This is a genomic window from Candidatus Villigracilis affinis (assembly GCF_016705895.1).
Classification (GTDB): Bacteria; Chloroflexota; Anaerolineae; order Anaerolineales; family Villigracilaceae; genus Villigracilis; species Villigracilis affinis.
The window spans coordinates 1-57,311 of sequence record NZ_JADJKT010000001.1 but is presented as its reverse complement, the minus strand read 5'-3'; the positions used below and the strand labels follow the sequence as shown (position 1 = coordinate 57,311).

Below are 57,311 nucleotides of genomic sequence, written 5' to 3'. Positions count from 1 at the left end.
GGCACTGACATTGGGCTGAAATGAATCGAAGTCTTTTCTGTGTGGATCATCAATGCGATGGTAATTGAGAACAGTTAAAGACTCGGACCAAAGCCGCCGTCCTATTCTGACGATTCCTGTTGAAGCGGCGAAGTCGGTTAATTTCTTGATCACATTAGAGCGTGAGAATTTTTTAGGGTTGGCTTTATCTAAATACATTAATTTCTTCCTGCCTGAATGACTTGTTGATATAAGTGAAAGTGTTATTTTTGCTTTTTCTTATTGTGCCTGTCCAAAGCTTTTTGGTATGCGAGAAAAGTGTTTTGGATCTGAGTATTCAAATCGAATGTTGTGCGAATTCTTTGTTGAGCGTTGTTTCCAAGAGTATGAGCATATTCGCGCTCAGAGCAAAGTCTGAGGAGGCCAGTTGCTAATGCCGTTGGGTCGTTTGGCTGAACTAGAAGGGCGTGTTCCTGATCGGTCACCAGCTCGGGAATCCCGCCGCTGGCAGCAGCGAGAATAGGGAGACCGAGTGCAGCGGCTTCCAATAATGCGATGGGGGTGCCCTCATAGCGTGAGGGCATGGCAAATATGTCGCTGGATTTCAAGATCGTCATGACATTATTGCGGTCCTGGTAGCCAGTTAGGATGACTCGGTCTTTTAGACCTGCTGCTTCGATCTGGGTGGAGAGGTCATTCATGCATTCTCCTTCACCAACGATAAGACAGACCAACTGCGGAACCTGTGCGGCGATCTGCTTGATCGCATCGATCAAGAGGTCATATCCTTTGACAGGCACTAGACGGCCAACTGCCGTACATATCAGTGAATTGGATGGCAGATTGAATTTTTTGCGCAAACCGTCGGGGTCACTTGGGATGCTGTCTGCATCGAAATTGACTGCGTTGTAAATGAGTTCGATCGAGTCGCTTGGGATGTTCGAGCGTAGAAGAGCCTGGCGGTCTTTTTCAGAGACTGTTATATAAAGATCAAGATTTCTATTTGTGAATAGCTCCAGTGCGGTGTAGATTCGGCCTTTGATCTGCGCTTTCGATGAACTTTGTCCATGCTCGCTGGCATACCAACTGTTGATGGTGGAGATCAGGGAGACGTTCGTTGACCCCGCTGCGAGACTGCCCCAAAACTTGGACTGAATGTTTTGAGTATCGATTACCTGAAAATTATTAGCACGGATGATGCGTACAAGGCGGGATAAAATGCGTGGGTCCGTTTTTTTTGACCCTAGCGTGTAAACTGGCAGACCTTCTTTTTGCGCGGCCAGGACAACTGCGCCGTGGTCGAGACCTGCGAGTGCCACGCCTTTGTCAGCCAAACCTCGCAAGAGACCCAACACACGTGAACTACTTCCACCATAGCCGACAGCCATGTCAATGATTAAAGTGCGTGGATTTTCCATGGATTACGATCTCTTTGCTTGCTGCCAGAGAACAGTGTGTTGTCCCGAGAAGTACCACAATAACCCCGCGATACTGGCGAAGTTCGTGGCGCATAAGAAATAAGGGAGCATAAATAGTTTGGCAAGCTTTGACTTTTTTAAGGAAGTATTTGAAAGAATACCGCCAACGAGAGCCATAAAATAGAATATCCCCTGAAGGATCATCAGGACGACGACGGTCATGTTTGCGATTGATGACAGTGACAGCGCAGGGAGAATGGCGGCAAGGATAATGTTGGTGACCAGGGCGAGGATCATCAAGTGTGGAATGGCCAGTCTCAAGAATTTATGGGATATCACTTGAAAACGGAGCAGGCTTGATAGCTTGGGGAGATATTCCTTGCTCATCCATAGCATTTGATAGCGCCCGGCAGTCAATCGTCGTCTGCGGCTCACGTCATCGCCCATGGTATTGGTAGGACGTTCCCAGACAACGGATTTTGGCTCTGAAATAACGCGATAACCCTGGCTGATCGTCATCATGGCCAGATAGAAATCGTCCAAAATCACGTTGGTTGGAATGGGCTGCATAATGTCACGGCGCAGAGCCATCAAATGGCCTGTAGCAGCCACGGTTGAGTGAAGATCGCTTTCTCTTTGACGAATCAATGCTTCGTAGCGCCAGTACAATCCGCCTGATTCACTGGTCTCCAATTCTGAGGTCATCATCCGAGTTTGTGCGACGACACAACCAACTTTTTCATCTGCAAAATTGACAAGAAGTTCGCGCAGGGAATTTGGATTCAGGATCGTATCGGCATCGGTGATAACGTAAATTTGACCAGTAGCCAGGGTGAGTGCCCGATTGAGTGCCCCAACTTTTCCTGCTCTGGCGCCCTCGCTTAGCTCAACGCCCTTAGGAATATAAGTTCGAATAATTTCCACGGTATGGTCATCAGACGCATCATCGCATACGATGATTTGAAGTCGATCTCGCGGATAGTCGAGGCTGAGAATGTTATCCAGCTTCTCGTTGATTACGGCTTCCTCGTTGTGCGCGGGAATGACGATCGTGGCTGTGGGGAGGAAGTCGGTCTTTTTTATAGGGCGACGAAAAAACTTTGCCAACCCAACGATGATTAGCGGGTAGCCAACATAGATATATATTAATAGTCCAAGGCTGATTACGAATAGAATAAAGAGAATGACAGCAAGAAAAGCCATGTTGCTCCGCAGATTATTTAGGATATTTGGGTAAATTTAATTGCTTGCGTATGCGTTGCAAACGCTACAGGGTCAATAAACCTGACAATTATGCTATGTTATAATGGATTATTAAATTGTAACACTAAACAATCAGCTTATTGGGAGTATTTGTTATGGAAATTCGGTTTTATTTTAAAATTATCCAGCGTGGATGGTGGATAATACTGGTTACAACCCTGGTGGCGCTCAATGTCTCCTTGGTGTATTCATATTATTTTACTACACCCATGTACGAGGCTGTCGCGCGCTTCATCGTAAGCCCGAATATGCAGAACACCGAGAGCAGGGATCTGGTGAACAGCCTTGAGGCGCTGGATAAACGCTCGATTATCTCCACCTATGCGGAAGTCCTCAACAGCCACCAGATCATCGAAAGCACGATGGAATTATTGCGTGAGAATCCAAATGACTTTCGCGGATACTCGACGTCTGTTACTGTAGTGCCTGATGCGAATATCATCCGTTTTAGCGTAAAGGGCCCTGACCCCGATGTGGCGGCTTTGCTGGCTAATAGTGTTGGTCAGCACGCAATTGATTACGTGAAGAATCTTTACGTGATTTACAACATCGACTTTCTCGATAAAGCATTGGTTCCAAGCGACCCCTACCAGCCCCAACCTGCCCAGGATGCGGGTCTGGCGCTCATGGTGGGATTGGTGCTGGGTGTTGGTTTGGCGATTTTCAAGGACCAGATCACAGGCACACTTGACAAGCTGGGCCAGCGCAATATGTTTGATCTTGAATCCATGGCTTATACGCGTGTGTATTTTGAACGCCGTATGCGGCAGGAAATCATTAACCAGCCAGGCAGTGTCTTAACCTTTGGTGTGATCCACCTTTTAGGCATTCAGGAAATCTACGATTCCCTGCCACAGGCTTATATTAATCAAATATTACGCAAAGTTACGGAAACGCTGAAGTATCAATTGCGCGGCAATGATATTGTTGGCAGATGGTCTCAGCTGCAATTCAGTATTCTTCTGCCTTCCACTGACGGGCTTTCTGCAGCTAGTCGTTTGGAGCGTATTCGCGAACTATTAAATCAGCCGATTTCCCTCGAAGGAGAAGGCGGAGTTGATATTGTCCTTGACCCGAGAATCGGCTTTGCGGACCGGCAGGGTGGGGAATCGATCAATGTGTTGGTAACGCAGGTTGAAAAAGCCCTTGAAATATCCATGGAATCTGATGAAAAGGTCAGCATGTATAAGGTGCGGCCGTTCGGATAAGCTGGGTATTGTTTATTTGGCTTCAAGCTGTTGTGAAGTTTATGATTTGCCACAGGTGTGTGGTTGAATTTGGTAATGCTGGTTAATGCTTTGGTAAATGGAGTTTATTTTATGAAAAAAATGTTCCTGATCTTGGGAATTCTAAGTATCTTGCTGATAACCCCATTTCATGTGGCTGCGCGTGCTCCTGAGCTGGATGTTCAGCCCGAGAAATATGTGGCGATCGAAATCAATGGTAATAAAGCGATCGTTCCTTTTCTTGATTTGGGTTACCGCGAAAGAACCCTGGTCAGTCCCTATGGTGTCACAAACTTGTATTTCAACACTCCGCTTAGCTGGAAGCTGGTCTCCGGCGGCGAAATAGAGATACATTATGATGTGTTTTTCAGTGGCGCAGACTTGGATAAGGTAATTGATAGCACAAACCCATATGGTGGGAATTTGCTTTTTACATTTAACGGTCAGATTATAGGAACAGCACCTTTGGAAGGGACTGGCAGTCATACTGTTCGGCTGGAAATTCCCGATACAGCTTTGCTTTCAATATTACAGGATGGCAGACATCAGTTAACGATCTCCCTGGATGCCCATTTTAGCTGTGACTACGATATCAATGCCAGAATTGTGATCAAGCCCACTTCGTTTTTTGATCTCGTATTTGAGGAATCAAGCCCGGAGTTGAATCTTTCACGCCTGCCGTCCCCGTTTTATTTGGAGAACTCGTTCATTCCTGACAGTACCCTTGTTGTGGTTGCGGATGAGCCGGGTGCTTTGGAATTGCAATCGGCATTAAATGTGATGGCTGGTTTTGGTTCCATGATCGGCAGGGAATATAGCATGCAGTTGATCACGCTTGGTCAGCTGGCAGGTTTTGACCCCAGTTTGTATCATATGATATTCGTGGGGACCGCAGATCGATTCCCAATCCTGACCGAAGTTAATTTTCAGATCCCCATTGCAGATGGCAAGTTCGTGAATCTCCCCCCTGCCTCCGAAGGAGATGGTGTGGTTGAGTTGGCAATTTCACCTTGGAATCCCAGCAAGGTGATCATGGCCGTAAGTGGAAATTCAGGTGAAGCAGTAATGAAGGCGGGACAGGCGGTTAGTTCTGGCCGTGTTTTTGTCTATAGTAGCCCTACACTTGCCTTTGTTTCCAACGTACAGGTGCTTTCCGATACTCTGCCAATTGTTGAAGATTTCACCTTTGAAAGCCTGGGTTATGTCACAGAGACATTGTCCGGTATCGGTGTGAAATCCCAGGAATATATCTTTTACGTAAGCAAAGAACAGGTCTTGACCAAGGATGCTTATGTTGACCTGATTTATTACCACTCCGGCCTGTTGGATTATGGAGTCTCATCTTTCTCAGTTGACTTGAATGGACAGGTGATTTCCAGCACTCCCTTTAATAAGGAGTCGGAGCAGGTCACAACCTTGCGCATCAAGTTCCCGCCTGGCACACTTCGATTTGGCGAAAACCGTCTTGACATACGTGCCAGCATGATCGTTTTACCTTCCTGTGATACTTCAGGTTTTTCCGACCCGTGGTTTACTATTTCCAGTCAGTCGAGTATCCATCTTCCTGTCGCGACAGCAGGACTTAATGCCGAGCCCCTGTTGAAAGACTTGAAATTCTTCCCCGAACTTTTTGTCACCCACAGTGACCTTGGCGACATTGCCTTTATTTTCCCCAAGTCAGATGTTGCCAGTTGGGTGATCGCGGGCAAACTTGCGTTTAGTATGGGCCAACAGTTCAATCCTTTGATCGCAAATCTGGAAGCGGCATATTCCGACGAAGTGCCGCAGGGTATTCACGATGACAATTCGATGATCATTCTTGGTCTTGCCAGTGAAACCCCATTCCTTACCGAGTTTAATGATATGCTGCCTGCACCCTTCGACATGGCAAATAATGTGGCCAGCGAACGTCAAATGCAGGTTGTATATCGAATTCCGGATGGGGTAAGCGTTGGCTATCTTGAATTGATGCTGTCTCCGTTCAATTCGGAAAAATCGATCCTGGTGGTCTCGGGCAATGATCGCGCCGGAGTTCTCCTTGCAGGAGATGGCCTGTTGGTGAATGAACTGGAAACCCAGTTGGCGGGTGTGTTCGCAATAACGAACGGAAAGCAGGTTGCTACTGGGAATGCATCTTCGCCATTTTCAATTGTGGATAATGTTGTTCCGGGCGCTGTCGCGGTCAATACCACTCCGATCCCCGAAATCCTGAATGGCGGTGCTCCGGTGGTGGAGCGTCCCGTTTGGTTGCTGCCAGCGATCATCATTTCCTCATTGATCGTTGTCGGCGTTCTGGGCTATGTTGCGGTTTCAGCGCTTGCAAAGAGGCGTCAGGAACGCCTTAAGATCCTTGCTGGTGAGGCGAGAGCCAATCAGACAGACGAAGAAAAATAGCGAACAACTGAAAAATGGGAGTGCTGACTGAACAGCACTCCCATTTTATTTATACTTTTCCATAGTGGCATTCTCAAGAATGCGGAATCCCAGATCGACCAGCCGCTTCAATTCGGACCCTGAAACTGGTCGGCCATTCTCCAGTTTTTCCAGCACCCTTAGCAAGGCCCCACGCACTCCGCTCGCACGATGTGCCCAATAAGAATCAGCCGATATGCGCTCAAGGCGGGCCAGCAGCATTTCGAGTAATTGGTTTTGTATTTTTGTATTTTCCATTTCGGACCTCTTTAGAACTTGCGCCTGCGTTGAATTGCATCGACCACGGTCAACCCCATCAGGCTGTTGTAGGTATGAGTAGCGAGGATATTGCTTTTTGCAGGTGGTTCAAAAGTGTGCAAATGGACTTCTGCATAATTTGTCTCGGTCAATGTAACGATTTGATTGAAATTGACCGCGTATCCGTATCGGGTGGAGCAATCTTGCGATGGGCGGATCCACTGTCCGTTATGTAAAAAGATGCGGCCTGCCGGTCGAGCAGATCGGATATCCTTTACGATCGGGTTTTGCGGATGAGCTGTCCAGTTATCTGCAAGAGGATCATCCGAATAATAAAGATGCAATGTGTCCCAACTGGAGCCGCCTTCCTCATGGATGTTCGCAAACAGCCACCACTTCCCATTTGCCTCCAGTAATGTGGTATCCACGGCGCGGATGTTTTTCATCAATGCCTTTTCGAATTCCCATTGATCAGGAAAACGTGTACAGCGATATAGCTCGATCGCATTGTTCTTCCCTGTTTCGGGAATCATATACAATTGCCCTTCGTGTTCAAAAAGAAAAGGATAGGAAAGATGATACGGTCTTTCCAGCACCACTTGATTTGAGATAATGTTCAGGTTTTGATCAAGCTGCAAACAGGCGATGCGGCCTCGATGAGTCGAAAAAAGAAGTTCTTCGATGAAGAGATAATGGCTGCCGTTATACATCCAAATGAACGGGTCCGCCCAGAAACGGTCCATAGGCGGTGTGAGGTGTTTGAGCTTTTCCCATGAAAGAACGTTGTAGCTTATTTCTGACGCAACCAGAATTTCCCACTGATCTAAAACAAAAAACGAACGCACCTTTTTCTGTATTCGCTGGAAAAGGTGCGCCAAAAAGGAATTGTTCATTGGTTTTATACTACCGTTTGAGAAAAACAAGGCGCCCCAGGCAGGAGTTGAATTCATAACATCCCCCTGTGGGGGCAACTGCTGATTGAAACAAGGCGCCTCAGGCAGGAGTCGAACCCACAACCTACTGATCCGAAGTCAGGCGCTCTATCCATTGAGCTACTGAGGCGTGTCCGAAATTATACACGATTTGCCGCACACCTCGTAAATGAAGAACAATACTTGGGGAGGTTTGCCAACATGACAAGCCGCATGATAGAATCATTTCATCCCGTCTGGAAAGGACATTTTATTCATGGCAGATATTAAGGCTTTTGCGGAGCAGGTGATCGGAAATCTGGAAAAGGTGATCGTAGGCAAACGGCAATCCGTTGAGCTGATCGTGATCGGATTGTTGTGTCAGGGACATGTATTGATCGAAGATGTGCCCGGAGTGGGGAAGACAATGCTGGCGCGCGGCCTGGCCCGTTCCCTGGATTGTATTTTCAACCGTATCCAGTTTACCCCCGACATGCTGCCGAGTGATGTGACGGGTGTCTCCATTTATAACCAGCAGAAGGATAAGTTCGAATTTCGTCCTGGTCCCATCATCGGGCAAATCATCCTTGCCGATGAGATCAACCGCGCCACGCCCAAAACGCAGGCTGCCTTGCTCGAAGCGATGGAAGAGCATCAGGTCACTGTGGACGGTGTGACGCACCCGCTGCCAGACCCATTCATGGTATTGGCAACCCAGAATCCGATTGAATATGAAGGCACCTTTCCGCTTCCCGAGGCACAACTGGATCGTTTCCTGCTTCGCCTGCGGCTGGGGTATCCCTCGATTGCCGATGAACTCCGCGTGTTGAGCGACCAGCAGATCCAGCATCCACTGACGACCTTGAAAGCTGTAGTAAAGACAAAAGAGATTTTGCAGGCGATCGATGATGTTAAACACATTTATGTTTCCCCTGCCGTAAAAAGCTATATTGTTGAGTTGACCACCCGTACCCGCCAAAGCACGGATGTGTATCTGGGGGCAAGCCCGCGCGGCAGTCTGGCACTGGCAAAAGCTGGGCGCGCGCGTGCCGCTCTGATGGGCAGGGATTATGTTCTGCCCGATGATATTCAAGCTCTTGCTGTGGCGGTATTGGCGCATCGCATCATCGTCAGCCCTGCAGCCCGCCTGCGTGATCTGAGCTCCGACCGCATTGTACAGGAAGTGGTTCAAGCCACACCTGTGCCCGGTGGCGAATTTTCATCCGAGTCTGCACCTGCACGGAAGAAGACGAAATGAGATCTGGGCGAATCCTCCTCGCCCTATTGCTGTTGATTGGTGTGGTGGGGGTGTTGACCACCGGAGCCGCGATTTACTCGCGCTTCATGTATTTAAGCTTGTTGCTCGGAATTGGCAGTTGGATCTGGACTCATTGGACGGCCAGAGGCATGGGCTTGCAAAGATTTTCCCGTTTGCAGCGTGCCAACGTGGGGGATATCTTTGAAGAGCATTTTGAAGTGGCGAATAACAGCCGCGTCATTGCCCCGTGGATCGAGGTTTATAACCAATCTCCGATTCCTTTTGTTTCAGGTTCCCGATTATTCACTTTCGTCATTGGCCGCCAAAAACGGACTCACCTTGCGCGCACCTGGCTTACGCGCCGCGGCGGGTTTCCACTTGGCCCAACGCGTATTTCAACGGGAGACCCGTTCGGTTTGTTTCGTGTCAGCAAGGATATCCCTGCTTCACAAACCCTGATCGTGTTGCCCATGATCTTTGAAATCAAGTCCTTTCTGTTTCCGCCCGGTCTTTTGCCGGGCGGGCAGGTTATCCGCCGCAAGTCACCGGATATCACGCCGCATGCGGCAGGGGTGCGCGAATACGTGCATGGCGATGCGATGAAACGCATCCACTGGCCCACCAGCATTCGCAGAAATCATTTGATGGTGAAAGAGTTCGAGCAGGATCCGCAGGCTGAGGTCTGGTTGTATCTGGATTCGCAAAGAGATGTACATATCGAAAGACCGTACCTGTTCGATGAAGTGACAGTGGAAGCAATGATGTTTGGCAAGCGCCCCAAGTTTCAATTGCCGCCTTCCACACTGGAATATGCGATCAGCATCACTGCTTCGCTTGCGCATTATTTTGTTGAACGGCGCCGCGCAGTGGGCTATGCGAGTGCAGGCCAAACTTTCACGGTGCATCCCGCTGATCGAAGCGAACGTCAGGAAGCGAAAATTTTGGAGACGCTTGCATTCGTGGAGGCCAATGGCAGCCTTTCCATTGCCGCACTGGTAGCGGCGCAATCTTCGCAGATGCCGCAGGGTTCAAGTGCCGTCATTATCACACCTTCAACCCGCCCTGATCTTCTTTTCGCAGTGGACGATCTGCAAAGGCGTTACCTGCGCCCGGTTGTTGTCTTACTTGATGCTGTATCCTTTGGCGGCAAAGGTGGCGCCACTGAAGGTCTTGTCCGTGCTTTGCGTGAGCGGCGGGTGCCTGTTTGCGTCGTCGCTTGTAACGCCAATCTTTCGCAGGTTCTTTCAGAATTTTCCTCCGATTTCATTTCACAGGATATGCGTACATGGCAAACACACGTGTTATCACAATAGATCTTAATTTTCAAAATAAGACGCAGGCAATTGCGTCTTATTTAATTAGACAGAACGACGCCGCGGTTTTGATCGAAAGCGGACCAGGCTCGACTCTTTCCGCGCTGGAAGCTGGTCTGGCGAAGGAAGGCTTATCTCCCCGCGACATTACCCACGTCCTGCTCACGCATATTCATTTGGATCATGCCGGGGCTGCGGGTTGGTTTTCAAAACAAGGGGCGCAGATTTTCGTCCACCCGAATGGGGCGCCGCATTTGTTGAACCCTGAAAAATTGATCGCCAGCGCCACACGTATTTATGGCGACAGGATGGGAACTCTCTGGGGTGAGTTTCTGCCTGTTGAACAGAACCAGCTCACAGTCCCGAATGATGCGGAGGAAATTGCCATCGGCAACCTGCGATTTACCGCGATCAATACGCCAGGCCACGCAGAGCATCATTATTCCTATTTATTTGAAGATATGTGTTTTAGCGGCGACGTGGGCGGGGTGCGGATTCCGGGCTTTCCATATTTGCGCGCGCCGATGCCTCCGCCCGAATTGCATTTTGGAAGATGGCGCGAGAGCATTTCGCGTTTGAGGTCATTGAAGTTTTCCCGAATCGCGCCGACGCATTTTGGGATTTTCGATGATGTGGACTGGCATTTAAACGAGTTGCAAAAGAACCTCGATGAGGCTGAGAAATGGCTTGAAGAGATCATGCCCGCCGACCCGCCCGTGGACGAGTTGCGCGAAAAATTTGCGGCGTGGATGAATGGACAAGCTGCCGCCAAAAATCTAAGCGAAGATGTGTTGCGCGCCTACGAATTGGCTAATCCCCTCGGCATGGGCGCCGACGGTTTGATGCGTTATTGGAAGAAGGTGCGGAGTTCGCCCATGGCATGACGTTAATATGCAAACTATGGCGAAATGTCACGCGTAAAGTATGATGCTTGAAACGTGGCAGAATCCCACTATAAAGATATACTTTCACAACAAGGAGTAACTATGAAGGACTTTCTCGCGATCTCAGATTATTCATCTGATGAAATTCAAGACCTGCTTGACCTGGCAGTAAAACTGAAGAAGCAATACTTTAAAAAAGGAAACAAACCCATTTTCAAAGGCAAGGTGCTGGGAATGATTTTCCAGAAGCCGAGCCTGCGCACACGTATTTCATTTGACATGGCCATGCGTCATTGCGGCGGCGATGCGCTTTATCTTTCTCCGAGTGAGATCGGCCTCGGCAAGCGCGAATCCATCGCGGATGTGGCGCGCGTGCTATCTGGTTATGTGCAGGGACTCATGGCGCGTGTGTTCGAGCATGAGCATGTGCTCGAACTTGCGAAGTGGTCTGAGATCCCCGTTGTAAATGGCTTGAGCGATTACAACCATCCCTGTCAGGGCATGGCGGATGCATTGACCATTCAGGAAAAATTCGGGAAGAAGTCCCGCGGTTTGAACGTGAGCTATGTGGGTGACGGAAATAATGTCACAACTTCGTTGATGCACGTTTCTGCACAGCTTGGCTGGAATGTGACTGTTGCCACTCCCGAAGGATACGACGTCAACCCGAAGGCCATTGAAATTGCCCAGAAGATCGCGAAGAAGACCAAGAGCAAATTGACCTTTGTGCGTGACCCGCATGAGGCGGTCAAAGGCGCGCATGTGATCTACACCGACACCTGGACCTCGATGGGTCAGGAAGAGGAAACTGCCAAGCGCGAGAAAATCTTCCCTCCGTATCAGGTGAATGCGAAATTGGTTAGTGAAGCGAGCAAGGATGTGATCGTGATGCATTGTCTGCCTGCTCATCGCAACCAGGAGCTGACTGACGACGTGGCGGATGGCAAGCACTCCGTCATTTTCCCGCAGGCACACAACCGCCTGCATGCACAAAAGGCAATCTTGGCGCGCCTGTTTGACGTGGCGTAGAGATTAGGATCAGGATTTGGAAATCGGGAATCGGTTTTCAAATCCCAGATGTCTTAATTTGAATTTTGAAACTCAATTATTTATGGGATAACTGACAAATGAATACACAAGACTTTATCAAGATGGAAGAACAATACGGCGCGCACAATTACCATCCGCTCGATGTGGTCATCGAAAAAGCGGAGGGTGTGTGGGTCTACGATGTGGATGGAAAGAAGTATCTCGATTGTTTGAGCGCGTACTCCGCAGTCAATCAGGGGCATGTACATCCTGAAATCCTGAAGGCGCTGCTCGATCAGGCCAAGCGCGTTACGCTGACCTCACGTGCCTTCCGCAACGACCAGTTGCCGTTGCTCTACAAGGAACTTTCCGAGATGACTGGCTACGAAATGTCGCTGCCAATGAACTCGGGTGCTGAAGCGGTTGAAACTGCGGTGAAACTCGCCCGCAAATGGGCGTATCAGGTGAAGAAGGTCCCGCGCCATCAGGCGGAGATCATCGTCGCTTCGGGTAACTTCCACGGGCGCACGGTGACCATCGTTTCATTCTCCACCGAACCCTCCTATCGCGATGACTTTGGTCCCTTCACCCCGGGCTTTGTCACAGTCACCTATGGCGATGCAGATGCTATCGAAAAGGCTATCACGCCAAACACCGCTGCCGTATTGCTTGAGCCCATTCAAGGCGAGGCTGGGGTCATTATTCCGCCCGCTGGATATTTGAAGAAGGTTGCAGAGACTTGCAAGAAGAACAACGTCCTCTTTATGGCGGATGAAATTCAAACGGGTCTCGCCCGAACTGGGAAACTGTTCGCTTCACATCATGAAGATGTCCGCCCCGATGTAGTGATCATCGGCAAGGCGCTCGCTGGTGGTTTTTATCCTGTTTCGGCGGTTCTGGCAGACAAGCCCATTCTCGGTTTGTTCCAGCCTGGTGAGCATGGCTCCACCTTTGGCGGCAATCCGCTGGCTGCGGCAGTCTCACGTGCGGCGTTACGTGTGATCCGCGAAGAGAAGCTGGCTGAGCGCTCCATGCAATTGGGTGAGTATTTTGTTGAGCAGTTGAGTGAGATCTCCAGTCCGCATATCAAAGAAGTACGCGGACGCGGCTTGTTGATCGGCGTTGAACTCAAGCCTGAGGCAAAGGGTGCGCGTCGTTTTTGCGAAGCATTGCAGACGAAGGGCATCCTCGCGAAAGAGACCCACGATAATGTCATTCGCTTTGCTCCACCGCTGGTGATTGACAAGGAAACCATAGATTGGGCGCTTCCATCCATTCGTGAAGTGCTAAATATGAAGTAATCTTGAGACCCTAAAGGTTTTGAAAACCTTTAGGGTTTTTTACGGAGGCATAAATGTATATCGGAATTCCAAAAGAAAGTAGAACTCTTGAGTATCGTGTGGGTCTTTCCCCAGCCGGGGCCGAGATTCTGACTCAGAATGGGCATCAGATCTTCGTTGAGCATGAAGCGGGCGTCATGGCTGGCTTCAGCGACGCGGATTACGAGAAAGCCGGTGCGCGTCTTGTTTTTTCCAAAGAAGAAGTCTTTGGCCGCGCAGATCTGTTGTTGAAAGTTGCACGCCCCATGCAGGAAGAATTGAACTGGCTTCGCCCTGATTCGATCCTGGCGGGTTTTCTGCACCTCGCTTCGACCCAGCAGGACAAGATTGACATCCTGCTTGAAAAGAAGATTACGTCGGTGGCCTATGAACAGATTCAGGCGCCAGACGGCTCACTGCCTGTTTTGCGACCGTTCAGTCAGATCGGCGGTGCAATGGCGGCTCAGATCGCGGCGCGCCTGCTTCAGAATAATTGGGGCGGCAAGGGCATTTTGATGGGCGGTGTGCCCGGCGTACCGCCAGCCGAGGTGGTTATTTTAGGCGCAGGCGTAGTTGGCACATATGCCACACAAATGTTCCTCGGAATGGGCGCACATGTAACAGTGATCGACCATAACCTCGCCGCGCTCCAGCGCATTTGGGATCGTTTCCCGACCATCGCTACAAAGATGTCTACGAAGCGCAATATTGAACGTTCGGTAATGTATGCGGATGTGGTTGTCGGTGCAGTGTTATCGCCCGGTCAGCGCACACCGATCCTAATCTCGCGCGAAATGGTGCGTTCGATGAAACCACGCTCCGTTATTATGGATGTCAGTATCGATGAGGGCGGATGTGTTGAAACCTCGCGCCCAACCACACATGAACATCCTGTTTACATCGAAGAAGGTATTTTGCATTATTGTGTGCCGAATATGCCGGGCGCTGTCGCCCGCACCGCCACACATGCTTTTGTGAATTCTGCCATACCGTATATCACTGAAATTGCTGCACTTGGAACGAAAGAGATTTTGAGCAATCCATCCCTTGAACCTGCGATCAATACGCACAACGGCAAGCTGCTCAACCTTGTGCGTTTGAGCGCGCAGCAGGAGGATGAATAATATGACCACAGCTGGTATTTATCAATCAAGGGTGACGACCGCACTGGAAGCGGTCAAAACCATCAAATCGGGGAACCGCGTCTTTCTCACCGGTAACGTGTCGGTGCCTCAAAAGATTTTAGCGGCGCTGGTGGAGTATGCCCCGAATCTCACTGATGTGGAGATCTGTCAGGCGTTGACCGTGGGCTCTGCCGATTATGTCGGCCCTGAAATGGAAGGTCACCTGCGCGTGAACTCGATGTTCATCAGCGCGAATATCCGCAAGGCAGTGCAGGAAGGCCGCGCCGATTTTACACCTGTTCTGCTTTCTGAATTTCCCCTGTTATTTAAACGCGGCGTGCTGCCATTGGACGTTGCTGTCATCCACGTATCCACACCAGATGAGCATGGTTTTTGCAGCTTGGGCGTGGAAGTGGGACTCACCAAGTCTGCGGCTGAATCGGCGAAGATCATTATTGCTGAAGTCAACGAACAGATGCCGCGAACGTTGGGCGATGCGTTCATTCACGTCAGCCGCCTGACCCATATCGTGCCAGTCAACTATCCGATTCCCGAACATAAGATGGCTTCGGAAGGCGATTCGGAAGTTGTAAAACAGATCGCCGGTCACGTAGCTTCATTGATCCCCGATGGCGCGACCATGCAGCTTGGCATTGGCTCGATTCCCGATGCTGTTTTGAAATTCCTTTTCGATAAAAAAGACCTCGGCATTCATACCGAGTTATTCTCAGATGGCGTGATCGACCTCGTCAACGCGGGCGTGCTGACCAATGCCCGCAAGTCCCTGCACCCTGGCAAGGTGGTCGCTGGGTTCATTCTCGGCACCAAGAGACTGTATGAGTGGGTCAACGATAACCCGATGGTTGAAATGCATCCCACGGAATATGTGAACGACCCGTTCATCATTGCCCAAAACGACCGCATGGTGGCCGTCAATTCCGCCATTGAAGTGGACTTGACCGGGCAGATCTGCGCGGACAGCATCGGACCGAAACTGTACAGTGGCGTAGGCGGCCAGTTGGATTTTGTCTACGGCGCCTCACGCTCGAAGGGTGGTGTTCCGATCATTGCACTGCCAAGTGTGGCAAGCCTGCGAGATGGAACAAAGTTAAGCAAGATCACATCCATGCTCAAGCAGGGTGCTGGCGTGGTTACCAGCCGTAACCATGTCCGCTTTGTGGTCACCGAACACGGCATTGCCGACCTGTATGGCAAAACCATTCGTCAGCGGGCGCAGGCCTTGATCAATGTGGCCGACCCGCAATTCCGCGAAGACTTGGCCAAACAGGCGAAAGAATTGCATTACCTGTAACAGATTTTCACTCGAAAGAACGTGCCGCAGGGTTTCAGACCTTGCGGCATTTTTTGAATAAGTCCGTTTTGCCATTCAGCGAAATTCGTGTGTGTCAAAATTAACAAATCAATAACCTGCATGCCTTGACATCATCGGCTTTTTTACCTATCATAGTTTCCGTCAACCGTATAAGCAGGGGGTGGGCGCTGGAAATTCCCTTTTCACAGCGCATCTTTTTGCCGTTTTTGGGGTGTATTATTCAATTGCCATCAGCAAACGGTTCTGGTTGAACTTTATTACACTTTTAGAAGGAAGTAAGTGATCGTATGAGAAGAGCAAAGATCGTCGCAACCATCGGCCCTGCCTCTGATTCAGAGCAGGCTCTCGAATCATTGATGAAAGCGGGAATGAACATCGCCCGCCTCAATTTTTCCCACGGAACACACGAACAGCATCAGAAACGCGTCGCCGCCATTCGCGCAGTTTCAAAACGGCTTGGATTGCCGATCGGCATCCTGCAGGATTTGCAGGGACCAAAGATCCGTGTCGGCAAGCTTGTAGCGCCGTTGCAACTTGAAGTGGATGAACAGATTTGTTTATTCGCCACAAATGATGAGCCCCCGCAAACCAACAACCAACTCCTGCCAGTCGATTTCCGCGAACTATTTGACTCTGTCCACGAAGGCGACCGCCTGCTGTTGGATGATGGCCGCCTTGCGCTGCAGGTGGTCACTGCCAAAGGACGCGTGGTTCACGCAAAGGTATTGGTGGGGGGGACATTGTCCTCGCACAAAGGCATCAACCTGCCTGGTGTAAAACTTCGTATCGCGGGCTTTACCGAAAAAGACAAGGCCGACCTTGCTTTTGGGATCTCTCAAGGTGTGGATGCAGTCGCCATTTCCTTCGTGCGCAGCGCCGATGATGTAAAGGCGGTTCGTGCCGCGCTAGAGGAATTTTCAAAGGGAAGGTTTGTCACACCGCTTCTCATTGCAAAACTTGAAAAACCCGAAGCGCTCAATGAACTCGAAGAAATCCTTGACGTGGTGGATGGCGTGATGGTTGCCCGCGGTGACCTCGGTGTGGAACTTCCACCCGAACGCGTGCCGTCCCTGCAAAAGCATATTATTCATTCTGCCAATGCGCGTGCCAAACTCGTCATCACCGCCACGCAGATGCTTGAATCCATGATCCAGAATCCATTGCCCACACGTGCTGAAGCCTCCGACGTGGCGAACGCCATCTTCGATGGCACCGACGCCGTGATGCTTTCCGCTGAAACTGCTTCGGGTGAATATCCGAGCGAGGCGGTCTCCATGATGTCGCGCATCGTCAGCGAAGCCGAGTCTCATTTCACTGAATGGGGCAGCCGTCAGGATGGCAGGGCAGGCCTCGGCGATAGCGATGCGGCTTCGATGGCTCGCGCCGCAAAAGCGCTGGCGACCGACCCCGAAGTCAGCGCGGTCTCCGTCTTCACCATGCAGGGACGTTCCGCCTGGCTGATGTCCAAAGGCCGTCCTTCAAAAAACATTCTCGCGTTCACACCCGAGTACGATACCTTCAATCAACTTTCCTTCCTGTGGGGCGTTCAGCCGCATCTCACGAAATTCGCCAACACCATGGATGAAATGCTTGCCAATGTAGATGCCGTGCTTCTGAATTCAGGTATTCGTTCCGGGCAGCAGGTCGTGCTTGTCTGCGGATACCCCGTCGGCGCACAGCGCCCGCCCAACATGGCCCTGCTTCACACCGTCGGCAGCGACGCGTCTGTCAATCTTGCACGCAAACTTGCTGAAAACAACGTGAAGAAATAATTTTTTGGGGATGTCCAACCTGTTGGATTTCCGCCCTTATAAAGATCAACAAAGCGGATGCAGTTTTCTACAAACTGCATCCGCTTCTTTCTTAACCGATAGCTGATTCTACGAAATTGGGTTGTATCGTGCTTATTCTCTGGTTGCAATTAAAATGCCGACGCTGATCAAAGCGCCGCCGAACAGGAAGAGGGGGGTGATTGTTTCAGAGAGGAAAAACCACCCGAGCAGCGTACCCACTACCGGCTGGGCAAAGAACGTCAACGATGCCACGGCGGCGGGTAATTCTGCGAAGGCGTAATTCCACAGGAACATGGCAATGGCCGTTGAGATGATCCCCAAAAACAATAGGCCGCCGATGATTCCTGGCGTGATCGCGCCAACGCCCTGTGTGTTGACTTCCCACAGACCGAACGCGATGCTTGATGGCAGGCCGCCCAGCAGCATCACCGCGCTGGAGGTAAGCAGGTCACCCGATTGACTGACTTTGCGCACCAGCACCGAATACAGCGCCCAGGTGAGCGCCGCCGCAAGCAGACTCATGTTGCCCCAAAATAAAGTGGGGGAGAGTTCGGCGTTGCGCGGGTCGATCACGGCCAGCACCCCAAGTGTGGATACGACCAATGCAACGATGCGGCGTGTGGTTGTTTTTTCGCCAAGCAAAAACGGTGCGAAGATCAAAACAAAAGCGGGCGTGGCCGAAGTGACCAGTGACCCGTTGGATGCTGTGGAAAGTTTCGTGCCCACGAATTGAAAACCAAGCGAAATGCCATAACCGACCACGCCGACGAGAAGGCTTTTCCAGAATTGTTCCTTCGTAAATTCGGTCTTGCTTTTTCGAAAATAAATAATGATTCCCAATACCAGCGCCCCCATGACAAGACGAATGCTCAACAATGCGAATGGCGGAATGACATCCAAAACCACTTTGCTGACAACATACATCCCGCCCCAAATGGACGCGGCCCCCAATCCTGCGAGTAACCCTGCGAAGCTGTGTTTTTGCATAGTCCCCGATTATATCGAAAAGTGCTTTGATGGTCGCGCTGGAAATCGTCGGTGTGGAGGAAGAAAGCGACCCTGCCGCCTGTTTGATTGCCGATGTGCTGGGATTGTTCAGGAGAGTCCGCTTTGGCCAAAAGCAGTGCAGAACCGTTTCCGCCTTGCGGAGCGACCAGCACCCAGCGTTTTTTATCGCTGAGAAGTGTATCCTCGAGCAGGGTGAAATTCAACTTTTCGGTGAAGAATGCAATGGCTTCATCGTAATCGCGCACAAGGTAGGTGACATGGGCAATGGATGGCGACATGGCGGCTCAGTCGTAGGCTTTGTCTCGTCGAATCTTTTTGATAGTTCCCCGACTCTTTTTTTCTTTCAGCCTTTCTTCTTTCGATGCCTTCGTCGGCTTTGTTTTGTGGCGTACCTTCGGTCTTTCGCTTGCTTTTGTCACCAACTCGTAAAACCGCTGGATCGCGTCTTCGCGGTTTTGTTCCTGCGTGCGATATTTCTTCGCTTCGATGATGAGCACTCCGTCAGCGGTGACTCGACTCCCAGAAAGCCGAATCAGCCTCCCTTTTACGTCAGAAGCGAGAGAGGGGGAGTTGGTGATGTCAAAGCGCAATTGGACCGCCGTCGCGACCTTGTTCACGTTCTGTCCCACCGGGGCCGGATGCGCGAATGTATTCCAGTGAGATTTCTGAGTCGAGATTTTTCATTTCCCCGAATTATATCGTAGGGGCACCGTAGCGCGGTGCCCCTACGATGATTAGGCCTTTACTACCCTGGGCGCGAACAGCCACATGATGGCGAGGATGAGGCCGCCCGCAAAGAACGGGACGGGTCCACCGAACCATTGGAACAGCGCTCCATAAAAAAGCGGCGCGATGGCGTTGGCCGCGCTATATGCCGCGGAGGATGCGCCGAGCATTCCACCAACTTCGCTTTTATCTGAGGCTTTCGTAATAAGGCTGTTGACGGCAGGCTGTAAAACGCCACCTCCTAATGCGGCTGGGAAACTTGCGAGAAGCAGCCAGGCGATTCCAAGCCAGCCCTTTGCGGATTCATCAGGTAGTTGGATGTTGATGCTTTGAATCGAAACGCGGAACTCACCCTGGCCTGCCATGCTTTCAAGCACTTTGGCTTTCTCGTACCAGGGAATCGGTACGGCGGGTGTGAGGGCGGTGCCGATCAAGCCGATGGCAAGTGTGCCGATGCCCATCAATACCAGCCAGCGGTCGCCTTTTTGTTTTGACCATCTACCGATGAGACCGCCTTGCACTACGATGATGAACAAACCCGCCAGCACGAACAAGCCTGAGGTGTCTCGCGCGTCCATGCCGAGGCGGGTGAGTGTGAATAATGAAAAAAGTTGTTCATATCCGCCGAACGCGATCTGATAAAAGAACATCAGAATGAGCAGGAAGCCGATGGCAGGGCGGCTGAGTGCTTCACGTAATGCACCGAACGAAAACGGGCGGCGTTTGCGGGAAGCTTCTGGATTTTCAACTTCTGTGTATGTTTCTTTGAACCAAAATACGGTCAGCAGGATCGAGGTCAACGAGAAGAATGCGGCGGTGAAAGCGACTGCTTGATAGTTTTGTCCGCTGGCGGCCAATACGATAAACGCGAGGATGGGGCCAAGCACGAAGCCGATGCCAAATGCCGCGCCGACGAGTCCCAGCCCCTGCGTGCGGGTCTTCTCGGTGGTGCTATCGGCGATGGCGGCCTGCGCCGTGGAAATGTTCGCGCCAGAGAGGCCATCAATAATGCGGGAGATGAATAACAGCAGGAGAGAATTTGCAAACCCCAACATGATGAAGCCGATTAAAGTGCCGATCTGACTCACGACCAGAATTGGCTTCCGTCCGAAGCGGTCTGAGAGACGCCCGAGAATGGGTGCTCCTAAAAACTGCATCATCGGGTAGGTGGCTTGCAAGATTCCGATCACCAGCGGCGATGACCCAAAACGCGCTGCATACAACGGCAGCAGGGGAATAATGATGGACAATCCCATCAGGTCAACCAGCACGATCACCAATACAGGCAGGATGCGTTTGAAATCAAGTTTTTCGTTTGTTGTTTCTGTGGTCATATTTTCTCATTTTATAAACCCTCCCCCAAATCCGCTCTTTGGATTTGGGGGAGGGCAGGGTGGGAGCTGGGTAAGTGTTTTAGAACATCAACGCATTGACCTTGTCGATCATCGAGCGATCGGGTCTCAACTCGGCTTCGGTAAGGCGGTTGAGTGGTGTATCCACAAGGTTGTACATTGAAGTGAGATTTGGCTTGGTGGTATCCACATACAAAAGGCCGGTGATCAACCAGTTGTTGCGACCTGCTTCTTCCATCACACGCAGGGCTTCGAAGCGGTCAGTGGGGTTGTATCCCTTTTCGAGATTCTTCAAGATCACGGTCGAACCATCGTGCATGGCTACTTCACGTACTTCGCCATCTTCCAGTTCACGCTCGAGGATGATCTCATTGCGCGGGGCGATGTAGGAGATCTCATGCAGCGGTTCTTCGTGATCCTTGCCCCATGCATAGGAGTGATAGGCGTTTTCCTGATTATTGAAGGTCACGCATGGGCTGATGATATCCAACACGGCGATACCGTCATGGGCGAGCGCCGCCTTGAGCAATTCCTTCACCTGCTTGGGGTTGCCAGCAAAGGAGCGGGCAACGAAGGTCGCATTGGAAACAAGGGCTTCCATGCAGATATCCACAGGCATGTAGGGATTTTCGCCCTGCTTCTTCAGGCTCAGGCCTTTTTCAGCGGTTGCGGAGAATTGGCCCTTGGTGAGGCCGTACACGCCGTTGTTTTCGACAATGTAGAGCATGTTCACGTTGCGGCGCATCACGTGTTTGAATTGACCCATGCCAATGCTGGCAGAGTCGCCATCGCCAGAAACGCCGATGCCCTTCAATTGCTGGTCGCCAAACAATGCGCCCGTTGCAATGGACGGCATGCGTCCGTGCAGGCTGTTGAAACCGAAGGAACGGTTCAGGAAGTAAGTCGGTGACTTCGAAGAACAACCAATACCGCTGAATTTCACCACGTCTTCGGGAACGATGTTCATTTCATACAGCGCGGTCACGATTTGGTTGGAGATCGAGTTATGTCCGCAGCCCTGGCACAGGGTGCTCGGGTTGCCGCGATATTCATTTTTGGATAAGCCAGCGAGGTTGACATTTGTTGCAGGTGTGCCGGCCATGGGGAGAGCTTCTGTCATTTTATATGCTCCTTGATAAAGTTGTTACTTCCGCTTTGACTTCACGGATGACTTGGATTTGGCAACAGGCTTCTTCACTGCTGGCTTTTTGGCCGCTGCTTTTTTGGACCCTGAAACTGCTTTTGCCTTCGACGCAGTTTTCGCCACTGCGGCTTTCTTCGGCGTTCCAGTCTTCGTGTATTTCGCAAGGATTCCCTCGCGGACCCATTTGGCAGAAGCAGGCATGCCATCACCAAATGCCACAGACTTGAACTTGTGTGCAAACTGCGGATATTCGGTCAACAGGATCTGATTCATCTGTCCATCACGGTTCATTTCCACAATAAAGATCTGGTCATATTTCGCAAGGAACGCATCCACTTCCTTTGTGAAAGGTAGGGCGCGTATGCGTAGGAAATCAGTTTTGATGCCATGATCTTTGTCCAGTTGATACTGGGCTTCGATAACAGCCGCTTCGGTCGAACCGAACGCAATGATGCCAACCGTCGCACCCTTCATGGAGCGAAGCACAGGAGCGGGGACGTATTGTTTGGCGGTTTCGTGCTTCCTCTTCAGGCGGTCCATGTTCTTCAAATACATGTCTGCTTCTTCAGTGTATTTGGCATACTCGTCGTGACCTGTGCCGCGGGTGAAGTAGGAGCTTAAGGGATGCTTGTTGCCGGGGAAGGTGCGATAACCGATTCCATCTCCGTCCTTGTCGAGGTAGCGTCCCCAATTGCCTTTGAGTTCCTCGATATCTTTTTCGAACAAGACCTTGCCGCGATCCATTGGCGTTTCGGGATATTCAAAGGGTTTGCTCATCCATTGATTCATGCCCATATCCAGATCGCTTAGAACGAACACAGGGGTCTGAATGCGTTCGGCAACGTCAAATGCGCGCCAGCCGAATTCAAAGCATTCGAATACATCGCCAGGCAGCAGAATCACAGAGTGTGAGTCGCCGTGGCCGATGAAATGGGTAAAGGTCAGGTCGCCCTGTGAAGTGCGTGTTGGTAGACCGGTGCTTGGTCCGATGCGCTGCACATCCCAGATGACGACGGGGGTTTCTGCATAGTAGGCGAGACCTGCAAACTCGGTCATTAGGGAGAGGCCAGGCCCGGAAGTGGAAGTCATGGAGCGTAACCCTGCCCAGCCTGCACCGACAGTCATGCCCAGTGCGGCGAGTTCATCTTCTGCCTGAACAACGGCGTAGGTATGCTTGCCGTCTTCACGCTTGCGGAGTTGGGGCAGGTAGTCGTTCAGCGATTCTGCCAGAGAGGTTGCAGGGGTGATGGGATACCAAGCCGCAAATTGCACGCCGCCAAAAATGGAACCGAGCGCGGCGGCGGTATTTCCATCCGCCATGATCATGCCTTCGGTCTTATTCATCGCCTCGACATAATAAGGATCCTTCTTTTCGAGATTGCCCTTTGCCCATTCTGCGCCAGCTTTGACTGCGCCGTAGTTCATGTCGATGGGTTTCTGCTTGCCTTTGAAGTGGAAGGTCAGCGCGGCGAGGATCTTATCCATGTCAAGATTAATCATTTGCGCAAGAATGCCGACGTAAACCATATTTCCCACGAGATCGCGGAAATCGGTGGGTACGTTTGGATCGTTCTTCACGATGGCTTTCACCGGCATGGGATAAATGGCAATGTCGGTGCGGGTGATGGGCTGCTTGATTTCGTCAGCGTAGAAAAATGCCCCGCCGGGAGCAACAGACGCCAGGTCACGTACGAACGAGTTGGGGTTCATCGCAATGACGATGTCACGTTGTTCGTGGTGTGCGATAAATCCATCCTTATTGGCGCGAATGGTATACCAGGTTGGCAGACCTTGAATGTTGGAAGGGAAGAGGTTCTTGCCGGAGACTGGAATTCCCATCTTGAAGATGGAGCGCAGGATGGTGTTGTTGGCTGTGGAACTGCCGGAACCGTTCACTGTGCCAACTGTTATGGAAAAATCGTTGATGATCTTATTCATGTGACTCCTTAGTTTATATCGGACGATGGGCGAGCAGGTCGATGTGTGTGATCAGCGCTTTGCGCCCCGCCGCGTAATTTCCATTGCAAATACTTTGAACCATGGTCTTGTGATAGCCCCAAACTTCTTCGAGATAGTCGATTCCGCCTGCATACATGTTTAGACCGACGGCTTCGTACGCATTCCAATAGGCTTCCAGCAGACCCGTGACAAAGGGATTGTTGAGACGGCTGTAAATGAGCAAATGTAATTTGCGATGCTCCTCGTGCGGAACCTGTACCTGCTTTCCATGCAGTTTTTCCAGCGCGCGTGCAACAATGTTCTTTAATTCAAGTTTGTCTTCTTCGGTCAGCAGGGCAACTGCTTCATCCCAGTAGGCGGTTTCGATGTGGTTTCGCAGTTCCGAATATTTTTCGAAGTTGCTTTGGTCGAGGGTCAATGCGTACGCGAGGCTTTTCATCACAGCGGGTGCAAATGAGTATGCCAGTCGTCTCGTTCCAGTACGAGGGCGGACTTCGACCAAACCAAGTGCGCGTGCCACCTCAAGTTGCTCACGCAACCCTGCCAGGCTGATACCAAGTTCACGGCTCAGGTCGTTTAACGAGGGCAGACTGCCTTCAGCTTCTTCATGTGAAGCCAAATAGCGCAGAAATTCAGAGAGTTCAGGGGAGATGCGTTCGCGTAAAACCATAGTTGTAATCTGATTAATCAGATTAATAGGATTTTACGACGGGCGGGGTGAAAAGTCAAGTGAGGAAGGTTACAAATGTGCAAGTCAAATGACTGGTGAAACAAAAACGACTTGATTCTTTTTGAGCAAGTCGTTTTTGTTTTTTTGATGTGTGGGACGGGTCTAGTTGTTCAGTGCGCCTGCATTGATCCAATCTATGATGAGTTGGATTTGTGCGGGCAATAGTTTTTGTCCGCGCTTGGGCATTTCACCCTTGATGATCTGTTCGACCAGGAAACTGTCGTTGGCGCTGCCGGGGGTGACGACACTGCCGTTGAATGAGCCTGCCATGAGGGTTTCGTATGTTCTCATGTCGAGGCCTTCCTTAACCTGTTCAACACCATGACATTTGTTGCAGCTATTATTAAAGATCGGCAGGATGTCGTTTGCAAAGCTGACCGTGGGCGCCGCTGGTTGAGTGGGGCTTTCTGTCTGAGAGACTTGCGCCTCTGTGGGGACGGGGACGGATGTGTTTGTTGCCGCAGGGACGATCACTGCCTCAGTTGCAGTGGCAGGCAGGGGCGAAGGCTGAGCCGCTTGTACTCCACAGGCTGTGGCTATGACCGTGAGTAAAATCAGGCTGAAAATTAATGTCTTATTCATTTATTAATTCCTTTCACTTTTTAATGCGGCTAACTTTAACTAGCTTTCAGGTTGATTTGATGTGGAAATTATGTGGTTTCTTACGGCATTCTGTATTTTTATAAAAATATAGATAGTATCTGCAAGGTAAGGTATAATCTGCCTGTCACGCGTAAAGCGTAAATTCATTTCAAGGCTGAGTATGGCAGGCGCATTTTCACTCCCCACCGAATATTGGTTATCCATTCAGATTACTCCACAAGATGTTGAAAATCTGCATAATTATCTTTTTGAACGTGAGACGCCGCTAACAACGCGGGATCTCTCCTTCGAGTTTGTAGATGCACGTATCAAGGCTGAGCGTGCAGCGGCAGAGGGAAAGCATAAAGCTGCGGGCAGGAGTTATCTGCCCAAAGAAAAATATCAAGTTGGTGAAGATATTGTTTTTCCTGCGTTGGATTGGAAACGCGGCACAGTGACTGCATTGCGCGAAGGAGTGAATCCTTCGTCGAGCGGTTTCGATGTGCTTACGATTGCCATGGAAGACCGCACGGAGCGTCTGTTTGCCGCAAACCTTGAAATGCACTATTTGAACGATGCACCGATTGCCGAGCCAGAAAAAAACGAATTAAGCGCCGAGTCCATTTTACGTGATTTTGGTGATCAGATCGAAAAGAAACTTGAGGCTTCTTTCAATTCAGATCACGGCCTTGTGAAAATTGCCGGGAGCTGGTTCCCACGCTCTCTTTTGATTGATATCAATCAGGGACAATTGAATCTCGCTGAAGCCGTACTGGATATGGCAGGCGGCGAACCTCTTACCACCGAAGCACTGATGAAAGATATTGAATTGCCCGCCAGCGTAAACCCCAAACTGGCTGAATTTTCCCTGAACTATGCCTTGCAGAGCGACGAACGTTTTGATGAGGTTGGCCCTGCCGGACAAGTATTGTGGTGCTTATACCGCCTTGAACCTGATTTTGTACGTGAAGTGCCGGCTCCGTTACGCTATTCAGAGATTGAACATGATCGCAGTGTTCTCAGTGCTGAGATCAGAAATCTTGAAGATCAATTAGATGATGAATTGACCCCGCCTGATAAAGATGATGCCCACGGCGACATTTCATCCATTACGATCACTTTGATCTACCCCCATTTGCGAGCTGGCACTTTACCCATGTCTGCACGGGCTCGCAGATTGTTTCCCACGGCATACGAATCGCCGCGTGTACGTTTTACTCTCGTAGATGGCAAGACCAAACAACGCATTCCTGCTTGGGTCGTGCTCGAGTATGGATATGTGTACGGTTTGCGCGAATGGTATAAGGCTCATCAATTAATCCCGGGTTCGATCGTGCAGTTGAAGCGCGGTGAAAAGCCCGGCGAAGTGATCGTGGAAGTAAAGAGCCAGCGGTCTTCAAAAGATTGGGTCCGCACTGTATTGGTTGGCAAGGATGGCGGCTTCGTTTTTGCCATGTTGAAACAACCGATCACCGCTGAATTCAATGACCGCATGGTGATCCATGTGCCTGATTTCAAGTCACTTGACCCTGTTTGGGAAAAGAAGCAATCGTTTAATGACCTCGTGCTTTCGGTCATGCGTGAATTAACCAAATCAAATCCGCAGGGACATGTACACGCCCAGGAATTATATGCGGCGATAAATCTTGTGCGCCGCGTTCCACCTGCGCCGCTTTTTGCTTTATTGGAAACCAACCCTGCCTTCAAACATGTAGGCGATCTGCACTTCCGCCTGGATGAGGAGGCCTAATGAGTTTATTAAAACCGACAGCCAAGACCCCATTTCATATTGATTTTGAATGGTGGAAGAAGAGCGAACGGGACTGGCATGTATTTCTGCGTTCCTTGTTGTGTGCCGAACATCAGGAAGCCTTTGCCGAAATGGACGAAGGTGGAATGATCGACTGGATCGACCCACAGACTGCAGAAGTAAAGCAGGTGGATGGTATACAACATGCCCTGATGAGTCATTGCGCATTACTGCCCGAATTCTCCGATGCGCATACCGCAATGGTGGAGGCAGTATTTCGTATTTTTCTCGTGAATGGGAACACTCCCATGTCTGCTGAAGAACTCGGCAAGAAACTTGGCCGCCCGGCAGATACAATATTGAAGACGATCGCCGGTCCGCGTGTGTATCGCGGCTTGAGACCATTTGAGATCAGCATACCGATTGCGGAATCAGGCGAGTAGTTTTAAATAATGCCTCCGTAGCTCAATGGATAGAGCAACTGCCTTCTAAGCAGTAGGTTGTGGGTTCGAAACCCGCCGGAGGCGCCAAATTCTTCCGAAAAGCGCATATTGTGAAGGAGAATATCCATGCCTGCGATCGTACGTAAATCAAGCGCAGCGTTGTTGGAGACGCGCCGTGAAATCCTTCATGCAGTGAGCTGGCAGGTCCGCTCAAATGTATGGAGTCCTCCCACTGATGAATACGAAACTGAAAATGCTTACGTCGTCCGCGTTGAAATAGCGGGAATGAATGAAGATGATTTTGAAGTCTCGATAGAGAACAATACCCTGCTGATTGCAGGGGTGCGCCCCGATGCCCCCGAACGGCGCGCGTATCACCAAATGGAAATCCGTTTCGGCAAATTTGCAACCGCCCTGGGTCTGCCCGGGCCGGTGGACATCGATCACGCAATTGCGGAATACAAAGACGGATTCCTAACCGTTACCCTCCCGAAAGCAACACCAAAACAGATCAAGGTTGAATAAACATATGCCTGCAGAACGGTGGCAAACCGGAATCAATGAGTTTTTACAATCGATGGGCGAGACCGACGAGGAACTGATGAAAATGTTCATGTCGTCGGCCCTTGCCCGTTTTCAAAAGGATGATGGCGCTTCGCAAGCACCGGAAAATGGTGAGAAAAACGAGGGACAGAAATTCCCCGATACACTTCCAATTCTGCCGTTGCGCGGAGTGGTCGTATACCCCAACACCGCCGTCCCGCTGACAGTCGGACAGCCGCGCTCCGTAAAATTGGTGGATGATGTCGTTGGCGGCGATAAATTGGTCGGCCTCGTTGCTGCACTCAACCCTGAGTTGGAGACCCCTGGCCCGAATGAACTGTATCAGGTTGGCACTATTGCCACTGTGCATCGTTTGTTGCGCGCCCCAGACGGGACCATCCGCCTGCTGGTTCAGGGCATGGAACGGTTCCGTATCGAAGAGTTTGTAGGGGACGAACCTTATTTGAGAGCGCGGATCAGCCTGATTCCCGAAACCGTGGAAACGAATCTCGAGACCAGTGCGTTGGCCCGTAACGCACGCGACCAGTTCCAGCAGATCACACAAATGATCCCATCGTTCCCCGATGAATTGGTGGGCTCCATCACCTCACTGGAAGACCCTTTGCAAACCGTTTATACGATCGCGAACTTCCAGCGCATCAATTTGCAGGATGCACAGGAAATTCTCGAGTTGGATTCTGTTTATGAAAAACTGAAGAAGCTGATCGGTTTGCTTGTCCGCGAAGCGGAAGTTTTGCAAATCGGGCAGAAGATCCAAAACGAAGCGCGCGGTGAGATCGAAAAAGTTCAACGTGAATACTTCCTGCGCGAGCAGATGAAAGCCATCCAGCGTGAGCTGGGTGACAGGGATGAACAATCTGTTGAGACGGAGGATTTTCGCAAAAAGATCGAAGAGGCGAAAATGCCCGAGGAGGCCCATAAACAGGCCAAACAGGAGTTGGACCGCCTGTCGCGTCTTCCGACAGCTGCGGCTGAGTATGGTGTCATCCGCACGTATTTGGATTGGCTCGTGTCGCTTCCGTGGTCGAAATCTACACAGGATAACCTCGAGATCGGACATGCACGAGAGATCCTTAACAAGGATCATTTCGGCCTTGAAGATGTAAAAGACCGCATCCTCGAATTCCTTGCCATCCGCAAATTGCGCCTCGACCGCAAGGATGAGGAAAAAGCCCCCTCTGATGATTTTATTCGCCGTGAACGTGAAGGCGTCATTTTGTGTTTTGTCGGCCCTCCCGGCGTAGGCAAAACATCGCTCGGGCAATCCATCGCCCGCGCAATGGAACGCAAATTCATCCGCGCATCGCTTGGCGGTGTGCGTGATGAAGCCGAGATCCGCGGACATCGCCGCACCTATATCGGCGCAATGCCGGGACGCATTTTGCAATCCCTGCGCCGCGTGGATTCCAAGAATCCCGTTTTCATGCTTGATGAAGTGGACAAGCTTACCTATGACTTTCACGGTGATCCCGCTTCGGCCTTGCTCGAAGTTTTGGACCCTGAACAAAACGGTGAGTTCCGCGATAACTATCTTGAAGTTTCCTTCGACCTTTCGCAGGTTTTTTTCATTACCACCGCGAACACGCTTGAGACCATCCCCGGTCCATTGCGTGATCGCATGGAGATGATTTTCCTTTCGGGCTATACCGAAAACGAGAAGATGGCCATTGCGCGCGGCTACCTCATTCCGCGTCAGATTCGGGAGAATAGCCTTCATCAGGATGAGATTTCGTTTAACGACGATGCTTTGAAAATGATTGTCCGCCAATATACGCGTGAAGCGGGAGTGCGTAACTTGGAGCGCAAGATTGGTGCAGTCTGCCGCAAGGTCGGCACGAAGATCGCCGAACACAAAGGTGAAAAATTCGAGATCACGCCCGAATTGGTGGAGGAATACCTCGACCATCCGATTTTCCATGGCACAGAGGAACTCAACAAGCGCACATCCATTCCTGGTGTGGTCCCTGGCCTGGCATGGACAGCCTTTGGCGGTGATATTTTGTTTATCGAAACGACTGCCATGCCCGGCGGGCGCGGTTTTCAAGTCACTGGCTCAATCGGAAATGTCATGCAGGAATCTGCGCGCGCGGCGTTGTCATACGTCCGTTCGCGTGCCGAATCCTTGAATGTGCCCGAGGAATTTTTCAACAAATTCGATCTGCACATGCACATTCCTGCAGGAGCCCAACCCAAGGATGGACCCTCTGCAGGTGTGGCGATGGCCACATCTCTGGTGTCGTTGATCTCTGGCCGCAAGGTCAAGCCACAGGTAGGCATGACCGGAGAGATCACATTGCGAGGTCAGGTTTTAGCCATCGGCGGCGTCAAGGAAAAAGTATTGGCGGCCCATCGCAATGGACTGACCACCGTGATCCTGCCGAAGCGCAACGAATCGGATATTGAAGATGTCCCTGACGAGATCAGGCAATCCATGAAATTTATTTTTGCCGAATCTGTGGAAGACGTGCTCAATGCCGCATTGGAAAAGGCGGGGCCGGTAAAAAAGAAAGCCAGCAAGACAACCACAAAAAAATCCAAACCAACGAAAGTAAAGAAAAATGGCAAAAGTAAAAGTATTAATCGCCGAAGATGACATTACCATGGTCTCGTTGTTGAAGACCCTGCTCAAAATGGAGGGATTTGATGCACTGGCCCTGCAAGCCGATGCCGATGTTCCACTGGCGGTTCTCAATGAAAAACCCGATGTCGTTTTGTTGGACGTGCATCTTTCCGGCCAGAGTGGGTTGGATATTTTGTCCAACATTCGAAGTTCAGCAGAGACCGCCGCCACGCGTGTGGTTATGTCTTCCGGTTCCGATGTCAGGGATGAGTGTGTCCGTCGCGGTGCAAACGGTTTCTTGATGAAACCCTACATGCCCGACGATCTCATCATGATTCTCAAGCAAGTGATCCAGGCGGTTTAGCCTTTTAGTGGTAAAGATCATGGCGATTCGATTTGGGATTATGACCCTCTCTGACCGTTCAGCGCGAGGCGAGCGCGAGGATGCTTCTGGACCCGCCCTTGCGGATCTTGTCCGCGCTCAGGGCTGGTTGGTCGCCAATCAAGCGATTCTCCCCGACGATGAATCTGCCATCCGCGCCGCGCTGATCTCCTGGGCCGACAGTGGACAGTTTGATATCATCCTTACCACAGGCGGCACTGGTTTTGCCCAACGCGATGTGACCCCTGAAGCCACCCGTGCAGTCATCCAGCGTGAAGCGCCTGGGCTTGCTGAAGCCATGCGCTCCGATAGCCTGAAAAAGACAGCCCACGCCATGCTCTCCCGCTCCGTCGCAGGCATTCGCGGACGAACTCTCATCATCAACCTACCCGGCAGCCCAAAGGGGGCCGTGGAAAACCTGCAAACCGTCCTGCCTGTTCTTCCGCATGCCGTACAACTCCTCAGCGACGATCCAACCTCCGAAGCCTCACACTGATTTTGCGCTTTCCATTCCGCGTGGTTTACCCCAGCCTAGCCACGATTTGCAACTCATTGGTATAATCTGCCCGCTCACGTAAAAAATCAAATTCAATTAATCAAGGAAAGTGCAAGCATGATAGATGTAAATGAACTTCGCAAGGGCGTCACATTTGAATTGGACGGCAATCTCCTAAAGGTATTGGACTACAGCCACAATAAGACCGGTCGCGGCAATGCCAATATTAAAGTAAAGGCCCGCAATTTGCTGACCGGCGCCAACATTGAGCGCACATTCAGCTCCGGCCAGTCGGTTCAGGATGTATCACTCGATTTCGCCAATGTTTCCTACCTGTATAACGATGGCGATCTCTACTACTTTATGGATAACGTCACATTTGAACAGCCCGGCATTAAGAAAGAATCCCTTGGTGATAGTGCCCAGTTCCTCACCGAAGGCATGGAAGTGAAATTGACCTTCTACAAAGGTGAAGCCATCGATGTGGAATTGCCCACCTCGGTTGACCTGAAGGTCGTCGAAGCTGAAATGGCCATTCGCGGCGATACCGCCACCGGCGTCACCAAGAAAGTCATCACCGAAACTGGTGTGACGGTGCAGTGCCCCAACTTCGTGGTTGTCGGCGATGTCATTCGTGTGGACACACGCACAGGCGAATACGTCACCCGCGTGTAGCTGCCGGTCAGGCTCTCAGCCTGATCCTCTTTGAAACCCCATCACAAATACAGGAGCGCGGATTTGGTCCCAAGCACGGCACAGACTGAAGCCTGCGCTCCGTTTTTTATCAATTATCCCAAAAATGAAAACACCCGCAGGGCGTGAATGCCCACATTTCTATGGCAATTATTTCCGTGGCCGCAATGACGAGGAGTGCCGTTTGCTTCAGGTCCACGGTCAGGCTTGGACGCGTGACCTGTGTAAAACATGCCCCGTGCCGGATATTGCCCGCGCAAATTCCTGTCAGCACATGCAATTGAAGGTCACTGTGGAACGTCCCATTACCGCCATTTTTCAACGGCGGGTGCAGGTGAGCGCGTTTTGTGAAAAGGTAAACCAGGCTGTTTCCGAGCCGCAGATCGGCTGCGGCAAGTGCCACGATTTGCCGTTCAAATTCGAAATAAAAGAATGATTCCTGACTCCGCGGGGGAGTCCAATAATACTATGACGCTAACACTTCTGATCGATCTCGACGACACATTGCTCAATACCAATATGGAAGCCTTTATCCCAGCGTATTTTCAGGCTTTGGCGAAGGAACTAGGCACATACGTTGCACCCGATATCATGCTGCGCGCCCTGATGGCGGGCACCAATGCCATGAACACGAGTGATGATTTTTCCCGCACGCTCGTGCAGGTATTCGACGCGGAATTCTATCCACGCATGAATCTTGCCCCTGACGTGCTACGGGCTCCCCTTGAAAATTTCTACGATAATATTTTTCCTTCACTGGGAAGCCTGACCACACAGAGGCCCGAGGCACGGGAATTTGTGGAGTGGGCGTTTTCAAAGGGATATCGGATTGCCGTGGCTACCGATCCGCTTTTTCCACGTGAGGCTACATATTCTCGTCTGCGCTGGGCGGGTTTTGAACCTGAGCAGTTCGAGATCGTTTCCTCTTTCGAGAATTTCCACTTTACGAAAACGCACCCTGCCTATTATGCCGAAGTCCTCGGGCTTATGGGCTGGCCGGATGGTCCTGTGTTGATGGTTGGCAACGACATCGAACGCGACATCAAACCTTCGAAGATGCTTGGGCTGGCTGCATTTCACGTGGAAAATGAACCCGCTTCCACGTCTGGACCTGAAGCGGGGGTGCGCGGTAATTTGTCTGATCTGCGCCGTTGGCTAGAATCCACCGATCTCTCCGCCCTAATTCCATCCTTCAAAACAATGGATTCGATCCTGGGGGTTTTATCCGCTACTCCCGCCGCCATGAATGGTTTGTTGCACGGATTGGATGAAACCACTTGGGCGCGTGAACCCTCGGCAGAAGATTGGGCGATGATCGAGATCGTCTGTCATATGCTCGATACCGAGCGCGAAATCCATCATATGCAGATTAAGTTGTTTTCCGAACAAAATGAACCGTTTATTCCCCGTCCGGATACAAGTGTATGGGCAAGCCAGAGGGATTATTTGCATGAAAATGGCCCGCTTGCAGTGAAGGAATTTAATGATGCGCGGCGCGAAACCTTGAATTTGCTTTCCCAGATCCCCGCCGAAACATGGGAGCGCAAGGCCCGTCACGCCATCTTTGGACCAACGGATTTCCTGGAAGTGATCGGTTTTATGGCCGACCATGACCGAATGCACCTTCAGCAGGTGTGGAATACGCTGAAGAAACTCTAATTTTTCGGCGTGTCTTCCACCTCCGTATAGTGTTATATGAAGACGAGGACGAGTGTGGAACTTGTCCTCGTCTTCGATTAAATATTTTAAAATTACTGCTTGTAATCAAGGAGAATACGAATGAGAAAACGCGTCGTTGTAACGGGGCTGGGTTGCGTCAGCCCTGTGGGGAATAATTCAAAGGATACATGGCAGGCATTGCTCGCTGGAAAATCCGGTGCTGCCCCCATCACAACCTTTGATGCGAGTGCGCATAAGACAAAATTCGCAGCAGAAGTAAAAGGATTCGACCCGGTTGCGCTATTCGGCACGCGCGATGCGCGCAAGATGGATCGCTTTACACAATTTGCCACAGCCGCAACTTTGGAGGCGGTGGAACATGCCAGCCTCAAGATCGATGAATCGAACCGTGACCGTATCGGCATTTTGATCGGTACGGGCATTGGGGGTATCAGTTCCCTGCTTGAACAATATGATGTCATGCGTGAACGCGGACCTGACCGAGTCAGCCCATTCCTCATCCCAATGATGATCTCGGATGGCGCGGCGGGAAATATCGCCATCCGTCTCGGCGTGCGCGGACCGAACATGTCTTTGGCTACTGCCTGTGCTTCTGGCACAAACGCTCTGGGTGAAGCTGCTGAAATGATCCGCCGCGGCTCTGCCGATGTGATGATCGCGGGCGCTTCAGAAGCGGCTATTAACGCCATTGCCATGGCGGGCATGAATTCCATGACCGCCCTGTCCACGCGAAATGATGAGCCGCTGCGGGCTTCACGTCCCTTCGATAAGGACCGCGATGGTTTCATGATGGGGGAGGGTGCGGGTGTGCTTATTCTGGAATCTCTCGAATATGCCCAGGCGCGCGGCGCGAACATTTTATGTGAATTTAGCGGCTACGGCACGACCGATGATGCCCATCACATCTCTGCTCCTTCTGAGGATGGCGCGGGTGCGGTTGGCTCCATGAGCATTGCGCTGGCAGATGCAGGACTCAAGCTTGAAGATATCAGCTATATCAACGCTCATGGTACATCTACATATTTGAATGATAAATCTGAGACCAGTGCGATCAAAACCGTGTTTGGGGAACTGGCATATAAAATTCCCGTCTCATCCACCAAGTCCATGACCGGCCATTTGTTGGGTGCTTCCGGTGCAGTTGAGGCTGTTTTCTGCGCATTGACGATCATGGATAACATCCTGCCTCCCACGATGAACTATGAAACGCCCGACCCTGTATGCGATCTTGATTACGTTCCCAATCAACCTCGCAAAGCAGAGCCCAATCACGTCATGTCCAATTCGTTTGGATTTGGCGGACATAATGCCACTCTCGTTCTAAGCCGCTTCATTAAGTAAAGGAGAAAGAATGCCATTCGCGCATGTTACAGGTTGGGGCATGTATGTTCCGGAACCGGTGCTTACAAATGATGATATTTCCAAACTGGTGGATACCAACGATCAATGGATCCGTGACCGTACCGGCATCCGTGAGCGCCGCATTGCCCGCGAGAATGAGTTCCCGTCCACGCTGGGTGTGGAGGCGGCGGTCAAGGCTTTGCAGGTGGCAAACCTTGCTCCCACCGAATTGGATTTGATCATTTGCACATCCTCTTCACCTGAATATATTTTCCCCGCAACAGCTTGTATTATTCAAGACCAGATTGGCGCCACCAAAGCCGGAGCGTTTGACTTGCAAGCCGCCTGCACAGGCTTTATTTTCGCCGTCAACATGGCCGCGCAGGCCATCCGCAGCGGATCCATCAAGAATGCGCTGGTTGTTGGAACTGAGGTACTTTCGCGCTTCGTCAATTGGAAGGATCGCGGCACCTGCATTTTGTTTGGTGATGGCGCGGGCGCGTTTGTTTTACAGGCCAGTGACATTCCCGGTGGAATTATGTCTGCCGTGATGCATTCTGACGGTTCAGGTGCCGATACGTTGACCCTGCCGGGCGGCGGCTCGCATTTCCCTGCCTCCGAGTTAACCATCCATGAAGGAAAGCATTTTGTTCACATGGACGGAAAGGAAGTATTCCGCTTTGCCACGCGTGTGATGGGACGTGCCGTCCTGGAGGCGCTCGAACAGGTGAAGATGACCACCGATGACATTCATTGCATCATCCCTCATCAAGCCAATTACCGCATTATCGAAACTGCGGCCAAATACCTGAAGATGCCATTGGAAAAATTCGTGATCAACGTGGATCGATATGGCAACACTTCCACCGCATCCATCCCGATCGCGACCGTGGAAGCCATTCAAAATGGACGCCTCAAAAGTGGAGACAAGGTCGTTTTCGTCGGCTTCGGCGGCGGGTTGACCTGGGGCGCCATGGTTGTGGAGTGGACGGGTCCCATCCCCGCGAAGAAACAGATCCACCCCGAACAATATCGCCTTTTTGCACGCCTGCGCTCGTTCGTTCGCCGCGCCATTCGCTACATCGAAGGCTTCTTCTCTCGCAGATCACTCTAATTATTTTTTCATTCAACTGTGGTACGATAAGGTTGAAAATCACAAAAGGAGTGTTTTATGTTAGGACTACCGCGTGGCGCAGAGTGGATCATCATCCTGGTTATCATCGTTCTCCTGTTTGGCCCGGGCCGTATTGGCAAGGTTGCTGGAGAGCTTGGACGCAGTATCAAGTCTTTCCGTGATGGATTGGGCACAAAAGAAGAACAGGCCGATACGCCTGAAACAAAAGAAGAACCCAAGTAAAAACAGAAGGCTCTCGTAAGAGAGCCTTCTGTTTTTTTATGTAGATGGGGAAATGATGGGTTTAGTAATCCATCTCCTTGATATCCTTATCCTTCAACATCAGTTGCGTGAATTTTTCCTGGTTGGCAGGCGAGCCAACTGTCTTCCATGTGCTGATGATCTCGCTTTCTGATTTTGCCTGATGGTGTTCAAGGACCTTCAAAGAGCAGTCATCTAAAGCTTTTTCCACCTTTTCCATTTTCTTGAGATTAGTAGTACTGATTACCATCCTATAAGAGCGCGCCTCACGGATGTGGTCAATGCGTTCACCAATGCGTGGAAAAACCAGCAAAACCAACAGGGTTACCACGGTTGCTGTGAGGGAAAGATAGAGGTCACCTGCGCCAATTCCCATGCCCAGCGCGGCAGAGAGCCAGATGGTGGCGGCTGTGGTCAGCCCGCCTATCTTTCCGCCTTCTCGCACAATGGCACCTGCGCCAAGGAAGCCGATGCCCGTCACGATGTTTGCCGCAACGCGCGAGCGGGTGAAACCGGGATCCATAGTCATAGAGAAAATCGTGAACAATGCCGAGCCAAGCGTGATCAGAATGATCGTGCGAAAGCCAGCGGCTTTATCCTGATATTCGCGTTCTGCCCCGATCACTCCACCAACGACTACAGCCAGAAGGATTTTAATTAAATTTTCAACGAAGATTTCCATGAAATGTTGTCCACTTTTTTGATTGATGTTCTGATTTTAACCCCTTTAATCCCATGAGTGAAGCTAGAACAAAGAAGAGCCAAACGATTGCGACTGCATACAGTTTCGCAGAGATTAATAATGTGCGCCAGCCTTCTCGAAACGATGGATTATTGAAATTAAAGTTAAGTGCAAGAAAAAATGATGTTCCGAGTAATACAGGGAGTGCAATATACAGCTTGCGATTCCAAGCCTCGTAGATGGCGATAAAAATCGCAGGCAGGATCAAGACAAGATGATGGTCCCATGAGAATGGCGCGATCAGGAACATAGCGGTTAACCAGATACCAAACTGCATGTTCGCGTTGTTTTTATGATCGCGAGACAACCAGGTCGCTGCCAGGGAGATCGAACCAATCAGGCCGCAAATAATATATGGCGAGATGCGGACAATCCAGTCGGGTAGGGTAAATAATGGATCGAATCGAACGTTCAATCCATACATGGTACGAACAAGCAGGGCATTTACGCTTTGGTTTGCTGGCTTGCCTGCGGCAACTCCTGGAAGATCTTGAAGATATCCTTTTGAAGCGACATTTTCGATCCAATCCAGCCAGATGTTGTGCGGCAGAAATGGCGTTGAAACTGCTGATATGACGATCAGAAGGAACAGTGTGTATAAAATTACTTTATATTCCCTGCGTATGAAAAAAATAACGAAGAACAAAACAGGATAGAGTTTCAACACGATGCTCAACGCCAAAGGCAGGGCGACCACAAACGGCTTCCATTTTTCATGGATCCCCAGCCATGTAAGTAGGATTAACAATAGAATCAACAGATTGATCTGGCCTGTGTATAACGTCAGGATGAGGGGAAAAAAGTTGTAAAGATAAAGAGTCCCAACGATGGGAAGCAGGTTATGCGGGCGTAATTTGAGAATACCGAAAAAGAATAGGGGGATAAATACCAGTGTGAGCCAGTGATTTAATCCCAGCATGAATCGCTTTGCGGGTTCATATTCAAGCAGGGTAAAAAGCCTGAAGAATAGCAGGCTTGGCGGCGGGTATAAAAATGGATATAGGATATCTTCGCCTGTCTCGTTTTTATATGCTTCTTCTGCAATGTTCCAATTTGCTTTTATGTATGGCGATTTGTTTTGCTCAAATGTTAATTTTGCCGCATGGTAATATGACGGGAAATCTATTGCGTTCTCTTGTACTTCGCCGAAATAGTATCGGACCGTGAAGCGGTAGACTAGAAATGCTGTCAATGCAGCAAAAAAAATGCCTCCCAGTTTTTTTGTCATGCGTTGATCTGCGCAATGAGTATTTCAACATCAGTGGTTGGCTGTTTACAAACAAAGCCTTCGCATACATAGGCGGTAGCCTCCCCATTGATGAGCGTGCGCTGTTCCAACAGGGCTGGTGCATTTTTTGATGGGGGATAGGCGGAAGCGGCCACTACTACGCCCGGTCTGTATTCTGCTCGAATCGCTTTGATCATACGCTCGAAGTTTTCCTCACCCGCTTCGCCCAACACTGCAATCTGCTTCATGTTTCCCAAGGCATTCTCCATCGCGGACAGCCAGCGAGCAAACCCAAGCGGATGCCGCAAAACAGCTTCGCTGATGAGGCGCAGGGATTGTTCTGCAAGGTCGCGATACTTTCCGTTGTCGGTGTAAGCGGCCATTTTCAACAGCGCTTCACATGCCAGCGCATTCCCCGATGGCGTGGCATTGTCGAACGTATCCTTTGGGCGGAACAACAATGTTTCGCCAGTATGAGGTGTGTCGAAGAAACCACCTTCGGGGTCGCTGAATTTTTCGATCATTTCATCTGTCAATATTTGGGCAGATGAAAACCATTTGTTGTTGAAATCGGTTTGATAAAGTTCGAGCAGACCGAGGATTAACGCGGCATAATCTTCGAGGAAGACTTCATCCGTAATGCGACCATCGCGCCAGGAGCGATGTAGCTTCCCATCGGGGCGAAGGTTCGATAATAAAAACTCTGCGCTGCGCGTAGCCAGATCAAGATAGTTGCTGGAATGTGAGGAGGATTCTGCGAGGACTCGGGCTGATTCGGCGAAGGCTGCCAGCATAAGCCCATTCCACGCGGTGAGGACTTTGTCATCGGTGCCGGGGCGAATGCGCGTGGCGCGGACCGATAAAAGCCTGGAGTGAGATTCTGCCAGTTTGACGGGAACAGCTTCAAGGTTAAGTTTGAAGCGGGCGGCAAGGGAGGCGTCATCCATGGAGCGTTGCAGGACTGTCTTCTCTTCCCAATTCCCTTCGAGGGTGATTCCGTATGCCGCTTCAAAAAACTCTGATTCTTCTTTTAGTGTTGCGCGAATCTCATCGAGAGTCCAAACATAGAATTTGCCTTCCACACCTTCCGAGTCAGCATCAAGCGAGGAATAAAAGCCGCCCTGTTCGTGGGTGAGCTCGCGGCTGACAAATCCAAGCGTTTCTTCAACAATGCGTTGGAAAAATGGATCTTTAGTGACTTGCCATGCGTGCAGGTAGGCGCGGGCGAGCAGGGCGTTGTCGTAAAGCATTTTCTCGAAGTGCGGCACGCGCCAGAAATTATCGGTGCTGTAGCGCGAGAAGCCGCCGCCGACCACATCGTACATGCCGCCGCGTGCCATAATGTACAGGCAGTGATTGACGAGCTTGAGATGTTCGTCTGTTTTGTTGGCGATGGAATGGTGAAGTAAAAATTCAAGCGCCATCGGCTGTGGAAACTTTGGGGCATCTCCCCAGCCACCATAACCCCAGTAATATGCGCCTTCCAAAGATTTGGCGATGGCGTCGAGGTGTTCGCGCGAAAGCGGATCATTCAACTTGTTTTGATTTTGATTCTGTAAATATCCATTGACTTGTTCGCCGACTTTTTCTATTTCTGCGCGGTCATTTTTCCAGGCGTTGGAAAGCCCTGAAAGGATATCCATGAATGCGGGCAGGTTGAAGCGGCGTACAGGCGGAAAGTAGGTGCCTGCATAAAACGGCTTGAGGTCATGTGAAAGAAAAACAGACATGGGCCACCCGCCTGAGCCCGTCATGGCGACGACGGCCTGCATGTAAATGCCATCGAGGTCGGGGCGCTCTTCGCGATCCACCTTGATGTTGATGAAGTTCTCGTTCATGAACGCAGCGGTCTCGGGATTTTCAAAAGACTCATGAGCAAGGACGTGACACCAGTGGCATGCCGCATATCCGATGCTAAGGAAGATCGGCTTGTCTTCAGCCTTTGCCTTTTCAATGGCTTCGCTCCCCCATGGGTACCAGTCAACTGGATTATTGGCATGTTGGAGCAAATATGGCGAGGTGGATTGCGCAAGTTTATTCATAATGAGTTTAATTATACTTTAAGGGGATTAACATTCCCTGTGGGCTATGTATAATGACTGAAACTTAGCTCAAGGAGAAGAAAATGAAAAAATATAGTGTTTTGCTTGCAATAGTGGCTCTTGTTTTGGCTTCACTGGCCTGCCAGACGATCATGGGTGGTGGTGATAATGGTTTTGATACTCCCGAGATGCCTGGTGTCCCTCAGGATAGTGATGACGACTTCGAAGCGCCCACGATCCCGCCTGTGGAACAGGATGGCGGTGATATTACTGTAGGCGGCGAATCGCCCTTCCCTGTAACTGGCGATGCGTTTAATGTGATCAGCACGCCGCAATCGGTCACTTATCAGACGAATATGAGCGCTGACGATGTGATGAAGTTCTATCGCGATGAACTGAGCAAGCAAGGTTACACCGAAGACACTTCAATGACCACGACCTTCGGCGGTATGATTGCCATGTTCTTCGAAGGTAATGGGAAGACCGTTGTCATTGGTGGCGCTCCCGTTGGAGATGGCTCCGTTTCGGTGACGGTTGCTTATCAGCAGTAATTGATATTGAAAAGAGTCGGCATCTGGAAAAAGATGCCGACTCTTTTTGCTTTCCTGTAAAAAAATAATATGCGGCAACAAGATTTGGATTCCCTATTATCCCATCTCCACATCCACCCATCCTCGCACAGAATTGATGAGAAATATTTTTGTGCAATCAGGTAGTTCGCTTTTGAGAATGATCCGCTCTCTGATTTTTCCTGTTTCAAGTAGGTAAGCGCGAAATGTGCCTGCCAGAAGGCCGCAGGAGATCGGCGGCGTGAACAGTTGACCATCCATTTCAACGACGAGATTGCCGATGGTGAATTCGGTCAGTTCGTCTTTTTCGTTGTAGAGAAGGATATCGTCGAGAACGGGGGAGGGATACATTTCTCTTTTTGTCGTTTTATGAAAAAGAAAGATGTTGTGAGAGTCCATCGGTTTTTCCGCAAGCTGGGCTTTGAATGCTCTTTTTTGCGGATGGAAATCCTTCGCTTCCACGCTGATTTCGCCCGAGCGGTTTACCAAAACTCGGATTCGCTGGGGAGAGGTAAATCCGCTGGCGATTTGGGCAAGATGTGTTTCTAGTTTATTTGTTGAAAATTCAAAGTCAAAAAACTCTGCCGAATCAGCTACGCGCGCGAGGTGCTTTTCGAGCAGGAAGTAACCCTCTTCTGGCGTCCACAGCAGGGTTTCGAGCAGGGAAAAACTTTGCGGTCGCTGGGTCAACACTTGGGCTTTGAGCAGGGCCTCGCTGTATTCATCAGCGCTCGTCGAGTCCCAGACGATGCCGCCGCCCACGCCATATTCCGCCTTGTTTTGCTCCCTGTCGATCAACGCCGTGCGGATGGCAACATTGAACCGCGCCTTGCGATTCGGTGCAATGTGCCCGATGCTGCCCGTGTAGATCTTGCGCGGCGTGGTTTCCAACTCAGAAATAATATTCATGGTGCTGACCTTCGGCGCGCCCGTGATGGATGCGCAGGGAAAAAGCGCAGCGAACAATTCGGCCAGCGATGCTTTCGTTTTCGCTTTGACGGTGGATGTCATTTGCAGAAGTGTGGGATATTTCTCCACCGTGAATAATTCGGGCACGTGCACACTTCCAATTTTGGCGATTCGCCCGAAGTCATTGCGGATCATGTCCACGATCATTACATTTTCGGCGCGGTTCTTGATCGAATGGTGCAGCCAATCTGCCAGTTCCTCATCTTCCTGGGTCGTGCGCCCGCGTTTGACCGTCCCTTTCATGGGGCGGCCTGTCAGCGTTTCACCGTCGAGGTCGAAAAATAACTCGGGCGATGCCGAGCAAATGACATGCCTGCCTGTGTCAATATAAGCTGCATATTTATTCTGCGTTTGTGCCATGAACAAAAAGAAATCCCAGGTATCTTCGGAAAAGTCTGCTTGCAGGCGCATGGTGTAATTGACTTGGTAAGTCTTTCCTGATGCGATGTGATCCTTTACCTTTTCAATGGCTGCATTGTACACACCCCGTTCGGTGGTCGGGTTCCACTTTAGCTCGGTAAAATCTTTTGCAGGGGCGGGCAATTTCACGGTCCTGGGCAGATCGTACAACCCAAACCACAGCAGTGGAAACCCATCCGTTTCAACGACGTGCAGGGCATTGTCAAATGCAGGCGCGGCTTCATAGCTGACAAACCCAGCCGCATGCCATTGATTTTCGTTGACAAGTCTTTCAATCTCCAGTAAAGTCTCGCCTACATTCCAAATTTTGTCCGTGCTTATCACGCGATGTGGTTCTGAAAAATGCAGCCACTCGCCGCCATTCCTCAGAATGATTTCATCTCTTTTGATCAAGGTCGCCTCAACATGAAAAAACTGTCTGCAATTGTACCGCGATGGCTTCCTGCTCTCGCGATGATGCTTTCCATCTTTGCATTTTCTTCTCGTACGAGCCACGAGCTTCCCAACTATGGCGGGTGGGATTATTTCATCAAAAAAAGCGCTCACGCCGTTGGGTATGGCTTGCTTGGGCTTTCTTATTTGCACGCGCTTCCGAAGCGAAATTACAAACTGGCATGGCTGCTCGCCCTTCTATATTCGGCCACTGATGAGTTTCACCAATCGTTTGTAGCTGGCAGACATGCGGCGGTGACAGATGTGCTTGTATTTGATAACCTTGGCGCAATGATCACGCTTTTTATCCATTATCGATGGTCGAGCGGCCACAAACTGATTGGGAGATACCATGAAAAAGAAATTCAACCGACGTGACTTCCTGAAGATCGCATCCATCGGAACAGCGACTGCGATTGCCTTATCTTGTGGGGCGATACAAACCGCGCCTCCCACCGCGCCCGAGCCTGATTCTCTTCCAACCGATATTCCCCAGCCTCAAGTGGATTCCTCTTCGCGTGAGGCGGAGGTGCTTGTCCTCGGCGCGGGAATCTCAGGGCTTGCCGCCGCCCGCACATTGGCAGACAAAGGCGTCAGCGTCATCCTTCTCGAAGCCCGTAATCGCATCGGCGGCCGTATGTGGACAGATACTTCCCTCGGCTTGCCGCTTGACCTTGGCGCATCCTGGATCCACGGCGTGAAGGGAAATCCGATCACCGCATTGGCAAAACAATTTGGCGTTGAAACCGTCGTGACGGATTATGATAACGGTATTCTATATGACTTTGACGGCCGCGAACTTTCAGAAGATGATTATAAGGAAGTCGAAGACCTGTTCGAATCCATTTATGGTGAAGTGGCGCAAATGCAGGATGACACCGATACCGATATGCCGCTTCAACAAGCATTCGACGAGGTCGTTTCAAAAATGGATCTATCTACTGAAGAGTTGCATAGATTGGATTTCTATATTCAAGGACAATTCGCCTTGGAATTGGGTGCTGACCCCGATAATCTCTCCCTGTGGGAATGGGATCAGGATGAAGAATTTGGCGGCGATGATGTTGTCTTTCCGCAGGGATATAACCAGATCGCCGATGGCCTCGCGAAAGGTTTGGATATACGTCTCGGCGTGAAAGTAACGCACATTTCCTACGGCGCAGATGGCGTAGATGTGGAGACTTCGTCGGGTACATTTAGTGGGGAAAAGGCTGTCGTCACGTTTCCGCTTGGGGTGTTGAAACAGGCCGCAGTTAAGTTTGATCCGCCGCTTCCTGAATCCAAACAATCTGCAATTGATCGCCTCGATATGGGTGTGCTCAATAAAGTTTATTTGAAATTTTCCGAAGTGTTTTGGGATGAGGAATTCGAGGGGATTTCCTACCTGGGCGAGGAAACGGGGGAGTGGTGCGACTGGCTGAATTTCGTGCCGTATATCAACGAGCCTGTATTGATGGCATTTCACGGCGGCGCGAAGGGTTATGCCATTGAAGAGCTTTCGGATGATGCGATCATTGCGGGTGCGATGAAAACCTTGCGTGTGATCTATGGTGAATCGATCCCCGAGCCTGAGGGTTACCTTATTACGCGCTGGGGCAGGGACCCGCTTGCATTCGGCTCGTATTCGCATGTTCCGCCTTTTGCCAGCGGGGAGGATTATGACGCTTTGTTCGAACCAGTGGATGATGTGTTGTATTTTGCCGGGGAAGCCACTTCACGCGAATATCCTGCCACTGTACATGGCGCTTACCTATCAGGTATTGCGGCGGCGGAGGAAATTTAAGGCGATATTCGATTGAGAAAAAAACGGGCGAGGCAAACTGCCTCGCCCGTTACTGATTACTTCTTAACCGATCACTGTTCTTCCCCTTACTCAAACTCGATCTCGATCTCCTCGTCATCTTTCCAATCTTCGCTGCGTTCGAATTCGATGTCGCCGAACAGCACATCTTGTTTCGCTGTTACGCGAAAACGCTTGACCAACTCCAGCAGGGCAAGGAATGTCACCACAATTTCCACGCGGGTGGCTTTGTCTGTGATCAATCCGCTGAAAGACATGCGCTGGATGTTTTTCATGGTCTTCGTGATGAAGTCGATTTTTTCGCGGATGGTCACACGCGGCGCGGTGATGACCGTGCCCAATGCTTCCTTCTTGCGCCCTTTGGTAAAAGCAGATTCGGCGGCGGCGAGTAACCCTTCAAGGGTTAGATTCGAAAGATCGAGCTTCGCTTCCACCTTGGGCGGCGGGGCAACGCGCAAATGTGTGCGCAAGTTATTTTCCTGCCGTTCAGAAAGCCAGCCCGCGATTTCCTTGTAGCGCTTGTACAAGATCAATAATTCCACCAGCTCCACGCCGGGATCTTCTTCGCCAGGTTCGCGTTCGATCGGGCGCGGTAGAAGCGCCTCAGATTTGATCTGCACCAGCTTTGCGGCGATCACAAGAAACGATGAAATTTCATCGGGCTTCATCTGTTCCAGCCCGTGCAGGTACGATAAATACTGATCTGTTACCGAAGCAAGCGAAATGGCCGTGATATTTAATTCCGCGCGTTCGATCAGGCTGAGCAAAAGATCCAGCGGCCCTTCATAAACAGGGGTCTGCACCTTATATCCGCTGATTTGATGTCCTAACAGGTTTTCCATGGCGCGCAAATTATACCAGTGTATAATCCTGCCCATGTCCAAGTTGACCCATCTCGATGAACAAGGCCGCGCACACATGGTGGATGTGGGTGCAAAGCCCGATACGGAACGCATCGCCATTGCCCGCGGCGAGATCCACATGAAAAAGAGACGTTTGAACTGATCCGCAACGGGCAGGTCAAAAAAGGGGATGTGCTGACCGTGGCCCAGATCGCGGGAATCAGCGCATCAAAACGGACCTCGGAACTGATCCCGTTATGTCATCCGCTCTTCCTTTCGAAAGTGGATGTAGACCTCGCCCTCGACGAATCCCTGCCGGGCGTGGTCATCACTGCCACTGCCAAGACCACAGGCAAAACTGGCGTTGAAATGGAAGCCCTCACCGCTGTTTCTGTCGCCGCGTTGACGGTGTACGACATGGCAAAAGCCGCCGAAAAGACCATGCGCATTCAAAATATCCGCCTCGTGGAGAAGCATGGCGGTCAAAGCGGTGACGTGGCGAACGAATAATTATGGAATATACCTCCGTCAACTTGCAGGAAAAACTTTCCAAATTTTCCGAGCACTGGTCACCGAAGATCGTTGCCCAGTTGAATGATTATCATCTCAAGCTGGCAAAGGTGCAGGGAGAATTTGTCTGGCATGACCACCCTGAAACCGATGAGGTGTTCATTGTCGTCAAAGGGCATTTGGATATTTTCTTTCGCGATGGCAAGGTTTCTCTAAATGAAGGCGAGATGTTCGTCGTGCCCAAAGGCGTGGAGCATAAGCCTGTTGCCGAAGACGAGTGTCATATTTTGCTCATTGAACCTGCGGGTACAGTTAATACTGGTGATGTGAAAGACCAACTCACCGCACCCAATAACGTCTGGATATAAAATGAATCACATAAAATTATTATTTTTCGCCACCATTCGTGATCGCGCAGGAGTGAAATCCTTGAAATGGATATTCCCGCCGACCTGACCATTCAAGGTCTTAAAGATAAGTTGTCTACGGATTATCCGAACTTGAAGCAATCCATGCAGTCTGTGTTGATCACCATCAATCGGGAATATGCCTTTGACGAGGCGGTTGTCCCGCCGAATGCCGAGATCGGCATGTTTCCCCCGTCTCCGGTGGATAAACTTTCAATATGCAACCTTCCAACCTTCCAACCTTCTATTCCATCACCGAATCCGAAATTGACTTGAACGACCTGCTTGCGAAGATCACACTCACCAGCACAGGCGCTGCGGCGATCTTTACGGGCATGGTCCGCGGTGTGACCACACGCGGCGATGCGCATGAAACCGAATATCTGGAGTACGAGTCATATATACCCATGGCGGAAGCCAAAATGAAACAGGTGGCAGATGAGATCCGCGAGAAGTGGCCTGTGGTTGAAGGCGTTGCTATCGTTCAGCGTATTGGCAAGTTATACCCAAAGACACCGACTGTCTTGATCGCCTGCACAGCCGCTCACCGTGATACGGGCGTGTTCGATGCGGCACGTTACGGAATTGACCGCCTGAAGGAGATCGTCCCTGTTTGGAAGAAGGAAGTCGGTCCAGGCGGCGAAGAATGGGTGGAAGGGGATTACATTCCAAAACCTGGAGAGTAATATGCTTTTGAATTCACCGAGATTGGTCATTCGAAATTTCAAGGACTCAGATATTGAGTCCTTTCTTGTATATCGCAACATCCCCGAGGTGGCAAAATATCAGGGTTGGAAGATCCCATATCCACGAGAGTTGGCGGTGCAACTGGTCGATGAAATGCGGGATGTTGAACTTCCGCACGTGGGGCACTGGATGCAATTGGCGCTCGAACTCAGGGAGACTGGCGAAATGGTCGGCGATATCGGTGTCCGCATTAAGCGGGAGGATGCCCGTCAGGCTGTCATCGGATTCACCCTTGCTCCCATTCACTGGCGTAAGGGATACGCCACGGAAGCCATCACTGCCGTGCTTGGATTTCTCTTCGATGAACTTGGTTTGCATCGGATTTCAGCAGATTGTGACACGGAAAATGCAGGCTCCTGGCATACGTTGGAGAAGGTCGGCTTTCGCCGTGAGGCACATTTTGTGGAGAGTTATCCCATGGGGGATGATTATGCAAGCGAGTACGTCTACGGGATGCTTCAGCGCGAATGGCGCGCGAGGAAAAGCCTCGGGTAGAAAATGTCTTTGAAACAGAATCAGGCTTGAGCGGGGGAGGGAAGCGGTTCCACATCCGCGTGACGGATATGAGATTTTGGGGTTTTATATGAAGCCAGTCAACTGGAATTTTATGATGTCAACTTATCTGGAGGAAGAATGAGTGAACGTATCGTGATTACAGGCATGGGGACTGTCAATCCACTTGGTTTGAATGTGCAAGAAACCTGGAGCAATATGGTGGCAGGGGTCTCCGGTGTTGGGCCGATCACCCTGTTTGATTCAAGCCCTTTGCAAGTGCATATTGCTGCAGAGGTGAAAGGATTCAAACCTGAAGATCATATGGACGCCAAGGAGGCGCGCCGACGCGACCGCTTTGAGCAATTCGCGATCACGGCGGCGAAGGAGGCCATTTCTCAATCGGGTTTGCAGGTGACGGAGAAAAATGCGGGACGTATCGGCATTATTATTTCTTCGGCGATCGGCGGTTTGCATTCCCTACAGGAAGCCACGCTGACCAATTACAAGGAAGGCCCCAAACGTGTCAGCCCATTCCTGATTCCGATGTTGATGGCAAACGGTGGTGCGGGTATGGCTGCGATCGAGTTTGGAATTAAAGGGCCGTGCTTCTCTGTGGCATCGGCCTGTGCTTCAGGTGCAGATGGAATCGGCACTGCATTGATGATGCTGCATACCGGCATGATCGATGCCGCGTTGGCTGGCGCTTCAGAAGCGACGATCACATCCACGGGTGTGGCTGCGTTTGACCGCGTGGGTGCCATGTCTCGCCGCAATGATGAATATTCCATGACGCCCCAGCCGTTCGATAAAAATCGTGACGGTCTGGTGATGGGCGAAGGGGCTGGGGTGCTGGTGCTCGAACGCGAAGCGGATGCCAGGGCACGCGGCGCGACCATTCTGGCTGAGCTGGCTGGCTACGGCGCAACTGCCGATGCCTACCACGTCACCGCGCCGCATGAGCATGGTGAGGGCGGTGCGGCCGCGATGGTGATGGCTTTGTCTTCTGCGAAGGCGAATATTCAGGATGTTGGCTATATCAATGCTCACGGCACAGGTACGTTATTGAATGACCAGGCAGAGACCCGCGCCATCAAAGCCGCTTTCGGCGAATTGGCGTACAAGGTGCCGATCTCATCCACCAAATCCATGACCGGGCATATGATGGGCGCAACAGGCGCGCTGGAGGCGATCATCTGCGTGCAGGCGGTCCGTGAAGGCATCCTGCCTCCTACGATCCACTACGAGACCGCAGACCCCGAATGCGACCTGGATTACATCCCCAACAAGGCGCGTGAGGCGAATATCTCACTGGCGATCAGCAATGCCTTCGGCTTCGGCGGTCATAATGCCGTGCTGGCAGTGCGGAAATACGTTTGAAAATAGGCTTGTAGGTTCAGAAAATGCGTGCTATACTCGGCATTCGCATTTCAAGACACTAACAATCAAACGTAAGGAAGAACGTAAAATGACAGACTTTATCAAGGCCGTTGAGGCCAAACCAAACGAAAAAATCCCGCAAATGAATCCAGGTGATACCGTCAGCGTTCATGTCAAGATCAAGGAAGGCGACCGCGAACGTATTCAGGAGTTCAAGGGCATCGTGATCCGCCTTCGCAAGAGCGGCAACGACGCTTCCGTCACCGTTCGCCGCATGGCCACCAACGGCATCGGCGTTGAGCGCACATTCCTGCTTCGCTCCCCGCGCATCGACAAGGTCGTTGTCGAACGCCATGGCAAAGTCCGCCGCGCACAGTTGTACTTCATGCGCGAACGCACTGGCAAGAGCGCACGCCTCAAGCAAAAGTTCGACTAGTATTAACCTTCACCACCAGGGTTCTTGGACCCTAAAGGTCTTCAAGGCCTTTAGGGTCTTTTTGTTTTCAAGGAGTAGACCATGCCCAAACCATTAATCGGTATCACCACACGCAACGGCAGAGATGCCGATGGACATCCACTTACTGCGCTCCAGCATTCCTACATCAACGCCATTGTGCAGGCGGGAGGGATGCCCGTTCTCATTCCTTCAATGCTTGCACTGGAAGACTTCACCAGTTTATATTCCTTGCTTGCGGGGATCTCTTCCGGCGGTGGGGATGTGTCACTGGAATATTTCAACGGATCCGACCACCCGAGAATTGGTGAGGTGGACAAAATGCGGGATACTACCGAAATCACTTTAATGCGCGCCGCCGTGAACGATGGCAAACCGCTGTTGGGCATCTGCCGCGGCGCACAGGTGATGAACGTGGCTTTGGGCGGCACGCTGTACACGCACATCCACGACCAGCTGAAAGGTGCGCTGGACCATGATTATCCCGGCGACTTGCGGCGTGTCATCGTCCATCCTGTGAACGTGGATGAGAGCACTCGTTCTGCCGAAATCTTTGGCGAAACCCTTCTGAACGTGAACAGCCTGCATCATCAGGGTTTGAAGGATATTGCGCCCAGCTTGCGTGTAGCAGGGCATGCCCCCGATGGCTTGGTGGAAGTTGTGGAAATCCCCGACCATCCCTATGCTGTGGCAGTCCAGTGGCACCCCGAATGGCTGACAGACCAGCCTGCCATGCAAAGGCTGTTCAAGTCTTTTGTGGATGCTTCTGGAAGATAGGATTTTGACTTAGGCAAAAATGTATTCGTTTTGGTTTCGTCTTCGTGAAAGTTTGATCAATTTTTATCCTCCGCTTTTGGGGGCGGGGATACGTGCCCGCAAAATTGACGAGCGAACGATGCAGATCGAAATGAAATTAACGGCGCTCAATCGAAATATCGTCGGGGTACATTTTGGCGGCTCATTGTACGCCATGTGTGATCCGTGGTTCATGTTGATCCTGATGAGACTTCCGGGTTCCAATTATATTGTCTGGGATAAGGCGGCGAGTATCCGATTTGTGAAGCCAGGACGGGGAAAGTAAAAGCCGTTTTTCACGTTCCGCAAGAACGAGTCGATGAGATCCGTTCGGCTGCGGATCTTAGGAAAACGGAGCCGACATTTTTTGTAGATGTCGTGGACGAACAGGGACAGGTCATTGCAAAAGTCGAGAAACTGCTCTATGTTCGCAGAAAAAACAGCTAATAATGAGAATCACGGATTTTATTTCCCATAGTATCATTATTCCATGAGCATATCTGATAACCCTATTGGTGTATTTGATTCTGGCGTTGGCGGACTTTCCGTCCTGCGTTCCATTCGTGAGCAAATGCCTGAGGAAACCGTTCTATATTTTGGCGATCAAGGTCACGTGCCGTACGGTCCGCGTTCGATGGAGCAAATTCAAAATTTCTCCGAGGGGATTACTCAGTTCTTGCTGGATCGCGGCTCAAAATTGATCGTCGTTGCCTGTAATACGGCCTCCGCTGCCGCACTGGCATATCTGCGCGGACGATTCCCCGATGTCTCTTTTGTGGGGATGGAACCAGCAGTTAAACCCGCTGCGGAAACGACCAAAACAGGCAGGGTGGGCGTGCTTGCCACCCCGGCAACCTTTCAGGGCGCGCTGTACGCTTCGGTGGTGGAACGGTTCGGCGCGGGTGTTGAATTATTTCAACACACCTGCCCGGGGCTGGTTGGTCAAATTGAAAAAGGGGAGTTGGATTCTGCAAATACGCGCGCCATTCTGGAGGACGCGCTTTACCCTATGCTTGAGAAGAATATCGATACCGTGGTGCTGGGATGCACACACTATCCGTTTGTAATCCCGCTGATCCAGCAGGTGGTGGGAAAAATGTCCGGGTGATCGATCCAGCCCCATCGGTGGCGAGACAGGTCAAACGTCTGCTTGGAGCGGAGGGGACGAAGAGTCTGTCGCAGGGGCAGGCATCCGTCCGCTTTTCGTCGGGCGATGTCGAATCCATGAAATCCATGGTGCCTGTGTTACTGGGGGAAACGGGTGATGTTGAGTTGGCCGTCTGGAAGACCGACACAGAAGTTTTTTAAATCTTCTTCCTAAAAAGCGGGACAGAGGGGTCAGGCTCGAAATTCCTTTTGTTCCACTTCGATGTTTGCGGCGTTAAGGAAGTTCATCGCATTTTCATCGGTGCGGTAGGCTGTGCTGTATACGATGCGTGAAATGCCTGCGTTGATGAGCACCTTGGTGCAGTTGATGCATGGCAAATGCGTGACGTAACAGGTTGCGCCTTTGGTGGAAACGCCGTGTAGCGCGGCCTGAATGATGGCGTTCGTTTCGGCATGAATGGTGCGGACGCAGTGTCCATCGACCATCAGATGACCGACTTCGTCGCAATGTTCCTGCCCGGCAGGGGAGCCGTTGAAGCCAGTGGTGAGAATTCTTTTTTCCAAAACAAGCACACAGCCCACAAAAGCGCGGTCACAGGTGCTGCGTTCGGAGACCGCGTAGGCGATCTTCATGAAATAGGAATCCCAATCGGGACGCATGTTTTCCTCTTGGTCGTCACTACGAGGACGTTTCTTTTCCGTTCTCGTAGTGACGATTAAATCTTTTATTCCACCGTCACGCTCTTGGCGAGGTTGCGGGGTTGATCTACATCCAAACCGCGGATGGTAGCGATGTGATAGGCCAGCAATTGCAGCGGCAACACGGTGATGATCGGGGAGAGCATCCACGGCGCTTCGGGGATCCACAATACATGGTCGGCCATGCTGGGAACGAGTTCATCGCCTTCGGTAGCTACAGCGATGACCATGCCGCCGCGGGCCTTAGCTTGCTGGATCTGCGAGATCATCTTCTCATGCCAGGGATCTTTGGGGGCGATGCATAACACGGGCATTTCTTCGTCAATAAGGGCGATGGGTCCGTGTTTCATTTCGCCTGCGGGGTAGCCTTCAGCGTGGATGTAGGAAATTTCCTTGAGTTTGAGCGCGCCTTCGTAGGCAATGGGCATGTTGATGCCGCGTCCCAGATAGAGGCAGCCCTTGATATCTTTCAAGGCGTGCGCCACTTTTTCAACGTCTGGTTCGGTATCGAGCACACGGCCTGCAAGGTCAGGGACGAGGCGCAAGTCGGCGACGAGCGCCTTGCGAGTTTTTTCGTCGATCACGCCGCGCATATCTGCCAGCAGGATCGCCAGCATATACTGGTCCACCAACGGCGCTGTAAATGCCTTGGTCGAGGCCACCCCGATCTCAGGTCCGGTCTGCATCGCGATAGTCCCATTTGAAACGCGCATGGCCTGTGATCCGACCGCATTCACGATGCTCCAGATGATGCCGCCTTTGCGTCGTCCTTCTTCCATGGCGGCGAGTGTGTCGGCGGTTTCGCCCGATTGCGAAATGGCGAGGACGACGGTGTTTTCATCCACAATGGGGTCGCTGTACCGAAATTCCGAACCAATGACCACTTCCACGGGGATGCGCGCGATTTTTTCGATCAGATATTTCCCGACCATGCCCGCATACGCGGCGGTGCCGCAGGCGGTGATGTAAATGCGCTGGATGCGATTTGCAAGTTCGGGGGTGAGGTTGAGTTCGGGCAGGCGGATGCGGCCTTCTTTGAAGTCTACGCGGCCTGCGAGGGTGTCGGTCAGCGCACGTACCTGCTCGTGGATTTCCTTTTGCATGAAGTGGCGGTATTCGCCTTTTTCGGCAGCCACGGCATCCCATGCGATGGTATGAATTTCAGGTTTGACTTCCACACCTTCGAGTGTTTCGATACGTACGCCTTCGCGGGTGATGATCGCCATCTGCCGCGATTCAAGGAAGATGACTTTGCGGGTGTGCTCCAAAATGGCTGGAATATCCGACGCGATGAAGTTCTCGTTTTCACCGAGGCCGATCACCACGCCGCCTGCGTTTCCGATGCGGGCGGTGACGATCTTGTCAGGCTCATCGGCAGACATGAGCACCACTACATTCGCGCCTTCGATCTTTTGAAAGGTGCGGCGCGCGGCTTCCACAAAACTTCCTTCCAAGTTGGCTGCCTGATAATGTTCCGCCAGATGCACGATGGTTTCTGTGTCCGTGTCTGAAAGGAAATTCACACCCTCGCTCATGAGTTCATCTTTGAGTTCGAGAAAGTTTTCGACAATGCCATTATGCACCACCACGACCTTGCCCGAATTACCCACATGCGGATGCGCATTGCGGGCCGATGGCGCACCGTGCGTTGCCCAGCGCGTGACCGATGCCCGCGCGCCGTCAGCGGGGATTTGGCCACCAGATCAATTAATTGCGATAACTTACCCGCGTCTCTCCTGACCTCAATCTGGTTGCTGTTAATGACAGCGACTCCAGCCGAGTCATAGCCGCGGTATTCAAGCCTTTTCAGGCCATTGAGAATGATCGATACCGCGTCACGCGGTCCGACATATCCGACGATTCCACACATGGTAGGGGCCTCCGATTTTATGAATTAGATGATTGGAGAGTAGAGATTGCGAATAGATACGGGCGCAGACTGGCTGTTCGCCTCTATTTACTGCTCTCTATTCTCTTTTTGTTTTTGCCAATCCCTTGCCTTTTGACCGGGATCACTCACCGCGTTATTAGCAAAGTTATCCTTGGAGGGGAAAGATGTGACGGGTATGGCGTACCCGGAGGGCTTCCGCTGATCGTTCGATTTTCCAACCTCACCCTGCCCTCTCCTAAAAGGAGAGGGTGAGAAGGTAGTTAGCTCCATTTCGCAATGGAGAACCCTCGTCCTCGTCAACTTTGGTTTATCCAGATAGATCGCGGACCTAAAGTCTGCATTCCAAAAACCAAAGTCCATGCGCTGTCTTTCCGTTGTGTTTGTCTGTTGCACCTCCTTTGAATAGGTTTGCGGGATTATACCGTAAAATATCGCCGACCATTTTTGGTCGGCGATATTTTTGGATTATCTACTAGGCGTGAGTCTGCGCAGTATGTCTCTGTGGGCGACGGCGTCTTGGTCGGTGTGCGTGACGGGGTCACGGTCGGCGGCGGTGTGTTCGTCTTGGTCGGTGTAGCCGTGTTCGTTGGCGTGGCTGTACGCGTGGGTGTAGCCGTACGTGTGGCCGTTGCCGTGGGGTGTGGTGATAGTCGGTGTAATGTTACTCGTGGGCGTATTGGTCGCCGGGTTGTGTATTGGTTGGTGTTGCGTAATGGTCGGCGAAGGTGTCCGTCGAAGGTGAGTGTAGATGGTCGGCGGCACGGTCGATGGTCCGAGTCGGGACCGAGGGGACGGCGCAGGGGTGATTGTGGGTGTGCGCGTGATCGTCGGGCTCGGGGTGATCGTCGGTGTGTTGGCGGAGTGGGTGTGTAACCGGCCACGAGCCAGATAGGAGACAGTCACCTGGCCGGGAAGGCAGGTCAGTGACGGTGTATAGACCTGGAAGGTGCTGTCACTGAAATCGCCATCCCAGGTCTCATTGGTTCCACCGCCGAATACACGGAAAGGCCGGCGGCGTTGAACTGGTAATGATCGGCGAGTTGGTATTTGTGTATTTTTGCCGGGTTATAGTATCGTGCCTGCATTTCCATCTGGCAAAGTCGAATACCTACCGCCGCCAGAGGGATGGGTTCGGTTAACTCGGTTCGGTCACGAGCAGTGGCAACGTTGCGTTGTTGGAACGCGCGCTTCGAAGCTGTCGCCGTTGAACCTTGTGCGATCAATATGGATACTGGCGCAGGAAGGCGTAGGCGTGGCGGTGGGGCGTCCTCGTCATGGTTGGGGGTGAGGTCTTGGTGGGTGTAAGGGTTTTGTAGGGTGCGCGAAGGCGTAAACGTCTTTGTCGGCGTGCTTGTCTTTGTTAAGTAAAGGTCGGCGTGTGGAGTTTGGTGACGGTGTAATGGTCGGTGAGGGGTAATGGTCGGCGAGGCGTATTGGTCGGGTGTCAGTTGGGAGCGGTGTATTCGTCGGTGGACCGGGCCAGAATGATCGGTGTTTGATCGCGCGTGTCGAACTCTGTTCCACCACACCTTGACGATAGGATGCCGGTGGATCATGGAAGGCTCAATTTTGAATACTAATAAAACGATGAAGGCAAAATTGTAATCCGCAGCAACCACATATTGACCGGGCACGCCCGCAAACTCGTCGGAAACTCCGTTGAGGGTACAACTTGCGTATACCTGGTGCCATCGAAGCGGTGGCTGCCAGATACGGGCGGAGCCTGCAGTGGAACAAACGGTTACATTGAGGTAGTCGTTATCTGCCTGGGTGAGGATCTCATAATCAGGCGGGAGGGTTGCCCCACTCTCTGTCTCTGCGGGTATCGTAATCTTCCTGGGATATGCCGTAATGCAGACCAGAATGATATACGGCGTGTCTCATCTTCAATGGAGGGGATGCGGGCAAGTTCGATCTAGTCCAGTTCGTCAGCCCCATCGCCTTGCCAGTCATCCGCCTCAACACCCACGCAGTAGGTTTCATCTGGTTGACCCGTAACGGCACAACGCCGCCGAAGCGTGGAGTTCTCGATGATGAGCCGGGCGTAGAACAGGCGCCCGCCATTCAGCGGTACCGACCAGTACCAGCAACGAAAGATAACGCCAGTCCACGCCCACGGTCGTTCGTCCAGGTCAGATCCATTCGCGAGCGAATGTTCAGTGCTACCCTCGTCTGCGGAATTATACTGCCTGTTTTGCACTCTGTTATTGACGACTTGTAAAGATATTGCCAGCAATGGCAAGGGCATCAAAGCCGAGATCGAGGCTTGGGTCTTCCGCATAGTAACACGCATGATTAGTTGCACGTGAGGAAAACATTTGCCAGGTCACCGATATCATGAGGTAATATCTGGCAGTGTACATATGGCTTGGCGGTCGTATACATCACCGCACATTCGGCAGCGTAAATAAGCAAATCTTCTCCGGGGCGGTGTGACCGAATCATAATTGGTATCCTCCGATGAAATCCAAGCCTGCATGTTGAGCGAGTTTGTCTGGCCAGCGGCAGTGCCAAGTCCAATTGTAAAAATCGTAATGCCATTCCCTGTTACAGGATTAGCCAAAACATCTGCCGTACCACGGGCACCATCGGCGCCGTAGTTTGCATCAGGCTACGCTGGTGAATAACACTTACCTGGCTGTGACGAGGGATGAGGAGAGTAATTCTATCGAGCAAGATCATCACGGCAGGTGCAGCTTGGGCGCCCATGTAGTTTGAGGACAGAATCCATCGGGATGAGTTTAAAAGTGGAATTCTGACTTGTACTCGTATAGTTTGCCGGGCCACCGATGAGAGCGATTACAACCCAAAGCATCACGGTGAGCAGTACCGTTTGTGAATGAATTATTTGGTTGTAAATGAGAGCTCCAATTGACATTACTGGAAACTCTCTATTGTCGTAGGGATCCCTTTCGCCATCAGTTGCCTCCAAAATCGCTGTCCCAAAGATCACCGCCGCCCACAAATATGGGTCTCTGTAAACCATCAAATGTCCCATTTACAGGATCATCATCTGTGTAGTGAAGACAAATACCTTTTTGCGGAGAAATCCATTTGTTTTGTGGTTTGGGGCTGGGATCGACATCGCATATTGAGGTTCGTAAACCTCGCGCCAGCCAGTATTGCGTCAACCACGGCTGGATCATCCTCAAATGGGTAGAGTACAGGATCGCGAGAACCGCCTGGCGTCTGCTCAGTTTGAGTGACGATTGCCACACGGTCATAGGGGAAGAACAAAAATTCATCCACAAAATTCCGAGCAACATTTTTGATGTTTAATAGAGGCTGGCATGTGTCGTTAAGGTTGCAGTCATGCGGATTGTCGCCCGGGATGGTAAATTTATTCGCTGCGCCACTGGTTCCATATGCCATGGATAAAGAAGTATCCATGACAAGCACTAAATCAATAGAAGCCGCTTCACCTACAGATGTTGCCTGAATAGTGGAACCATTAATACCCACGACGCGCATAAACCAAA

The 57,311-nt window shown here is 51.2% G+C and carries 55 protein-coding genes, 2 tRNA genes and 3 pseudogenes (1 of these 60 running past the window's edge); 37 read left to right on the top strand and 23 right to left on the bottom strand.

What is annotated here, in order from left to right:
- The 3 genes in view from IPI86_RS00300 to IPI86_RS00290 are tightly spaced (at most 44 nt apart) and all read right to left on the bottom strand, a layout consistent with a single transcriptional unit that may run on beyond the window.
- On the bottom strand, positions 1-198 hold the start of the coding sequence (locus tag IPI86_RS00300; RefSeq protein WP_345295974.1) for a polysaccharide deacetylase family protein. Its footprint begins 855 nt before the window's first position; only the first 198 of its 1,053 coding nucleotides appear in the window; it begins with the start codon at positions 196-198; its stop codon lies off the left edge, out of view.
- Between the two features lie 44 nt (positions 199-242).
- Positions 243-1,397, bottom strand: coding sequence for a glycosyltransferase family 4 protein (locus IPI86_RS00295; protein WP_345295973.1), 1,155 nt, complete (start codon positions 1,395-1,397; stop codon positions 243-245).
- A 3-nt stretch (positions 1,398-1,400) separates the two neighbouring features.
- Positions 1,401-2,600: a glycosyltransferase family 2 protein gene (locus tag IPI86_RS00290; protein WP_345295972.1), complete on the bottom strand. Its 1,200-nt coding sequence runs from the start codon at positions 2,598-2,600 to the stop codon at positions 1,401-1,403.
- 155 nt (positions 2,601-2,755) lie between these two features.
- Between IPI86_RS00290 and IPI86_RS00285 the strand changes: the two genes are divergently transcribed.
- Together IPI86_RS00285 and IPI86_RS00280 are read left to right on the top strand one after the other, a co-directional pair.
- Positions 2,756-3,868, top strand: a complete 1,113-nt coding sequence (locus IPI86_RS00285; RefSeq protein ID WP_345295971.1) for a Wzz/FepE/Etk N-terminal domain-containing protein — start codon at positions 2,756-2,758, stop codon at positions 3,866-3,868.
- Between the two features lie 111 nt (positions 3,869-3,979).
- On the top strand, positions 3,980-6,280 hold the full coding sequence (locus tag IPI86_RS00280) for a cellulose biosynthesis cyclic di-GMP-binding regulatory protein BcsB (protein WP_345295970.1): 2,301 nt from the start codon (positions 3,980-3,982) through the stop codon (positions 6,278-6,280).
- Positions 6,281-6,325: 45 nt separating this feature from the next.
- Here the strand turns inward: IPI86_RS00280 and IPI86_RS00275 are convergent, their stop codons facing one another.
- The 3 genes from IPI86_RS00275 to IPI86_RS00265 all read right to left on the bottom strand — a co-directional run bounded on the left by IPI86_RS00275 (position 6,326) and on the right by IPI86_RS00265 (position 7,618).
- Entirely contained in the window at positions 6,326-6,556 is a 231-nt protein-coding gene (locus IPI86_RS00275; protein ID WP_345295969.1) for a hypothetical protein, read from the bottom strand.
- Between the two features lie 11 nt (positions 6,557-6,567).
- On the bottom strand, positions 6,568-7,449 hold the full coding sequence (locus IPI86_RS00270) for a hypothetical protein (protein WP_345295968.1): 882 nt from the start codon (positions 7,447-7,449) through the stop codon (positions 6,568-6,570).
- Positions 7,450-7,545: 96 nt separating this feature from the next.
- Positions 7,546-7,618 (bottom strand) — tRNA-Arg (locus tag IPI86_RS00265).
- A gap of 126 nt (positions 7,619-7,744) precedes the next feature.
- On the opposite strand from IPI86_RS00265, the gene IPI86_RS00260 reads away from it, so the two are divergent.
- The 8 genes from IPI86_RS00260 (at position 7,745) to pyk (ending at position 17,499) form a co-directional block, all read left to right on the top strand.
- On the top strand, positions 7,745-8,725 hold the full coding sequence (locus IPI86_RS00260) for a MoxR family ATPase (RefSeq protein ID WP_345295967.1): 981 nt from the start codon (positions 7,745-7,747) through the stop codon (positions 8,723-8,725).
- Entirely contained in the window at positions 8,722-10,038 is a 1,317-nt protein-coding gene (locus IPI86_RS00255) for a DUF58 domain-containing protein (RefSeq protein ID WP_345295966.1), read from the top strand. Before IPI86_RS00260 ends, IPI86_RS00255 begins: the two co-directional genes overlap by 4 nt.
- Complete coding sequence (locus IPI86_RS00250; protein WP_345295965.1) at positions 10,011-10,922, top strand: MBL fold metallo-hydrolase; 912 nt, start codon at positions 10,011-10,013, stop codon at positions 10,920-10,922. The genes IPI86_RS00255 and IPI86_RS00250 overlap by 28 nt, the downstream gene beginning before the upstream one ends.
- 102 nt (positions 10,923-11,024) lie before the next feature.
- Positions 11,025-11,951: an ornithine carbamoyltransferase gene (argF, locus tag IPI86_RS00245; RefSeq protein WP_345295964.1), complete on the top strand. Its 927-nt coding sequence runs from the start codon at positions 11,025-11,027 to the stop codon at positions 11,949-11,951.
- Positions 11,952-12,049: 98 nt separating this feature from the next.
- Positions 12,050-13,252 (top strand): ornithine--oxo-acid transaminase, encoded by a 1,203-nt coding sequence (rocD, locus tag IPI86_RS00240; protein WP_345295963.1) that lies wholly within the window; start codon positions 12,050-12,052, stop codon positions 13,250-13,252.
- A gap of 53 nt (positions 13,253-13,305) precedes the next feature.
- Positions 13,306-14,394, top strand: coding sequence for an alanine dehydrogenase (gene ald, locus IPI86_RS00235; RefSeq protein ID WP_345295962.1), 1,089 nt, complete (start codon positions 13,306-13,308; stop codon positions 14,392-14,394).
- Position 14,395: 1 nt separating this feature from the next.
- Positions 14,396-15,706, top strand: coding sequence for an acetyl-CoA hydrolase/transferase C-terminal domain-containing protein (locus tag IPI86_RS00230; protein ID WP_345295961.1), 1,311 nt, complete (start codon positions 14,396-14,398; stop codon positions 15,704-15,706).
- 308 nt (positions 15,707-16,014) lie between these two features.
- A complete protein-coding gene (pyk, locus tag IPI86_RS00225) occupies positions 16,015-17,499 on the top strand; it encodes a pyruvate kinase (protein ID WP_345295960.1) in 1,485 nt (494 codons plus the stop codon).
- 132 nt (positions 17,500-17,631) lie between these two features.
- Here the strand turns inward: pyk and IPI86_RS00220 are convergent, their stop codons facing one another.
- The 8 genes from IPI86_RS00220 to IPI86_RS00185 all read right to left on the bottom strand — a co-directional run bounded on the left by IPI86_RS00220 (position 17,632) and on the right by IPI86_RS00185 (position 25,021).
- Positions 17,632-18,444, bottom strand: coding sequence for a DMT family transporter (locus IPI86_RS00220; RefSeq protein ID WP_345295959.1), 813 nt, complete (start codon positions 18,442-18,444; stop codon positions 17,632-17,634).
- The gene (locus tag IPI86_RS00215) at positions 18,390-18,806 is read right to left on the bottom strand and encodes a VOC family protein (protein ID WP_345295958.1); all 417 of its coding nucleotides are present in this window, start codon (positions 18,804-18,806) and stop codon (positions 18,390-18,392) included. Before IPI86_RS00215 ends, IPI86_RS00220 begins: the two co-directional genes overlap by 55 nt.
- Before the next feature lie 6 nt (positions 18,807-18,812).
- A complete protein-coding gene (gene arfB / locus IPI86_RS00210; protein ID WP_345295957.1) occupies positions 18,813-19,145 on the bottom strand; it encodes an alternative ribosome rescue aminoacyl-tRNA hydrolase ArfB in 333 nt (110 codons plus the stop codon).
- Between the two features lie 117 nt (positions 19,146-19,262).
- Complete coding sequence (locus tag IPI86_RS00205; protein ID WP_345295956.1) at positions 19,263-20,588, bottom strand: MFS transporter; 1,326 nt, start codon at positions 20,586-20,588, stop codon at positions 19,263-19,265.
- Between the two features lie 79 nt (positions 20,589-20,667).
- The gene (locus IPI86_RS00200) at positions 20,668-21,726 is read right to left on the bottom strand and encodes a 2-oxoacid:ferredoxin oxidoreductase subunit beta (RefSeq protein ID WP_345295955.1); all 1,059 of its coding nucleotides are present in this window, start codon (positions 21,724-21,726) and stop codon (positions 20,668-20,670) included.
- A 24-nt stretch (positions 21,727-21,750) separates the two neighbouring features.
- Positions 21,751-23,688, bottom strand: a complete 1,938-nt coding sequence (locus IPI86_RS00195) for a 2-oxoacid:acceptor oxidoreductase subunit alpha (protein ID WP_345295954.1) — start codon at positions 23,686-23,688, stop codon at positions 21,751-21,753.
- A gap of 13 nt (positions 23,689-23,701) precedes the next feature.
- A complete protein-coding gene (locus IPI86_RS00190) occupies positions 23,702-24,379 on the bottom strand; it encodes an FCD domain-containing protein (RefSeq protein ID WP_345295953.1) in 678 nt (225 codons plus the stop codon).
- Positions 24,380-24,541: 162 nt separating this feature from the next.
- Positions 24,542-25,021, bottom strand: a complete 480-nt coding sequence (locus tag IPI86_RS00185; RefSeq protein WP_345295952.1) for a c-type cytochrome domain-containing protein — start codon at positions 25,019-25,021, stop codon at positions 24,542-24,544.
- Between the two features lie 181 nt (positions 25,022-25,202).
- Between IPI86_RS00185 and IPI86_RS00180 the strand changes: the two genes are divergently transcribed.
- The 13 genes from IPI86_RS00180 (at position 25,203) to tatA (ending at position 36,287) form a co-directional block, all read left to right on the top strand.
- Positions 25,203-26,771 (top strand): hypothetical protein, encoded by a 1,569-nt coding sequence (locus IPI86_RS00180; protein WP_345295951.1) that lies wholly within the window; start codon positions 25,203-25,205, stop codon positions 26,769-26,771.
- Positions 26,771-27,214: a hypothetical protein gene (locus tag IPI86_RS00175; RefSeq protein ID WP_345295950.1), complete on the top strand. Its 444-nt coding sequence runs from the start codon at positions 26,771-26,773 to the stop codon at positions 27,212-27,214. The genes IPI86_RS00180 and IPI86_RS00175 overlap by 1 nt, the downstream gene beginning before the upstream one ends.
- Positions 27,215-27,225: 11 nt before the next feature.
- Positions 27,226-27,301 (top strand) — tRNA-Arg (locus IPI86_RS00170).
- A 39-nt stretch (positions 27,302-27,340) separates the two neighbouring features.
- Entirely contained in the window at positions 27,341-27,739 is a 399-nt protein-coding gene (locus IPI86_RS00165; protein ID WP_345295949.1) for an Hsp20/alpha crystallin family protein, read from the top strand.
- A 4-nt stretch (positions 27,740-27,743) separates the two neighbouring features.
- Positions 27,744-30,371, top strand: coding sequence for an endopeptidase La (lon, locus tag IPI86_RS00160; protein WP_345295948.1), 2,628 nt, complete (start codon positions 27,744-27,746; stop codon positions 30,369-30,371).
- Positions 30,337-30,702, top strand: coding sequence for a response regulator (locus IPI86_RS00155; protein ID WP_345295947.1), 366 nt, complete (start codon positions 30,337-30,339; stop codon positions 30,700-30,702). Before lon ends, IPI86_RS00155 begins: the two co-directional genes overlap by 35 nt.
- Positions 30,703-30,721: 19 nt before the next feature.
- The gene (locus tag IPI86_RS00150; protein ID WP_345295946.1) at positions 30,722-31,216 is read left to right on the top strand and encodes a MogA/MoaB family molybdenum cofactor biosynthesis protein; all 495 of its coding nucleotides are present in this window, start codon (positions 30,722-30,724) and stop codon (positions 31,214-31,216) included.
- A 117-nt stretch (positions 31,217-31,333) separates the two neighbouring features.
- A complete protein-coding gene (gene efp, locus IPI86_RS00145) occupies positions 31,334-31,891 on the top strand; it encodes an elongation factor P (RefSeq protein ID WP_345295945.1) in 558 nt (185 codons plus the stop codon).
- Between the two features lie 124 nt (positions 31,892-32,015).
- Positions 32,016-32,345: a hypothetical protein gene (locus tag IPI86_RS00140; RefSeq protein ID WP_345295944.1), complete on the top strand. Its 330-nt coding sequence runs from the start codon at positions 32,016-32,018 to the stop codon at positions 32,343-32,345.
- A gap of 32 nt (positions 32,346-32,377) precedes the next feature.
- Positions 32,378-33,568: a DinB family protein gene (locus IPI86_RS00135; RefSeq protein WP_345295943.1), complete on the top strand. Its 1,191-nt coding sequence runs from the start codon at positions 32,378-32,380 to the stop codon at positions 33,566-33,568.
- 120 nt (positions 33,569-33,688) lie between these two features.
- Positions 33,689-34,930, top strand: a complete 1,242-nt coding sequence (gene fabF / locus IPI86_RS00130) for a beta-ketoacyl-ACP synthase II (RefSeq protein ID WP_345295942.1) — start codon at positions 33,689-33,691, stop codon at positions 34,928-34,930.
- Between the two features lie 10 nt (positions 34,931-34,940).
- Positions 34,941-36,044 carry a beta-ketoacyl-ACP synthase III gene (locus tag IPI86_RS00125; protein ID WP_345295941.1) on the top strand — a complete coding sequence of 368 codons (1,104 nt, stop codon included), beginning with the start codon at positions 34,941-34,943 and terminating at the stop codon, positions 36,042-36,044.
- A gap of 57 nt (positions 36,045-36,101) precedes the next feature.
- The gene (gene tatA, locus IPI86_RS00120) at positions 36,102-36,287 is read left to right on the top strand and encodes a twin-arginine translocase TatA/TatE family subunit (RefSeq protein WP_345295940.1); all 186 of its coding nucleotides are present in this window, start codon (positions 36,102-36,104) and stop codon (positions 36,285-36,287) included.
- Positions 36,288-36,348: 61 nt separating this feature from the next.
- Here tatA and IPI86_RS00115 read toward each other — a convergent pair whose 3' ends face one another.
- Genes IPI86_RS00115 through IPI86_RS00105 form a run of 3 tightly spaced genes read right to left on the bottom strand, consistent with a single transcriptional unit; the run spans position 36,349 to position 40,317 of the window.
- Entirely contained in the window at positions 36,349-36,987 is a 639-nt protein-coding gene (locus IPI86_RS00115) for an MgtC/SapB family protein (RefSeq protein WP_345295939.1), read from the bottom strand.
- Complete coding sequence (locus IPI86_RS00110; RefSeq protein WP_345295938.1) at positions 36,971-38,275, bottom strand: glycosyltransferase family 87 protein; 1,305 nt, start codon at positions 38,273-38,275, stop codon at positions 36,971-36,973. Before IPI86_RS00110 ends, IPI86_RS00115 begins: the two co-directional genes overlap by 17 nt.
- On the bottom strand, positions 38,272-40,317 hold the full coding sequence (locus IPI86_RS00105; RefSeq protein ID WP_345295937.1) for a thioredoxin domain-containing protein: 2,046 nt from the start codon (positions 40,315-40,317) through the stop codon (positions 38,272-38,274). Before IPI86_RS00105 ends, IPI86_RS00110 begins: the two co-directional genes overlap by 4 nt.
- 83 nt (positions 40,318-40,400) lie before the next feature.
- On the opposite strand from IPI86_RS00105, the gene IPI86_RS00100 reads away from it, so the two are divergent.
- Complete coding sequence (locus IPI86_RS00100) at positions 40,401-40,868, top strand: hypothetical protein (RefSeq protein WP_345295936.1); 468 nt, start codon at positions 40,401-40,403, stop codon at positions 40,866-40,868.
- A gap of 96 nt (positions 40,869-40,964) precedes the next feature.
- Here the strand turns inward: IPI86_RS00100 and pabB are convergent, their stop codons facing one another.
- The gene (gene pabB, locus IPI86_RS00095) at positions 40,965-42,668 is read right to left on the bottom strand and encodes an aminodeoxychorismate synthase component I (protein ID WP_345295935.1); all 1,704 of its coding nucleotides are present in this window, start codon (positions 42,666-42,668) and stop codon (positions 40,965-40,967) included.
- Positions 42,669-42,680: 12 nt separating this feature from the next.
- On the opposite strand from pabB, the gene IPI86_RS00090 reads away from it, so the two are divergent.
- Both IPI86_RS00090 and IPI86_RS00085 read left to right on the top strand, forming a co-directional pair.
- Positions 42,681-43,085 carry a VanZ family protein gene (locus IPI86_RS00090; protein WP_345295934.1) on the top strand — a complete coding sequence of 135 codons (405 nt, stop codon included), beginning with the start codon at positions 42,681-42,683 and terminating at the stop codon, positions 43,083-43,085.
- On the top strand, positions 43,060-44,490 hold the full coding sequence (locus tag IPI86_RS00085; protein WP_345295933.1) for an FAD-dependent oxidoreductase: 1,431 nt from the start codon (positions 43,060-43,062) through the stop codon (positions 44,488-44,490). Before IPI86_RS00090 ends, IPI86_RS00085 begins: the two co-directional genes overlap by 26 nt.
- Positions 44,491-44,576: 86 nt before the next feature.
- On the opposite strand, the gene IPI86_RS00080 is transcribed toward IPI86_RS00085, so the two are convergent.
- Complete coding sequence (locus IPI86_RS00080) at positions 44,577-45,350, bottom strand: segregation/condensation protein A (RefSeq protein WP_345295932.1); 774 nt, start codon at positions 45,348-45,350, stop codon at positions 44,577-44,579.
- 34 nt (positions 45,351-45,384) lie between these two features.
- Here IPI86_RS00080 and moaC point away from each other — a divergent pair.
- The 11 genes and pseudogenes from moaC (at position 45,385) to IPI86_RS00025 (ending at position 51,443) form a co-directional block, all read left to right on the top strand.
- Positions 45,385-45,860 (top strand): annotated as a pseudogene (gene moaC, locus IPI86_RS00075) (cyclic pyranopterin monophosphate synthase MoaC).
- 2 nt (positions 45,861-45,862) lie between these two features.
- Positions 45,863-46,228 carry a cupin domain-containing protein gene (locus IPI86_RS00070; RefSeq protein ID WP_345295931.1) on the top strand — a complete coding sequence of 122 codons (366 nt, stop codon included), beginning with the start codon at positions 45,863-45,865 and terminating at the stop codon, positions 46,226-46,228.
- A 66-nt stretch (positions 46,229-46,294) separates the two neighbouring features.
- Positions 46,295-46,543, top strand: a complete 249-nt coding sequence (locus tag IPI86_RS00065; RefSeq protein WP_345295930.1) for a hypothetical protein — start codon at positions 46,295-46,297, stop codon at positions 46,541-46,543.
- A complete protein-coding gene (locus IPI86_RS00060; RefSeq protein WP_345295929.1) occupies positions 46,486-46,953 on the top strand; it encodes a molybdenum cofactor biosynthesis protein MoaE in 468 nt (155 codons plus the stop codon). The genes IPI86_RS00065 and IPI86_RS00060 overlap by 58 nt, the downstream gene beginning before the upstream one ends.
- A gap of 1 nt (position 46,954) precedes the next feature.
- A complete protein-coding gene (locus tag IPI86_RS00055; RefSeq protein WP_345295928.1) occupies positions 46,955-47,509 on the top strand; it encodes a GNAT family protein in 555 nt (184 codons plus the stop codon).
- 138 nt (positions 47,510-47,647) lie between these two features.
- On the top strand, positions 47,648-48,886 hold the full coding sequence (fabF, locus tag IPI86_RS00050) for a beta-ketoacyl-ACP synthase II (protein WP_345295927.1): 1,239 nt from the start codon (positions 47,648-47,650) through the stop codon (positions 48,884-48,886).
- Positions 48,887-48,974: 88 nt separating this feature from the next.
- Positions 48,975-49,322, top strand: a complete 348-nt coding sequence (gene rplS, locus IPI86_RS00045; protein WP_345295926.1) for a 50S ribosomal protein L19 — start codon at positions 48,975-48,977, stop codon at positions 49,320-49,322.
- Between the two features lie 81 nt (positions 49,323-49,403).
- On the top strand, positions 49,404-50,117 hold the full coding sequence (locus tag IPI86_RS00040; RefSeq protein WP_345295925.1) for a gamma-glutamyl-gamma-aminobutyrate hydrolase family protein: 714 nt from the start codon (positions 49,404-49,406) through the stop codon (positions 50,115-50,117).
- A gap of 19 nt (positions 50,118-50,136) precedes the next feature.
- Positions 50,137-50,582 (top strand): annotated as a pseudogene (locus IPI86_RS00035) (DUF4442 domain-containing protein).
- Between the two features lie 43 nt (positions 50,583-50,625).
- Entirely contained in the window at positions 50,626-51,243 is a 618-nt protein-coding gene (murI, locus tag IPI86_RS00030; protein WP_345295924.1) for a glutamate racemase, read from the top strand.
- Positions 51,240-51,443 (top strand): hypothetical protein, encoded by a 204-nt coding sequence (locus IPI86_RS00025; RefSeq protein WP_345295923.1) that lies wholly within the window; start codon positions 51,240-51,242, stop codon positions 51,441-51,443. The genes murI and IPI86_RS00025 overlap by 4 nt, the downstream gene beginning before the upstream one ends.
- A gap of 30 nt (positions 51,444-51,473) precedes the next feature.
- Here IPI86_RS00025 and IPI86_RS00020 read toward each other — a convergent pair whose 3' ends face one another.
- From IPI86_RS00020 to IPI86_RS00005, 4 genes and pseudogenes are all read right to left on the bottom strand, one after another.
- The gene (locus tag IPI86_RS00020) at positions 51,474-51,902 is read right to left on the bottom strand and encodes a cytidine/deoxycytidylate deaminase family protein (protein WP_345295922.1); all 429 of its coding nucleotides are present in this window, start codon (positions 51,900-51,902) and stop codon (positions 51,474-51,476) included.
- 65 nt (positions 51,903-51,967) lie between these two features.
- Positions 51,968-53,811: pseudogene (glmS, locus tag IPI86_RS00015) on the bottom strand (glutamine--fructose-6-phosphate transaminase (isomerizing)).
- A gap of 1,936 nt (positions 53,812-55,747) precedes the next feature.
- Positions 55,748-56,113, bottom strand: coding sequence for a hypothetical protein (locus IPI86_RS00010; RefSeq protein ID WP_345295921.1), 366 nt, complete (start codon positions 56,111-56,113; stop codon positions 55,748-55,750).
- A 728-nt stretch (positions 56,114-56,841) separates the two neighbouring features.
- The coding region (locus IPI86_RS00005) for a hypothetical protein (RefSeq protein ID WP_345295920.1) at positions 56,842-57,311 on the bottom strand (470 nt) is incomplete at its 5' end.

Excerpts from the sequence above, each read along its gene's own strand:
- IPI86_RS00295 (WP_345295973.1), bottom strand. The coding sequence starts at position 1,397 with ATGGAAAATCCACGCACTTTAATCATTGACATGGCTGTCGGCTATGGT.
- IPI86_RS00290 (WP_345295972.1), bottom strand. The coding sequence starts at position 2,600 with ATGGCTTTTCTTGCTGTCATTCTCTTTATTCTATTCGTAATCAGCCTT.
- IPI86_RS00285 (WP_345295971.1), top strand. The coding sequence starts at position 2,756 with ATGGAAATTCGGTTTTATTTTAAAATTATCCAGCGTGGATGGTGGATA.
- IPI86_RS00280 (WP_345295970.1), top strand. The coding sequence starts at position 3,980 with ATGAAAAAAATGTTCCTGATCTTGGGAATTCTAAGTATCTTGCTGATA.
- IPI86_RS00275 (WP_345295969.1), bottom strand. The coding sequence starts at position 6,556 with ATGGAAAATACAAAAATACAAAACCAATTACTCGAAATGCTGCTGGCC.
- IPI86_RS00270 (WP_345295968.1), bottom strand. The coding sequence starts at position 7,449 with ATGAACAATTCCTTTTTGGCGCACCTTTTCCAGCGAATACAGAAAAAG.
- IPI86_RS00260 (WP_345295967.1), top strand. The coding sequence starts at position 7,745 with ATGGCAGATATTAAGGCTTTTGCGGAGCAGGTGATCGGAAATCTGGAA.
- IPI86_RS00255 (WP_345295966.1), top strand. The coding sequence starts at position 8,722 with ATGAGATCTGGGCGAATCCTCCTCGCCCTATTGCTGTTGATTGGTGTG.
- IPI86_RS00250 (WP_345295965.1), top strand. The coding sequence starts at position 10,011 with ATGGCAAACACACGTGTTATCACAATAGATCTTAATTTTCAAAATAAG.
- argF (WP_345295964.1), top strand. The coding sequence starts at position 11,025 with ATGAAGGACTTTCTCGCGATCTCAGATTATTCATCTGATGAAATTCAA.
- rocD (WP_345295963.1), top strand. The coding sequence starts at position 12,050 with ATGAATACACAAGACTTTATCAAGATGGAAGAACAATACGGCGCGCAC.
- ald (WP_345295962.1), top strand. The coding sequence starts at position 13,306 with ATGTATATCGGAATTCCAAAAGAAAGTAGAACTCTTGAGTATCGTGTG.
- IPI86_RS00230 (WP_345295961.1), top strand. The coding sequence starts at position 14,396 with ATGACCACAGCTGGTATTTATCAATCAAGGGTGACGACCGCACTGGAA.
- pyk (WP_345295960.1), top strand. The coding sequence starts at position 16,015 with ATGAGAAGAGCAAAGATCGTCGCAACCATCGGCCCTGCCTCTGATTCA.
- IPI86_RS00220 (WP_345295959.1), bottom strand. The coding sequence starts at position 18,444 with ATGTATGTTGTCAGCAAAGTGGTTTTGGATGTCATTCCGCCATTCGCA.
- IPI86_RS00215 (WP_345295958.1), bottom strand. The coding sequence starts at position 18,806 with ATGTCGCCATCCATTGCCCATGTCACCTACCTTGTGCGCGATTACGAT.
- IPI86_RS00205 (WP_345295956.1), bottom strand. The coding sequence starts at position 20,588 with ATGACCACAGAAACAACAAACGAAAAACTTGATTTCAAACGCATCCTG.
- IPI86_RS00200 (WP_345295955.1), bottom strand. The coding sequence starts at position 21,726 with ATGACAGAAGCTCTCCCCATGGCCGGCACACCTGCAACAAATGTCAAC.
- IPI86_RS00195 (WP_345295954.1), bottom strand. The coding sequence starts at position 23,688 with ATGAATAAGATCATCAACGATTTTTCCATAACAGTTGGCACAGTGAAC.
- IPI86_RS00190 (WP_345295953.1), bottom strand. The coding sequence starts at position 24,379 with ATGGTTTTACGCGAACGCATCTCCCCTGAACTCTCTGAATTTCTGCGC.
- IPI86_RS00185 (WP_345295952.1), bottom strand. The coding sequence starts at position 25,021 with ATGAATAAGACATTAATTTTCAGCCTGATTTTACTCACGGTCATAGCC.
- IPI86_RS00180 (WP_345295951.1), top strand. The coding sequence starts at position 25,203 with ATGGCAGGCGCATTTTCACTCCCCACCGAATATTGGTTATCCATTCAG.
- IPI86_RS00175 (WP_345295950.1), top strand. The coding sequence starts at position 26,771 with ATGAGTTTATTAAAACCGACAGCCAAGACCCCATTTCATATTGATTTT.
- IPI86_RS00165 (WP_345295949.1), top strand. The coding sequence starts at position 27,341 with ATGCCTGCGATCGTACGTAAATCAAGCGCAGCGTTGTTGGAGACGCGC.
- lon (WP_345295948.1), top strand. The coding sequence starts at position 27,744 with ATGCCTGCAGAACGGTGGCAAACCGGAATCAATGAGTTTTTACAATCG.
- IPI86_RS00155 (WP_345295947.1), top strand. The coding sequence starts at position 30,337 with ATGGCAAAAGTAAAAGTATTAATCGCCGAAGATGACATTACCATGGTC.
- IPI86_RS00150 (WP_345295946.1), top strand. The coding sequence starts at position 30,722 with ATGGCGATTCGATTTGGGATTATGACCCTCTCTGACCGTTCAGCGCGA.
- efp (WP_345295945.1), top strand. The coding sequence starts at position 31,334 with ATGATAGATGTAAATGAACTTCGCAAGGGCGTCACATTTGAATTGGAC.
- IPI86_RS00140 (WP_345295944.1), top strand. The coding sequence starts at position 32,016 with ATGAAAACACCCGCAGGGCGTGAATGCCCACATTTCTATGGCAATTAT.
- IPI86_RS00135 (WP_345295943.1), top strand. The coding sequence starts at position 32,378 with ATGACGCTAACACTTCTGATCGATCTCGACGACACATTGCTCAATACC.
- fabF (WP_345295942.1), top strand. The coding sequence starts at position 33,689 with ATGAGAAAACGCGTCGTTGTAACGGGGCTGGGTTGCGTCAGCCCTGTG.
- IPI86_RS00125 (WP_345295941.1), top strand. The coding sequence starts at position 34,941 with ATGCCATTCGCGCATGTTACAGGTTGGGGCATGTATGTTCCGGAACCG.
- tatA (WP_345295940.1), top strand. The coding sequence starts at position 36,102 with ATGTTAGGACTACCGCGTGGCGCAGAGTGGATCATCATCCTGGTTATC.
- IPI86_RS00115 (WP_345295939.1), bottom strand. The coding sequence starts at position 36,987 with ATGGAAATCTTCGTTGAAAATTTAATTAAAATCCTTCTGGCTGTAGTC.
- IPI86_RS00110 (WP_345295938.1), bottom strand. The coding sequence starts at position 38,275 with ATGACAAAAAAACTGGGAGGCATTTTTTTTGCTGCATTGACAGCATTT.
- IPI86_RS00105 (WP_345295937.1), bottom strand. The coding sequence starts at position 40,317 with ATGAATAAACTTGCGCAATCCACCTCGCCATATTTGCTCCAACATGCC.
- IPI86_RS00100 (WP_345295936.1), top strand. The coding sequence starts at position 40,401 with ATGAAAAAATATAGTGTTTTGCTTGCAATAGTGGCTCTTGTTTTGGCT.
- IPI86_RS00090 (WP_345295934.1), top strand. The coding sequence starts at position 42,681 with ATGAAAAAACTGTCTGCAATTGTACCGCGATGGCTTCCTGCTCTCGCG.
- IPI86_RS00085 (WP_345295933.1), top strand. The coding sequence starts at position 43,060 with ATGAAAAAGAAATTCAACCGACGTGACTTCCTGAAGATCGCATCCATC.
- IPI86_RS00080 (WP_345295932.1), bottom strand. The coding sequence starts at position 45,350 with ATGGAAAACCTGTTAGGACATCAAATCAGCGGATATAAGGTGCAGACC.
- IPI86_RS00070 (WP_345295931.1), top strand. The coding sequence starts at position 45,863 with ATGGAATATACCTCCGTCAACTTGCAGGAAAAACTTTCCAAATTTTCC.
- IPI86_RS00065 (WP_345295930.1), top strand. The coding sequence starts at position 46,295 with ATGGATATTCCCGCCGACCTGACCATTCAAGGTCTTAAAGATAAGTTG.
- IPI86_RS00060 (WP_345295929.1), top strand. The coding sequence starts at position 46,486 with ATGCAACCTTCCAACCTTCCAACCTTCTATTCCATCACCGAATCCGAA.
- IPI86_RS00055 (WP_345295928.1), top strand. The coding sequence starts at position 46,955 with ATGCTTTTGAATTCACCGAGATTGGTCATTCGAAATTTCAAGGACTCA.
- fabF (WP_345295927.1), top strand. The coding sequence starts at position 47,648 with ATGAGTGAACGTATCGTGATTACAGGCATGGGGACTGTCAATCCACTT.
- rplS (WP_345295926.1), top strand. The coding sequence starts at position 48,975 with ATGACAGACTTTATCAAGGCCGTTGAGGCCAAACCAAACGAAAAAATC.
- IPI86_RS00040 (WP_345295925.1), top strand. The coding sequence starts at position 49,404 with ATGCCCAAACCATTAATCGGTATCACCACACGCAACGGCAGAGATGCC.
- murI (WP_345295924.1), top strand. The coding sequence starts at position 50,626 with ATGAGCATATCTGATAACCCTATTGGTGTATTTGATTCTGGCGTTGGC.
- IPI86_RS00020 (WP_345295922.1), bottom strand. The coding sequence starts at position 51,902 with ATGCGTCCCGATTGGGATTCCTATTTCATGAAGATCGCCTACGCGGTC.
- IPI86_RS00010 (WP_345295921.1), bottom strand. The coding sequence starts at position 56,113 with ATGCGGAAGACCCAAGCCTCGATCTCGGCTTTGATGCCCTTGCCATTG.